The sequence below is a fragment of the Anianabacter salinae genome, assembly GCF_019061145.1.
Lineage (GTDB): Bacteria > Pseudomonadota > Alphaproteobacteria > Rhodobacterales > Rhodobacteraceae > Anianibacter > Anianibacter salinarum.
Genome location: NZ_JAHQZS010000001.1, coordinates 836,038 through 892,506, shown reverse-complemented (window position 1 = coordinate 892,506; position 56,469 = coordinate 836,038). Strand labels below are relative to the sequence as shown.

Annotated in this window: 51 protein-coding genes and 1 tRNA gene (2 of these 52 cut by a window edge); 27 read left to right on the top strand and 25 right to left on the bottom strand. The window is 66.7% G+C overall.

Going from position 1 to position 56,469, the window contains the following annotated elements:
* Together KTJ87_RS04395 and KTJ87_RS04390 are read left to right on the top strand one after the other, a co-directional pair.
* On the top strand, positions 1 to 1,130 hold the 3' portion of the coding sequence (locus tag KTJ87_RS04395; RefSeq protein WP_267137842.1) for an O-acetylhomoserine aminocarboxypropyltransferase/cysteine synthase family protein. Its footprint begins 154 nt before the window's first position; 1,130 of the gene's 1,284 nt are visible here — the last part of the coding sequence; its start codon lies off the left edge, out of view; its stop codon occupies positions 1,128 to 1,130.
* A gap of 114 nt (positions 1,131 to 1,244) precedes the next feature.
* Entirely contained in the window at positions 1,245 to 1,865 is a 621-nt protein-coding gene (locus tag KTJ87_RS04390) for a hypothetical protein (RefSeq protein ID WP_267137841.1), read from the top strand.
* Between the two features lie 4 nt (positions 1,866 to 1,869).
* Here the strand turns inward: KTJ87_RS04390 and KTJ87_RS04385 are convergent, their stop codons facing one another.
* A complete protein-coding gene (locus KTJ87_RS04385) occupies positions 1,870 to 2,577 on the bottom strand; it encodes an SIMPL domain-containing protein (RefSeq protein WP_267137840.1) in 708 nt (235 codons plus the stop codon).
* 160 nt (positions 2,578 to 2,737) lie between these two features.
* On the opposite strand from KTJ87_RS04385, the gene KTJ87_RS04380 reads away from it, so the two are divergent.
* Positions 2,738 to 5,437 (top strand): hypothetical protein, encoded by a 2,700-nt coding sequence (locus KTJ87_RS04380; protein ID WP_267137839.1) that lies wholly within the window; start codon positions 2,738 to 2,740, stop codon positions 5,435 to 5,437.
* Positions 5,438 to 5,626: 189 nt separating this feature from the next.
* On the opposite strand, the gene hppD is transcribed toward KTJ87_RS04380, so the two are convergent.
* Positions 5,627 to 6,730, bottom strand: a complete 1,104-nt coding sequence (gene hppD, locus KTJ87_RS04375) for a 4-hydroxyphenylpyruvate dioxygenase (protein WP_267137838.1) — start codon at positions 6,728 to 6,730, stop codon at positions 5,627 to 5,629.
* Between the two features lie 122 nt (positions 6,731 to 6,852).
* Here hppD and KTJ87_RS04370 point away from each other — a divergent pair, with 122 nt between their 5' ends.
* Positions 6,853 to 7,326, top strand: a complete 474-nt coding sequence (locus KTJ87_RS04370; protein WP_267137837.1) for an Lrp/AsnC family transcriptional regulator — start codon at positions 6,853 to 6,855, stop codon at positions 7,324 to 7,326.
* A gap of 147 nt (positions 7,327 to 7,473) precedes the next feature.
* Positions 7,474 to 9,375: a monovalent cation:proton antiporter-2 (CPA2) family protein gene (locus KTJ87_RS04365; RefSeq protein WP_267137836.1), complete on the top strand. Its 1,902-nt coding sequence runs from the start codon at positions 7,474 to 7,476 to the stop codon at positions 9,373 to 9,375.
* A 5-nt stretch (positions 9,376 to 9,380) separates the two neighbouring features.
* Here the strand turns inward: KTJ87_RS04365 and cobT are convergent, their stop codons facing one another.
* A complete protein-coding gene (cobT, locus tag KTJ87_RS04360) occupies positions 9,381 to 10,397 on the bottom strand; it encodes a nicotinate-nucleotide--dimethylbenzimidazole phosphoribosyltransferase (RefSeq protein ID WP_267137835.1) in 1,017 nt (338 codons plus the stop codon).
* A gap of 75 nt (positions 10,398 to 10,472) precedes the next feature.
* Here cobT and cobS point away from each other — a divergent pair, with 75 nt between their 5' ends.
* Complete coding sequence (cobS, locus tag KTJ87_RS04355) at positions 10,473 to 11,234, top strand: adenosylcobinamide-GDP ribazoletransferase (RefSeq protein WP_267137834.1); 762 nt, start codon at positions 10,473 to 10,475, stop codon at positions 11,232 to 11,234.
* A gap of 61 nt (positions 11,235 to 11,295) precedes the next feature.
* Here the strand turns inward: cobS and KTJ87_RS04350 are convergent, their stop codons facing one another.
* The 10 genes from KTJ87_RS04350 to KTJ87_RS04305 form a co-directional block, all read right to left on the bottom strand.
* Positions 11,296 to 11,997: a M48 family metalloprotease gene (locus tag KTJ87_RS04350; protein WP_267137833.1), complete on the bottom strand. Its 702-nt coding sequence runs from the start codon at positions 11,995 to 11,997 to the stop codon at positions 11,296 to 11,298.
* 76 nt (positions 11,998 to 12,073) lie between these two features.
* Complete coding sequence (locus KTJ87_RS04345; RefSeq protein WP_267137832.1) at positions 12,074 to 13,234, bottom strand: cytochrome P450; 1,161 nt, start codon at positions 13,232 to 13,234, stop codon at positions 12,074 to 12,076.
* 74 nt (positions 13,235 to 13,308) lie between these two features.
* A complete protein-coding gene (locus tag KTJ87_RS04340) occupies positions 13,309 to 13,917 on the bottom strand; it encodes a DedA family protein (RefSeq protein WP_267137831.1) in 609 nt (202 codons plus the stop codon).
* Complete coding sequence (locus KTJ87_RS04335; protein WP_267137830.1) at positions 13,914 to 14,282, bottom strand: hypothetical protein; 369 nt, start codon at positions 14,280 to 14,282, stop codon at positions 13,914 to 13,916. Before KTJ87_RS04335 ends, KTJ87_RS04340 begins: the two co-directional genes overlap by 4 nt.
* A 4-nt stretch (positions 14,283 to 14,286) precedes the next feature.
* Positions 14,287 to 15,474, bottom strand: coding sequence for a vWA domain-containing protein (locus KTJ87_RS04330; RefSeq protein ID WP_267137829.1), 1,188 nt, complete (start codon positions 15,472 to 15,474; stop codon positions 14,287 to 14,289).
* Between the two features lie 141 nt (positions 15,475 to 15,615).
* Entirely contained in the window at positions 15,616 to 15,783 is a 168-nt protein-coding gene (locus tag KTJ87_RS04325; protein WP_267137828.1) for a hypothetical protein, read from the bottom strand.
* Positions 15,784 to 15,786: 3 nt separating this feature from the next.
* The gene (locus KTJ87_RS04320) at positions 15,787 to 17,166 is read right to left on the bottom strand and encodes a DUF2927 domain-containing protein (RefSeq protein WP_407650460.1); all 1,380 of its coding nucleotides are present in this window, start codon (positions 17,164 to 17,166) and stop codon (positions 15,787 to 15,789) included.
* Positions 17,163 to 17,612: a GNAT family N-acetyltransferase gene (locus tag KTJ87_RS04315; RefSeq protein WP_267137827.1), complete on the bottom strand. Its 450-nt coding sequence runs from the start codon at positions 17,610 to 17,612 to the stop codon at positions 17,163 to 17,165. Before KTJ87_RS04315 ends, KTJ87_RS04320 begins: the two co-directional genes overlap by 4 nt.
* Position 17,613: 1 nt before the next feature.
* Entirely contained in the window at positions 17,614 to 18,453 is an 840-nt protein-coding gene (locus tag KTJ87_RS04310; RefSeq protein ID WP_267137826.1) for an AAA family ATPase, read from the bottom strand.
* Between the two features lie 100 nt (positions 18,454 to 18,553).
* Entirely contained in the window at positions 18,554 to 19,384 is an 831-nt protein-coding gene (locus KTJ87_RS04305) for a hypothetical protein (RefSeq protein ID WP_267137825.1), read from the bottom strand.
* A 331-nt stretch (positions 19,385 to 19,715) separates the two neighbouring features.
* Between KTJ87_RS04305 and dksA the strand changes: the two genes are divergently transcribed.
* Positions 19,716 to 20,138 (top strand): RNA polymerase-binding protein DksA, encoded by a 423-nt coding sequence (gene dksA, locus KTJ87_RS04300; RefSeq protein ID WP_267137824.1) that lies wholly within the window; start codon positions 19,716 to 19,718, stop codon positions 20,136 to 20,138.
* Between the two features lie 84 nt (positions 20,139 to 20,222).
* Positions 20,223 to 21,395, top strand: coding sequence for an FAD-dependent oxidoreductase (locus tag KTJ87_RS04295; RefSeq protein WP_267137823.1), 1,173 nt, complete (start codon positions 20,223 to 20,225; stop codon positions 21,393 to 21,395).
* Between the two features lie 3 nt (positions 21,396 to 21,398).
* Here KTJ87_RS04295 and tpiA read toward each other — a convergent pair whose 3' ends face one another.
* Positions 21,399 to 22,151 (bottom strand): triose-phosphate isomerase, encoded by a 753-nt coding sequence (tpiA, locus tag KTJ87_RS04290; RefSeq protein WP_267137822.1) that lies wholly within the window; start codon positions 22,149 to 22,151, stop codon positions 21,399 to 21,401.
* A gap of 110 nt (positions 22,152 to 22,261) precedes the next feature.
* On the opposite strand from tpiA, the gene KTJ87_RS04285 reads away from it, so the two are divergent.
* The gene (locus KTJ87_RS04285; RefSeq protein ID WP_267137821.1) at positions 22,262 to 23,188 is read left to right on the top strand and encodes an isopenicillin N synthase family dioxygenase; all 927 of its coding nucleotides are present in this window, start codon (positions 22,262 to 22,264) and stop codon (positions 23,186 to 23,188) included.
* Between the two features lie 1,095 nt (positions 23,189 to 24,283).
* On the opposite strand, the gene KTJ87_RS04280 is transcribed toward KTJ87_RS04285, so the two are convergent.
* From KTJ87_RS04280 to KTJ87_RS04270, 3 genes are all read right to left on the bottom strand, one after another.
* Positions 24,284 to 24,823, bottom strand: a complete 540-nt coding sequence (locus tag KTJ87_RS04280) for an RSP_2648 family PIN domain-containing protein (RefSeq protein WP_267137820.1) — start codon at positions 24,821 to 24,823, stop codon at positions 24,284 to 24,286.
* Positions 24,820 to 26,049 carry an RSP_2647 family RNA methyltransferase gene (locus tag KTJ87_RS04275; RefSeq protein WP_267137819.1) on the bottom strand — a complete coding sequence of 410 codons (1,230 nt, stop codon included), beginning with the start codon at positions 26,047 to 26,049 and terminating at the stop codon, positions 24,820 to 24,822. Before KTJ87_RS04275 ends, KTJ87_RS04280 begins: the two co-directional genes overlap by 4 nt.
* Before the next feature lie 141 nt (positions 26,050 to 26,190).
* A complete protein-coding gene (locus KTJ87_RS04270; RefSeq protein ID WP_267137818.1) occupies positions 26,191 to 26,349 on the bottom strand; it encodes an RSP_7527 family protein in 159 nt (52 codons plus the stop codon).
* 206 nt (positions 26,350 to 26,555) lie between these two features.
* Here KTJ87_RS04270 and edd point away from each other — a divergent pair, with 206 nt between their 5' ends.
* Both edd and eda read left to right on the top strand, forming a co-directional pair.
* Entirely contained in the window at positions 26,556 to 28,361 is a 1,806-nt protein-coding gene (gene edd, locus KTJ87_RS04265; protein WP_267137817.1) for a phosphogluconate dehydratase, read from the top strand.
* Between the two features lie 45 nt (positions 28,362 to 28,406).
* The gene (eda, locus tag KTJ87_RS04260; RefSeq protein WP_267137937.1) at positions 28,407 to 29,048 is read left to right on the top strand and encodes a bifunctional 4-hydroxy-2-oxoglutarate aldolase/2-dehydro-3-deoxy-phosphogluconate aldolase; all 642 of its coding nucleotides are present in this window, start codon (positions 28,407 to 28,409) and stop codon (positions 29,046 to 29,048) included.
* Here the strand turns inward: eda and KTJ87_RS04255 are convergent.
* Positions 29,045 to 29,314 carry a hypothetical protein gene (locus KTJ87_RS04255; protein ID WP_267137816.1) on the bottom strand — a complete coding sequence of 90 codons (270 nt, stop codon included), beginning with the start codon at positions 29,312 to 29,314 and terminating at the stop codon, positions 29,045 to 29,047. The genes eda and KTJ87_RS04255 overlap by 4 nt on opposite strands.
* A gap of 28 nt (positions 29,315 to 29,342) precedes the next feature.
* On the bottom strand, positions 29,343 to 32,144 hold the full coding sequence (locus tag KTJ87_RS04250) for a [protein-PII] uridylyltransferase family protein (RefSeq protein ID WP_267137815.1): 2,802 nt from the start codon (positions 32,142 to 32,144) through the stop codon (positions 29,343 to 29,345).
* Positions 32,145 to 32,262: 118 nt separating this feature from the next.
* Here KTJ87_RS04250 and KTJ87_RS04245 point away from each other — a divergent pair, with 118 nt between their 5' ends.
* The 10 genes from KTJ87_RS04245 to KTJ87_RS04200 all read left to right on the top strand — a co-directional run bounded on the left by KTJ87_RS04245 (position 32,263) and on the right by KTJ87_RS04200 (position 41,556).
* Positions 32,263 to 32,730 carry a YbaK/EbsC family protein gene (locus KTJ87_RS04245; RefSeq protein ID WP_267137814.1) on the top strand — a complete coding sequence of 156 codons (468 nt, stop codon included), beginning with the start codon at positions 32,263 to 32,265 and terminating at the stop codon, positions 32,728 to 32,730.
* Positions 32,731 to 32,846: 116 nt separating this feature from the next.
* Positions 32,847 to 33,272 carry a DUF2852 domain-containing protein gene (locus KTJ87_RS04240; RefSeq protein WP_267137813.1) on the top strand — a complete coding sequence of 142 codons (426 nt, stop codon included), beginning with the start codon at positions 32,847 to 32,849 and terminating at the stop codon, positions 33,270 to 33,272.
* 75 nt (positions 33,273 to 33,347) lie between these two features.
* Positions 33,348 to 33,812, top strand: coding sequence for an RDD family protein (locus KTJ87_RS04235; RefSeq protein WP_407650459.1), 465 nt, complete (start codon positions 33,348 to 33,350; stop codon positions 33,810 to 33,812).
* Between the two features lie 140 nt (positions 33,813 to 33,952).
* Positions 33,953 to 34,783 (top strand): arginyltransferase, encoded by an 831-nt coding sequence (locus KTJ87_RS04230; RefSeq protein ID WP_267137812.1) that lies wholly within the window; start codon positions 33,953 to 33,955, stop codon positions 34,781 to 34,783.
* A complete protein-coding gene (locus KTJ87_RS04225; protein WP_267137811.1) occupies positions 34,780 to 35,172 on the top strand; it encodes a VOC family protein in 393 nt (130 codons plus the stop codon). The genes KTJ87_RS04230 and KTJ87_RS04225 overlap by 4 nt, the downstream gene beginning before the upstream one ends.
* Positions 35,169 to 36,827 carry an alpha-glucosidase gene (locus KTJ87_RS04220; RefSeq protein WP_267137810.1) on the top strand — a complete coding sequence of 553 codons (1,659 nt, stop codon included), beginning with the start codon at positions 35,169 to 35,171 and terminating at the stop codon, positions 36,825 to 36,827. Before KTJ87_RS04225 ends, KTJ87_RS04220 begins: the two co-directional genes overlap by 4 nt.
* A 252-nt stretch (positions 36,828 to 37,079) precedes the next feature.
* Positions 37,080 to 38,840 (top strand): acetolactate synthase 3 large subunit, encoded by a 1,761-nt coding sequence (locus tag KTJ87_RS04215; RefSeq protein WP_267137809.1) that lies wholly within the window; start codon positions 37,080 to 37,082, stop codon positions 38,838 to 38,840.
* Positions 38,841 to 38,903: 63 nt separating this feature from the next.
* On the top strand, positions 38,904 to 39,467 hold the full coding sequence (gene ilvN / locus KTJ87_RS04210; protein WP_267137808.1) for an acetolactate synthase small subunit: 564 nt from the start codon (positions 38,904 to 38,906) through the stop codon (positions 39,465 to 39,467).
* Positions 39,464 to 40,576, top strand: coding sequence for a THUMP domain-containing class I SAM-dependent RNA methyltransferase (locus KTJ87_RS04205; protein WP_267137807.1), 1,113 nt, complete (start codon positions 39,464 to 39,466; stop codon positions 40,574 to 40,576). Before ilvN ends, KTJ87_RS04205 begins: the two co-directional genes overlap by 4 nt.
* Complete coding sequence (locus tag KTJ87_RS04200; protein ID WP_267137806.1) at positions 40,573 to 41,556, top strand: aldose epimerase family protein; 984 nt, start codon at positions 40,573 to 40,575, stop codon at positions 41,554 to 41,556. The genes KTJ87_RS04205 and KTJ87_RS04200 overlap by 4 nt, the downstream gene beginning before the upstream one ends.
* A gap of 313 nt (positions 41,557 to 41,869) precedes the next feature.
* Here the strand turns inward: KTJ87_RS04200 and KTJ87_RS04195 are convergent, their stop codons facing one another.
* Complete coding sequence (locus tag KTJ87_RS04195) at positions 41,870 to 45,547, bottom strand: vitamin B12-dependent ribonucleotide reductase (protein ID WP_267137805.1); 3,678 nt, start codon at positions 45,545 to 45,547, stop codon at positions 41,870 to 41,872.
* Between the two features lie 773 nt (positions 45,548 to 46,320).
* Between KTJ87_RS04195 and KTJ87_RS04190 the strand changes: the two genes are divergently transcribed.
* Positions 46,321 to 46,452 (top strand): hypothetical protein, encoded by a 132-nt coding sequence (locus KTJ87_RS04190; protein WP_267137804.1) that lies wholly within the window; start codon positions 46,321 to 46,323, stop codon positions 46,450 to 46,452.
* Positions 46,453 to 46,558: 106 nt separating this feature from the next.
* Here KTJ87_RS04190 and KTJ87_RS04185 read toward each other — a convergent pair whose 3' ends face one another.
* From KTJ87_RS04185 to pdxH, 5 genes are all read right to left on the bottom strand, one after another.
* A complete protein-coding gene (locus KTJ87_RS04185; protein ID WP_267137803.1) occupies positions 46,559 to 49,375 on the bottom strand; it encodes a Hint domain-containing protein in 2,817 nt (938 codons plus the stop codon).
* Positions 49,376 to 49,519: 144 nt separating this feature from the next.
* A tRNA-Pro gene (locus tag KTJ87_RS04180) sits at positions 49,520 to 49,596 on the bottom strand.
* Positions 49,597 to 49,637: 41 nt separating this feature from the next.
* Complete coding sequence (locus KTJ87_RS04175) at positions 49,638 to 50,078, bottom strand: DUF192 domain-containing protein (RefSeq protein WP_267137935.1); 441 nt, start codon at positions 50,076 to 50,078, stop codon at positions 49,638 to 49,640.
* Positions 50,079 to 50,118: 40 nt separating this feature from the next.
* Positions 50,119 to 50,643: a cold-shock protein gene (locus tag KTJ87_RS04170; protein ID WP_267137802.1), complete on the bottom strand. Its 525-nt coding sequence runs from the start codon at positions 50,641 to 50,643 to the stop codon at positions 50,119 to 50,121.
* Between the two features lie 120 nt (positions 50,644 to 50,763).
* A complete protein-coding gene (gene pdxH / locus KTJ87_RS04165; RefSeq protein ID WP_267137801.1) occupies positions 50,764 to 51,372 on the bottom strand; it encodes a pyridoxamine 5'-phosphate oxidase in 609 nt (202 codons plus the stop codon).
* A 103-nt stretch (positions 51,373 to 51,475) separates the two neighbouring features.
* Between pdxH and fabI the strand changes: the two genes are divergently transcribed.
* The 5 genes from fabI to trpE form a co-directional block, all read left to right on the top strand.
* Complete coding sequence (gene fabI / locus KTJ87_RS04160; protein WP_267137800.1) at positions 51,476 to 52,282, top strand: enoyl-ACP reductase FabI; 807 nt, start codon at positions 51,476 to 51,478, stop codon at positions 52,280 to 52,282.
* A gap of 3 nt (positions 52,283 to 52,285) precedes the next feature.
* Positions 52,286 to 52,789, top strand: a complete 504-nt coding sequence (gene gpt / locus KTJ87_RS04155) for a xanthine phosphoribosyltransferase (protein ID WP_267137799.1) — start codon at positions 52,286 to 52,288, stop codon at positions 52,787 to 52,789.
* Between the two features lie 4 nt (positions 52,790 to 52,793).
* On the top strand, positions 52,794 to 53,984 hold the full coding sequence (locus KTJ87_RS04150; RefSeq protein WP_267137798.1) for an aminotransferase: 1,191 nt from the start codon (positions 52,794 to 52,796) through the stop codon (positions 53,982 to 53,984).
* 119 nt (positions 53,985 to 54,103) lie between these two features.
* Positions 54,104 to 55,957 carry a peptidylprolyl isomerase gene (locus KTJ87_RS04145; RefSeq protein ID WP_267137797.1) on the top strand — a complete coding sequence of 618 codons (1,854 nt, stop codon included), beginning with the start codon at positions 54,104 to 54,106 and terminating at the stop codon, positions 55,955 to 55,957.
* Between the two features lie 14 nt (positions 55,958 to 55,971).
* Positions 55,972 to 56,469 carry the beginning of an anthranilate synthase component I gene (gene trpE / locus KTJ87_RS04140; RefSeq protein ID WP_267137796.1) on the top strand. It continues 1,017 nt past the right edge of the window, so the window shows 498 of its 1,515 coding nt (coding positions 1–498); it begins with the start codon at positions 55,972 to 55,974; its stop codon lies beyond the right edge, outside the window.

The following is a 56,469-nucleotide window of genomic DNA, read 5'->3' as shown; positions in this document are numbered from 1 at the left end:
GCTATATCTATTCGCGCCTGACCAACCCCACCGTCGCCGCGCTGCAGGAGCGTCTGGCGACGCTGGAGGGCGGCGCGGGCGCGGTTTGCTGTTCCTCGGGCCATGCGGCGCAGATCATGGCGCTGTTTCCGCTGATGGGCCCGGGGCGCAACATCGTCGCCTCGACGCGGCTCTATGGCGGTACCGTCACCCAGTTCAGCCAGACCATCCGCCGCTTTGGCTGGTCCGCCACCTTCGTCGACTTCGACGATACCGATGCGGTGACGGCGGCGATCGACGAGGACACCCGCGCGATCTTTTGCGAATCGATCGCCAACCCGGGCGGCTACATCACCGATCTCGATGCCATCGCGGCGATCGCCAACGAGGCGGGGATTCCCCTGATCGTCGACAACACCTCGGCCACGCCGTACCTGTGCCGCCCGATCGAGCATGGCGCCACGCTGGTGGTGCATTCGCTGACCAAGTTCCTGACCGGCAACGGCACCGTCACCGGCGGCGTGGTGATCGATTCGGGCAATTTCGACTGGTCCGCCTCGGACAAGTTCCCGTCGCTGTCCGCGCCCGAGCCCGCCTATCACGGGCTGAAGTTCCACGAGACGTTCGGGCCGCTTGCCTTCACCTTCCACGGCATCGCCATCGGGCTGCGCGATCTGGGCATGACCCTGAACCCGCAGGCGGCACATTACACGCTGATGGGTATCGAGACGCTGTCGCTGCGGATGGAAAAGCACGTTGCCAACGCGGTGAAGGTGGCCACCTGGCTTGAAGGCCACGGCGCCGTCGAGGCGGTGACATATGCCGGTCTGCCATCCTCGCCCTGGAACAGCCGGGTTCCGGCGATCTGCCCCAAGGGCGCGGGATCGCTGTTCACCGTGACGCTGAAGGGCGGCTATGACGCCTGCATCAAGCTGGTCGATTCGCTCGAGTTGTTCAGCCATGTCGCCAACCTTGGCGATACCCGCAGCCTCGTGATCCATTCCGCCTCGACCACCCACCGGCAATTGTCCGAAGAGCAGCAGAAGGCAGCGGGGGCCGCGCCGAACGTGGTGCGGTTCTCGATCGGGATCGAGGATGCGGACGACCTGATCCGCGATCTGGACCAGGCGCTGGCCAAGGCGAGCGGCTGACGGTCAGAAACGGCAAGGCAGGGCGGGGCGCACGATTCTCGACAAATCTTGTGCAAGGCGCTAGCACATCGGGCAATCTGCTCTGCACTGCCTTGCCGAAGGATGACGGACCCCGTGCGCCTTGCCCCTGCCCTGACCCGCCTTCTTGCCGTGCTGGCGCTGGTGCTGACCGCTGCCTGCGGCGGCCCGGCGATGACGACCTCTGGCCGCCCCCCGGTTCCGCCGACCGAGATCGAGGCGTTGACGCAGGCCTTCCTTTCGCTGTCCCCCGAGGTCGACCCCGCCGAGGCGGCGCGCGCCGCGCGGCTGGCCTACCGGGCCACGGACGAGCTGGCCGTCGCCTACCAGATCACCGACGGGCCGATCATCCACAACACCAAGGTGAACATGGGGATCAAGCCGCGCGGGCTGTGCTGGCACTGGGCCGAGGACATGGAGAATTATCTTCTGGCCGAAGGGTTCCAGACGCTCAGCGTGCACCGCGCCATCGCCAATGCCGACAACGCCTTCCGGCTGGAGCATTCGACCGCGATCATCAGCGCGCGCGGCGCAGGGATGTATGACGGCATCGTCCTGGACCCTTGGCGCAAGGGCGGCGTGCTGACCTGGGTGCCGGTGCGCATCGACACTGATTACGGTTGGGTGCCGCAGCTGGATGTTCTCGAATCAAAGGGACTGGTGCGCTACGGCCCGGCCCCACCGGGCGCACGGACGCGCCCGGTGGCGGTGAACTGAACGGCTATTCGCCTGCCGCGCCGGGCGCGATGGCCCAGACCAGCGTGACCTGCGCCGAGGTCTCGACCTCGCCCCGCGCGACCGGGCCGCTGTCGCGCATCATCGCTGCTTCCATCATCATCGGCCGGTTGTCGCCCTGGCTGCCCTCACGGATCGAGGTGATCGCGCCAAGCGACACGCCCGCCGCCTCTGCCAGCAGCTCTGCCTTGCGCCGCGCATCCGCGACGGCCGCCTTGCGCGCCTCGTCCAGCACCGGTTCGGGATCGGCCAGTCCGAACGAAAGCCCCTGGAAATTGTTCGCGCCGACCTGAAGCACCGCGTCCATCACGGTGCCAAGCGTGTCCAGATTGCGGACCCGGACCCGCAGGTTGGTCGAGGCCGAAAAGCCGACGATCTCACGCGCGAACATCTCGGGGCGGGTGCGGTCCTCGGCCCAGATCGGGTTCAGCGACAGATCGCTGGTCTGCATGTCCCGCTCTGCGATGCCTGTCTCCGTCAGCGCGGCGATGATCGCATCGGCACGCTCCGAGGTCTGCGCCATCGCCTCCGACGCGCCTTCGGCCTCGGTGACGACACCCAGACTGATCTGGGCCATGTCGGGCACCGATTGCACGCGCCCCTCTCCCGTCACGGTGATTTGACCGCTCGATACCGACTGCGCGGCAGCCGGGGTGGTCAGGGCAAGGCCCAGAAAAAGCACGATCCAGCGCATGGAGTCCTCCTGTTGAAAGTCCTGTGCAACATCGCGCGGCAAGCCGCCGGTGCCAAGGGCGACGATCCGCCTTTTCCTTTTACTCGGCGGACTCTTGCATTAGGGTTCGGGCACCCACGGGGAGTGTTCCCCGCATGCTGCATGGCCTGATTACCGACCGATGAAGCCGAATTTCGCGCTCAGCCTCAGTTTCGATGGCGTTGCCCTCTATCACCGGACATCCTCGGGATGGCTGACCGTCGGCACCGCCTCGCTCGAGGACCCCGATCTTGCAGAGCGCATGCGCGTGCTGCGGCGCACCGCGTCCGAACTGGAACCGCGCGGCGTCTCGACCAAGCTGATCATCCCCAATTCCGAGATCCTCTACCGCGAGGTTGCGGCGCCCGGCCCCGGCCAGCACTCGCGCGAATTGCAGGTGCGTCAGTCGCTTGAGGGGATGACCCCGTACGCGGTCGAGGATCTGGCCTGGGATTACCGGGCGGCAGGCGATCACGCCCGTGTCGCGGTCGTCGCCAAGGAAACCCTGGCCGAGGCGGAAAGCTTTGCCATCGACCACCGGTTCAATCCGGTGTCCTACGTCGCCGTGCCGGACGGCACCTGGTTCGAGGGTGAGCCGTTCTTCGGCCAGACCGCTCATGCGTCCACCTTCCTGGGGCGGCGCGAAGCGGTCGAGCGCGATACGGCGCCCGTGCGCACGTCGGGCGAGATTCGCCATGCTTCGCCCGAACAAGAGGCCCGGCCGGTGGTCGAGACCTCGGAATCCGAGCCGGTCATCACCTCACCGCTGCGCGAACCCGCGATCGCCGCAACGCGCGATGACCCTGCGCCGATGGCGCAAGCCGTGGCCGAGCCGTCTGCTGCAAAGCCGCCAGAGGCACCCGCCGCCAAAAAGGCGCCCGCCAAGCCCAAGGCCCCCGCACGCGCACCTGCCGGACACTCGCTTTTCGACCGCCCTGCGGCCAAGCCGGTGGTCAAGCCCGAGGCCGAGGCAGAGACCGCTCCCGCCCAGGGCAAGGCGCGCGTCCCGTCGGTCACACCGGCGTTCTCGACACGCCGCACCGCCGATCCCGCGGGCGGCAGCCTGTCAGCCGCCCCGGCGCTCGAACGTGCCGCGCCTCGGATCGGCATCGCCGCGCTGGCGCCACCCGATCCGGTTGCACCGCCCGAGGCCCCGGCCTCGCGGCAGAACGGCTATTACAGCAACGGCAAATCCGCGCCCCAGACCGACGCGGACCCCGCACAGCAGGGCCGCCTCGATGCGCTGAAATCGAAGTTCGCATTCGATCTGCCCCGGATGAAGACTGGCGCGCTTGCTGCGGGTGTCGCCCCGATGCTCGAACGCACCCGAAAGATGGCCCGCAAGGCGGTCGAGCGACGCCCGAAGGACCCCACGCCCGCCAAGCGCGAGGCCGAGGCGCTGACCATCTTCAGCCAGCGCGGCAAGGAGCCCCGCAAGGCCTCTGCACGCACCGGCATGATGCTGACGCTCGTTCTTGCGGCGGTCATGGTGCTGGTGGCGCTTGGCTCGTTGTTCCTGACCGGTACCGGCACGGACCCCGAGACGCCGTTGGCTTCAGCGCCCGCGCCCGCGCTGCCGATCGAAGACGCGGCAGGCCGCCCCGACACCGCCGCGCTGACGCCTGACCGCCCCGAGGATCTGGTGCTTGCGCCCGAGGCGCTGGACGGCGACGCCATCGCCGCCATCGACCCTGCCGAGGGTCTCGACATTCCCCTGCCGGACGTTCCCGCCGAACCGGAGCCGGAACTCGCACCCAAGGCCGAAATCGCCACCCCGGCGCCCGTCGTGCGCCCGCCAGAACAGGCGCTGACGCCCGAGATGGCAGAGGCCCGCTATGCCGCGACCGGCATCTGGCAACTTGCGCCCGATCCCATCGCGCCGCCGGTGTCGCAATCGCTCGACGATCTCTACGTCGCTTCGATCGACCCTGTCGTGACCTCGGAAGATGCCTTCGCCCTGCCCGAGGCGCCCGGCCGCGCCGGGGACACCGCCCCGGCCTCGCAACTGGCGCCTGCGCCCTTCGGCACCGCCTTCGAATTCGACGATCGCGGCCTCGTGGTCGCCACGCCGGACGGCGCGCTGTCGCCCGAAGGGATAGAGGTGTTCTCGGGTGCGCCCTCGGTGGTGCCCGGGCCCCGGCCCGAGGGTCTGGCCCCCGCCACGGGCGCGCAACAGGGCGCCGAGCCGACCGGCGACGGGGAAACGCTGCTGGACGCGCCGGACACGCTGCCCCGCCTGCGTCCGCCCGCAAGGCCCGAAGACCTGGTCGAGGGCAACGAGCGCGCACGCCTCGGCGGCCGCACCCTGACCGAGCTTGCCGCCTTCCGCCCGACCTTGCGTCCCGAGGGGCTGGCCACCGCCCCCCTCTCCGAAGACACCGCCGAGGCGCCGCGCCCCGAGGACAGTCTGCCGGTGACCGAGAACGCCATCGCGGCCTCGGTCCTGCCGCGCCAGCGTCCGGCGAATTTCTCCGACGTCGTGTCTGCGGCGCGGGCGGCAGAGACGGTGCAGACCGCGTCTCTGGACACCACCGAGCTGGACGAGCCCGACCCGCCTGCTGCCAATATCGCGGCAGCGCAGATCCCCGCTGCGCCCGTGCGCGCCGACGTCGCGCGCACCGCGACCGTGTCCAACGCGATCAGCCTTGGACAGCTCAACCTGATCGGCGTCTACGGCGCCGCCTCGGACCGCCGCGCGCTCTTGCGCCTGTCCTCGGGGCGCTACGTCAAGGTCAAGATCGGCGACAAGGTCGATGGCGGACAGGTTGCGGCCATCGGTTCGGACGAATTGCGTCTGATCAAGAACGGCCGCAACGTGACGCTGACCCTGCCGCGCGGCTGACCGTCGCGGCTGCAAGGCCAAGCCTGCTGAACCCATCTTTGGTCTGGAAATACTCCGGGGAGGTCCGGAGGGGCAGCGCCCCTCCGGCCCCCTCCGCCCGGCGCAGCGCAATGAAAACGGGGCGCGCAAGGTCTCCCCCGCGCGCCCCGTCCGGTCCTCCCTGGCGGACCTCGGCCTTTTGCGCCGCGCCTATTCGGCAGCGACGTCGCCGTATTCGCCTTTCGCCATTTCCTCGGCCTCGATCGATTCGAACAGCGCCTTGAAATTGCCCTCGCCGAATCCGTCGTCGCCCTTGCGCTCGATGAACTCGAAGAAGATCGGCCCGATCACGGTCTTGGAAAAGATCTGCAGCAGGATCCTCGTCTCGCCGCCGTCCACGACGCCTTCACCGTCGATCAGGATGCCGTGTTTTTTCATCCGCGCGACCGGCTCGTCATGGCCCTCGACCCGCTTGAAGCTGAGATCGTAATAGGCATCGGGCGGGCCGGGCATGAACTGCACGCCCTTCGCGGCGATGGCGTCGGTGGCGTCATAGATGTTCCGTGCGCCAACCGCGATGTGCTGGATGCCTTCGCCATTGTATTTCTTGAGGTAATTGACGATCTGCCCGGTCTCGCCCCGATCCTCGTTGATCGGGATGCGGATGCGCCCGCACGGCGAGGTCAGCGCGCGGCTGCGCAGGCCGGTATACTTGCCCTCGATATCGAAGAAACGGATTTCGCGGAAGTTGAACAGATCGCCGTAGAACCTGAACCATTTGTCCATGTTGCCGGTGAACACGTTGTGGGTCAGGTGATCGAGATAGTAGAACCCCACGCCCTGCGGATGCGCCGTGTCGATCCAGTCGAATTCGGCGTTGTAGGGCGAGGTGTCGTAATAATCCTCGATGAAATAGATCAGCGATCCGCCGATGCCCTTGATCGCGGGCACATCCATCGTCTTGTCATCGCCGGTATAGGCCTCGGCCCCCTTTGACACCGCGTGCTTCAGCGCGTGGTCGGCGTCGACCACGCGCCACGCCATCGACGGCGCGCAGGGGCCATGCTCTTCCACGAAGCGCGCGGCAAAGCTGCCGGGCTCGGCGTTCAGCACATAGGTGATGTCGCCCTGCTGCCAAAGCTCGATCGCCTTGGATTTGTGGGTGGCGACATGGGTGTAGCCCATGCGCGCGAAGGTGTCGCGCAGCGCCTGCGGATCGGGGTGCGCGAATTCGACGAACTCGAAGCCGTCGGTGCCAGCCGGGTTGTCGGCCGTGATCGTCGCTTTCGGGGCGTCGTGTGGGAAGGGTCCCATGATGTCGATCCTCCGGGTCTGATTGCTCCCCTCAAGATACGCCCGGCGGCGCGGGAAATCCGCGCATTCTTGACCCGCATGCGCTCTGGCATGGCCACATTCCGTCATGTATGTGCATTCTCATGCAGGATTCCCGCACCGCGCTCGACGACACCGACAAGCGCCTTCTTGCCGCGCTTCAGGGGGACGCCCACCTGACCGCCGAGGCATTGGGCGCGGTCCTGAACCTGTCGCCCAGCCAGGCGGGACGACGCAGGCAGCGGCTGGAGCAGGCGGGCTACATCACTGGCTATGCCGCGCGCCTTGATCCGGTGCGGCTTGGCCTTGGGGTGCAGGCCTTCGTGCAGGTGCAGATGGCGACGCATGACCCCGACAAGGTGCGCACCTTTGCACGCATCGTGAATGCGCGCCCCGACATTGTCTCGGCCTGGACGCTGACCGGCGATGCCGATTACCTCTTGCGGGTCTATTGCGAGGATCTGGCGGGGCTGAACACGCTGGTCCACGGCGTGCTGCTGCCGCACCCCGCCGTCGCCCGCGTCCAGAGCCAGATCGTCATGGACCAGTTCAAGCCGGACGCCCCGCTGCCGACCTGAAGCTGCCGCGCCTCCGGGCGCGTCCCGGGCCTTGCGCCAATCGCACAGGCACCCTGCGAAAGGAGCGCAATCGCGCTATGTTACTGCCTTGTGGAAAGAACGGAGTCCGGGGAAACTGGGCACGGGACGAAAGGGCATCGGGCAGGCATGGACGGATTTCTTCTTCAGGCGACGATCTATCTGGCCACGGCGGTGATCGCGGTGCCGCTTGCGGCGCGTCTGGGGCTGGGATCGGTGCTGGGCTATCTCGTCGCCGGGATCCTGATCGGCCCTGTCTTCGGCTTCATCGGTTCGGGCAGCGAGGCAGAGGATCTGCAGCATTTCGCCGAGTTCGGCGTCGTGATGATGCTGTTCCTCATCGGGCTGGAGCTTGAGCCGCGCGCGCTTTGGAACATGCGCCACAGGCTACTGGGTCTGGGGGGTCTGCAGATCCTCTTGACCATGGGCCTTGTGACCGCTGCCGCCATGGCGCTGGGACAACCGCTGCAGACCGCGCTTGCCATCGGCATGATCCTTGCGCTGTCCTCGACCGCCATCGTGCTGCAAACCCTGTCCGAGAAGAACCTGATGCAGACCGGCGGCGGCAGGTCGACGTTTTCGGTGCTGCTGACGCAGGACATCGCGGTGATCCCGATGCTGGCGCTGATGCCGCTTCTGGCGGTCGCGCAGGGGCCGCTGTTCGGCCCGGACGGATCGGTGGTCCGCCAGGGGGCCGGGGATCACGCGGCGGACGGGGCGCACGGCGGCCTGTCGCTGGTGGAAGGCTTGCCGGGCTGGGGCGTCACGCTGGTGACGCTGGGCGCGGTGGCGGTGGTGATCCTTCTGGGCATCTACGCGACGCGCCCGCTGTTCCGCTTCATCCACGCCGCGCGCCTGCGCGAGATGTACACCGCCTTTGCGCTGCTGATCGTCGTCGGCATCGCGTTCCTGATGACGCTGGTGGGGCTGTCGCCCGCGCTTGGCACCTTCCTGGCGGGCGTCGTGCTGGCCAACAGCGAATTCCGGCACGAGCTGGAATCGGACATCGAGCCGTTCAAGGGCCTGCTTCTGGGCCTGTTCTTCATCACCGTCGGCGCCAGCGTGAACTTCGCCGTCCTCAGTGCGCAGCCGTTCACCATCATCGGCCTGACGCTGGGTCTGATGCTGGTGAAGGGACTGGTGTTGTATGGCCTGGCCCAACTGTTCAAGCTGCGGGGCCGCGACCAGTGGCTGTTCACGCTCGGCCTTGCGCAGGCGGGTGAGTTCGGCTTCGTGCTGATCTCGTTCGCGCTGCAACAGAACGTCCTTGGCCCCGCCATCGGAGAGCGTCTTTTGCTGATCGTGGCGCTGTCGATGATGCTGACGCCGCTGTTCTTCATCGCCTACGACCAGATCTCCAAGCGCATCGTCGACGCGGTCGATGACCTTGAGGGTGACGAGATCGACGAACAGGGCCAGATCATCATCGCGGGCGTCGGCCGGTTCGGGCAGGTCGTCAACCGCATGGTGCAGATGTCGGGGTTCAAGACCACGGTTCTGGACCATGACCTCAAGACCATCCAGTTGATGCGCAAGTTCGGCTTCAAGGGCTATTTCGGCGACCCCACGCGCCCCGACATCCTGCACGCCGCCGGGCTGGCCGAGGCGAAGGTGCTAGTCGTGGCGCTCGACGACAAGAACGCGGCGACGCGCCTTGTGGCCTATGCCCGGCGCGAACGGCCCGACATGCACATCGTCGCCCGTGCCCGCGACCGCAGCCATGTCTATGAACTGTACCGCGCGGGCGCGAACGACATCGTGCGCGAATTGTTCGACAGCTCCTTGCGGGCGGGCCGCTATGTGCTTGAGAACATGGGCCTGACCGAGTTCGAGGCGAACGAGCTGGAAACCACATTCTATCACATGGACCGCGAGGCGGTGCGCGAGCTGGCCTCGCTGTGGAAACCCGGCGTGCCGGTCGAGCAGAACACCGCCTATGTCGAGCGCGCGCGCGAGTTGAACAAGGATCTCGAAACCGCGCTTCTGGATCAGTTCACCGATGACGACGGCGCGCGCAAGACGGGCACCTAGGCCAGCTAGCCTTCGCTGACCCCCGCCTCGGCAAAGCTGGCCATGCCGGAATGGCAGGCAACCGCGCCCTTCAGAATGCCGATCGCCAGCGCCGCGCCCGATCCCTCGCCCAGCCTCAGGCCCAGCGACAGCAGCGGCGCCTTGCCCAGATGTTCAAGCAGGCGGCCATGGGCGCCCTCGGCCGACAGGTGCCCCGCGACGGAGTGATCCAATGCGCCCGCCTGCGCCCGTTCCAGCACGGCGGCGGCGGCGGTGCAGATGAAACCATCGAGGATCACCGGGATCCGCAGCATCCGCGCGCGCAGGATCGCGCCGGCCATCGCGGCAAGCTCGCGCCCCCCGACACGGGCGAGCGCGTCCAGCGGATCGTCCAGCGCAGCGCCGTGCAGCGCCAGCGCCTCGGTCACGACCTGCGCCTTGCGCGACAGCCCCGCATCGTCGACGCCGGTGCCCCGCCCGACCCACATCTCGGCCCCGCCGCCAAAGAGCGCAGCAGCCAGCGCGGCGGCGGCGGTGGTGTTGCCGATGCCCATCTCGCCCGTCACCAGAAGATCAGCGCCCGGATCGACCGCATCCCAGCCTGCCGCCATCGCCGCGGCGCATTCGCCTTCGGTCATCGCGGGCGCTGCGGTGAAATCGGCGGTGGGCCGGTCCAGATCCAGCGGCACGACGGTCATCTGTGCCCCGAAGGCGCGGGCAAGCTGGTTGATCGCGGCGCCGCCACCCTCGAAATTCGCCACCATCTGCACAGTCACTTCCGGGGGAAACGCCGACACGCCGCGCGCCGTCACGCCGTGGTTCCCGGCGAAGACGATCACCTGCGGACGCTCCAGCCGCGGGCGGGCGTCGCCGCGCCAGCCCGCATACCAGATCGCCAGATCTTCCAGTCGCCCGAGCGATCCCGGCGGCTTGGTCAGCGATCCGTTGCGGCCGCGCGCTGCATCCTCTGCGCCGGAATCGCTGCCCGGCAGCGTGGTCAGACAGGCACGGAAGGCGGCAAGATCGGCGGGGGCTTTGGTCATGTCAGTCACTCGTTGATTGCGGTGCATTCCCGGCTTATCGGTTGCCGCAGGCAAGCGACAAGGGACAAACGGCAGATGACGACCGCAAGCGACACCGCCCTTGCCCGGGGCTCTGACATCCTGGTGGCGCTGGCCCTGCTGACCCGCCTGCCGGGGCTGGCGAACACGGACCGGACACGCGGCGCACGGGCAGCCTGGGCCTATCCGGTGGCCGGGGCCTGTGTCGCGGCGATCGCCTGGGCGGCAGGGGCGTTTGCCCTGTGGATGGGGCTGGCGCCGCCCTTCGCCGCCGGGCTGGCGCTGCTCGCCGCCGTGATGGTCACCGGCGCGCTGCACGAGGACGGGCTGGCCGACGTGGCCGACGGGTTCTGGGGCGGCTGGGACACCGCGCGGCGGCTGGAGATCATGAAGGACAGCCGGATCGGCAGCTACGGCGTGATCGCGCTGGGGCTGTCGCTGATCCTGCGATGGGCGGCGCTGACCATGCTGCTGGACGCGGGCGGCGCGCTTTGGGCATTCGTCGCAGCGGGGGCGGCGTCGCGCGCGGGTATGGCATCGGTGATGGGCGCCCTGCCCCATGCGCGCGAAGGCGGCCTGTCGCACGCGACCGGACGGCCCGAAGCGGGCACGATCTGGCTTGGCGTGCTCGTCGCCGCGGGGATCGGGCTGGTGGCTGTCGGCTTTGGCATCTTCGCCGTCGCGCTGGCCGTCGCGGTCGTCTGCGCCGCTGCCGCGCTGGTCGCCCGGTCCAAGATCGGTGGACAGACCGGGGACGTGCTGGGCGCCGCGCAACAACTGGCCGAGATCGCCGCGCTTATGGTCCTCGCCTCGGCCTAGGCCGCGCGGGGCAGAGTTTCACGGAAACTCTGCGGGCAAATCCTTGAATGAGGATTTGCGCCTAGTCGCCCGGCAGGCGCGCGGTGTTCCAGCGCGATTCCAGCGCCTCGATGGCGGCGATGCGCTCGGACGTCTTGGGATGGCTCATCATCCAGGCGGGCATCGGCGCCGCGCCCGAGGATGTCAGCTTTTCCAGCTTTCGAAACAGCGACTTCTGCGGCTCGGTGCCGATCCCCGCCTTGGTCAGCAGAGCGGCAGCATAGGCGTCCGCCTCGTATTCATCGCTGCGCGACAACTTGGCGCTGAGCAGCGAGGACAGCGCATTGGCGATCAGCACGCCGATCCCCGGCAGGAACCGCGACAGCACCATCGCCAGCCCCATCCGCAGCGCGTTCGAGCCGGAAAAGTCGATCATCCGCCGCCGCGAATGCCCCAGCGCCACATGGCCCAGTTCATGCGCCACGACGCTTGCCATCTCTTCCGCGCTGACCATGCCGCTGCGGTATTTGTTGTAGAAGCCGCGCGTGATGAAGATACGCCCGTCGGGGGCGGCCAGCCCGTTCACCGGGTCGATCTCGTAAATGTGCAGCTTGACCCGCTCGACCTCCAGCGCCTTGGCCATGGGCGCGAGCACCTTGTGCAATCCGGGATCGGCCAGTTCCGCCGATCTGGCGTCCAGTTCCCGCGCGGTGCGCCACGACGAGAAGCGATACATCGCAATCCCGTACAGAAGCGCCAGAAGGAGCGGTGTGAATTTCAACATGGGTGAGATGTGGGGGCCGCGCAGCCCGCTGTCCAGACACGGGCGCGTGTGTGCCCGCTGCACCGCGCCGCAAGGATCAGTCCCATGCGGCCGGCATCCGCGTCGGCCCCCGGAACGCCCATCCGGCGATATGTACATCGCCCGCAAGGCGCAGCCCTGGCAAACGCTCGAACAGGAGCGGCAGCGCGACATCCGCAATCATCGCGCGCGACGCGGCAGCCCCGGCGCAGAAATGCGGCCCGGCTCCAAAGGCGAGGGAGCCGCGCGTGTCGCGGGTCATGTCGAAGACGTCCGGGTCCATCCACGCCGCCTCGTCCCGGTTGCCCGAGCCGAACATGAAGAACACCCGGTCTTCCGGCGCGAATGTCACGCCCTCGGCGGTGTCCGCCCGCGCCACCCGGCGCGGTGACATGCCGATGGGCGAGATCCAGCGCGCATATTCCTCGAATGCTGCGCGCCAGTCAGCACCGCCCGCCCGGATCAAGGCAAGCTGATCGGGATGGGTCAGAAGCGCCCATGCCGCCCCTGCAATGGCATCGCGCGGCTCGTTCTGCCCGCCCGAGATCGCCAGTTTCACATTGGCCCGAAGACTGTCCATCGGCAGCCCCGCCTCAAGCTGCACCGAGACCAGCGACAGATCAGGCGCCGCCCTGAGCGCGTCCACGCGCGCGTCGATATGCGCGTCGATCGACGCGGTGCAGTCACGGCATCGCGCCTCGACTGCGGGATCGCCGGTGTAGTTGGCGATGCCGTCGATCATGCCCTGGCTGACGCGGTCCATCTCGCGCCAGTCCATGTTGGTCAGCCCGGTGATCGCCTTCAGTGCCTCGGCAGACACCGGCATGGCATAGTCGCGCACCAGATCGCAGCCGCCCGAGGGGGCAATCCGGTCCAGGATCGCATGCGCCGCGCTGCGGAACTGCGCGGTCCAGACGTCGCGCACGGTGCGAGGCGAAAAGGCGGGAAACGTCGCGCGGCGCTCGGCGGCATGGGCCTCGCCGTCCTTGCGCATCATGTTCTGGCCCATGAGCAGCGTCATCAGCCCCTGCGGCTGATCGCTGGAGAACACATCCGTGCGCTTTTCCTCACGCGCGATGGCCTCGCGCCGGGTGAACAGCGTGGCGCCAAGCTGCGGCACGAAAGCCACCGGAGCGTCGGCGCGCATCCGCTTGAGGTCGGGATAGGGATCGGCATGAAACGCCGCCACGTCGATCTCGTAGACCGGTGCTGTCGACATCCGCTCGCGCCCTCCCCATGGCCGGGGACACAGTGACCGAGGCATGCGTTCGGCTCAAGCCTCATGCGCGGCGCTCAGGCCTTGTCGCGCTTGCGCTCGGCCCGCAGCGCGGCGCGCAGCCACAGACCCAGCAGCAACGCGACCACCCCCGTTGCGAGGGCGCCCGACAGGTTGCTCATCAGCCCCGCCACCGTCTCGATGTTGTCTGCGAACAGGTAGCCAAGCCCGACATAAAGCGTGACCCAGATCGCCTCGCCCGCGATGTCCCACAGGGTGAACCGCAACGGGTTCATGCCCAGCGCCCCCGCCACCAGATTGACCCAAGGGCCAAGGGGCGCGACGGCCCAGGTCGAAAAGAACACGCCGACGCCGCCGCGGCGTTCCACGACGCGTCGCGCCCGCGCCAGCACCCTTGCCCGCGCCTCGTTGCGCGCGATCCGGTCCAGGATCGCCTCGCCGCCCCAGCGCCCGATGCGAAACCCCACCTGGTCGCCCAGAACCGCGCCGACAAAGGCCGCGCCCGCCACCTCGGCGACCTCCAAGTCGCCCGAAGCGCCAAAGGCGCCGCCCGTCAGCATCAGCAGCGACGTCGGGATCGGCAGGAACAGGCAGGACAGGAATGCAGCCAGACCGATGGCAAGGACACCGTAGTCGGCGACCAGAAGGAACAGTGTCTCGATCATGGGCCGGGATGCCCGCGATCCGCCGCGACCGCCTCGATCCGCGCGATCAGCTCCTCCAGCGGAACCCCTTCCTTCTCGGCGATCTCGTCCAGCGTCAGGCGTTCCCCGGGCGGCGGCATCATCTCGCCCAGCGCCGCCTCGATGTCGGCGCGCGTCATGTGCCAGCTGCGGGCGACATAGCGCGGCGTCATCCAGCCCTCGATGGCCTGGACGCGGTGATCGGGATCGGTCCAGTAGACGGCGAACAGCACCGCGCGGCCGGTGAAGACGACGGCCAGCGCAAGTGCCACGGCAAAGGCCGCCGTCAGCCAGGGCTGGGCGCGAAAGGCAGCCCGCAAGCGGCCAGCAAAGGACAGGCGCGGCATCTTCTCAGCGCCCCAGAACGCGCATGCCGCGTTCGATCCCGGCAAGCGTCATCGGCACCATGCGCTCGGGGCCAAGGATCTCGCGGATCATCGCGGTCGACTGCGTATGCGCCCAGTGGCGTTCCGGCACCGGGTTGATCCACATGTGATCGGGCCACTGGTCGCGCGCACGGGCCAGCCAGGTCTGGCCCGCCTCGGGGTTCCAGTGCTCGTTCGCGCCGCCCGGAAAGGCGATCTCGTAGGGCGACATCGCGGCATCGCCCACGAAGATGCACTTGTAGTCCGGCCCGTAGGTGCGCAGCACGTCCCAGGTCGGGACCTGCTCGGTCCAGCGGCGATGCGAATCGCGCCAGACGCCTTCATAAAGGCAGTTGTGGAAATAGAAGTGTTCGAGATGCTTGAACTCGGTGCGCGCCGCCGAGAACAGCTCTTCCACGACGCGGACATGGTCGTCCATCGAGCCGCCCACATCGAGGAACAGCAGCACCTTGACCGCATTGCGCCGCTCGGGCCGGGTCTTGACGTCGAGGTATCCGTTCTCGGCGGTGGCGCGGATGGTGCCGTTCAGGTCCAGTTCCTCGTGCGCACCGTCGCGGGCCCATTTGCGCAGGCGCTTGAGCGCCACCTTGATCGTACGCGTGCCGATCTCGACGCTGTCGTCGTAGTCGCGGAACTCGCGCTTGTCCCAGACCTTGACCGCGCGGCGATGACGGCTTTCGTGCTGGCCGACGCGCACGCCTTCGGGGTTGTAGCCATAGGCGCCGAAGGGCGAGGTGCCGGCGGTGCCGATCCATTTGCTGCCGCCCTGGTGGCGGCCTTCCTGTTCCTTGAGCCGATCCTTTAGGGTCTCGATCAGCTTGTCGAAGCCGCCCAGCGCCTCGATCTCGCGCCGTTCTTCCTCGGACAGGTGCTTCTCGGCCATCTTGCGCAGCCATTCCTCGGGGATGTCGACAGCGTTCAGCACATCCTGCGCGGACATCCCGGACAACCCCTGGAACGCGGCGGCGAAGGCCCGGTCGAAGCGGTCGATATGCCGCTCGTCCTTCACCATCGCAGCGCGGGCAAGATAGTAGAAGCCATCTATGTCATAGGTCACAAGACCCGCGCGCATCGCTTCAAGAAAGGTCAGGTATTCGCGCAGCGACACCGGCAGCTTCGCGGCGCGCAAGGTCTCGAAAAACGGCAGAAACATCGTGGCCCCTTGCCCCGTGGCCTACGGGGAATGCGTATTTGGTTCAAAGAAGAAACGGAAAGCCGACTCTCAAGCACCCTTCATTCATCCTTGCCAAAATACGCAAAAAATATCCGGTCTCACAACCGGCGCGCCGCCGGGTCAGCCGAACAGCGCGGTCACGATCATCCCGCCGAACAGGCCCACCAGCCCGAAGAAGATGCCGAAACCGGCGGCGTATTGCGCCATGTCATAGGCGTTGCCCTTGCGTTTGCGCGCAAGCCAGCCGCCCCAAAGCGCGCCGATCAGCGCGCATCCCAATGCGATCATGCCCTAGCCCCCGGTCCTGTTGCGCGGCGACAGCTGGGCGATCTCGGATGCCCGTTCGCGCACCGCCGCGTCCGCGCCGAAGCCGTATCGCGCCCAGCCAAGGCTGTCGAGCCGGACCGCGCGCGCCTGCGCCGCCTCGCCCAGAAGATCCAGCGCCTCGGCCTTTATCATCAGGAGCGTAGCATAAAGCGCCGCGTTCTCTGCCTCGGCCACGGGCGCGATGCTGCCGTCGACCAGTTCGATCGCGGCGCGCGGTTGGTTCGACGACAGCGCGAAGGCCGCAAGCTGCATCGCCACATGCGCGGCATGTAGCTGCGTCTCGGGGCGCGAGTCGTAGATCTTGCGGGCCTGCAGGAAGGACGCCAGCGCCACGTCGCTTTCGCCGGAGAGCGACAGCCGCCCCAGCGCGAACAGCGAGAATGCCATGCGGTTGTCGGTCCAGCCCTGGCCTTGCGCGATCTGCACCGCGCGGCGGGCGGCGGCCTGGCGGCGCTGCGGCGTGGCACGCGGGCCAAGCGCCTCTTCCACGGCGTCGATCCAGGCGCGCGGGCTGGCGCCTGCGGGGCGAGGCGGCACGCCCTGCCCCGCGGGGTTCAGCCGCGCCAGGATCATCGGCAAACGCTGCGCAACCTGCTCGCGGGTCATGCCCGACGACAGCGCGGGGTCGTAGTAGCTGCGCAGGACCAGCATGTCGAAGCCGGTCAGCACGGTGTGGAAATTGTCGTCGTTGAACACCGAATCCGGCAGCCGGTAGAGATCGTTGAGCGGGCCGAGCGCCTGCGCCAGTTCCTCGTGCAGGCAATCGCGGATCTCTTGCGGGCTGGTGTCACCGGGGATGAAGATCGCCAGCCGTTCGCGGGTGGTCAGCGTCGTCCAGTCGACCAGCGTGCCCCGCCGGTCGCCGCGGTATTCGTCCCAGCTTGCCACGCGCGGCACGACAAAGCACGCCGCCTGCGGCACGGACCGCTGCAGATCGCGGCGCGACACCACCTCGATGGTGATCGAGGCGGCGGCGGAGGCGGGCACCTGGCTGATCGAGATCCCGGCTTCGCGGCGCAGGCGGCTAAGCAGCCGCGCCAGATCGGGGCCCATGCTGGGCGGCACGTCGCCCGTCACGCGCACGCTGATCGGGCCTTCAAAGCGGCTCATCACCGGGATCGCGCGGCCGCTTTCAAGCTGGAACGACAGATCGATGAAATCGCGCGCGATATCCGCGTTGGACCGCGTCGCGCGGTGGCTGGTCGCAGTCGGAAAGGTCTTCATCGGCGGCAGCGCCAGCGGCATGCCGTCAAGGCGGGCGGCACCCGCGCCGTTGTCCCCGGGCGACGGCGCCGCGCAGGCGGTCAGCAGCGCAAGCGCGGCTCCGGCGAGGAATTTCATCATGGTTTCGGCCTGTCGTATTTAATGAACGGCGTTACCTGCCCGATCCGATCATAGAGCCGTCTTGCCGTCGCATTGAAGTCCTGAGTCAGCCAGTAGACACGCGGACACTCCATTGTGTCCGCCGCGTCATAGACCGCTTCGATCAGTTTGCGCCCGATCCCCTGCCCCCGGACATCGGGATCGGCGTAAAGATCCTGCAGGTAGCAGACCTTTTCGGTGCGCCACATATGACGGTGAAACAGGTAGTGCACGAGGCCCGCGGGGCGGCCATCCACCTCGGCGATCAGGCCGTGAAAGTCGTGCGCGTCGTCCGACAGAAGCCGCGCGAAAGAGGCGGCATAGACCTCTTCGGGCACGGTCGTCTCGTAGAACGCCAGATAGGCCGTCCACAGCCTGCGCCACTCGGCCTCGTCCCCGGCGTTGACGGGGCGGATCGTGACGGCCACCCTACCGCTCCCGCCGGGCCATGAAGGCCAGCCGCTCGAACAGGTGAACGTCCTGCTCGTTCTTCAGAAGCGCGCCGTGCAGCTTGGGCAGGGCGTTGGCGCCATCCTTACGCAAGTCCTCGGGCGACAGGTCTTCGGCCAGCAGCAGCTTGAGCCAGTCCAGCACCTCGGATGTAGACGGCTTTTTCTTCAGCCCCGGCGTTTCGCGGATCTCGTAGAAGCGGGTCAGCGCCTCGGTCAGCAGCGCGTCCTTGATGCCGGGATGGTGCACCTCGACGATGCGGCGCAGCGTATCGGCCTCGGGAAAGCGGATGTAGTGGAAGAAACAGCGGCGCAGGAAGGCGTCGGGCAGTTCCTTTTCGTTGTTCGAAGTGATGATGACGATGGGCCGCTGCCGCGCCGCCACCGTCTCGCCGGTCTCGTAGACGTGGAACTCCATCCGGTCGAGCTCCTGCAGAAGGTCGTTCGGAAACTCGATGTCGGCCTTGTCGATCTCGTCGATCAGCAGCACCACGCGGCCGTCAGCCTGAAACGCCTGCCACAGCTTGCCCTGCCGGATATAGTTGCGCACGTCGTTGACGCGTTCGTCGCCCAGCTGGCTGTCGCGCAACCTGCTGACCGCGTCGTATTCGTAAAGCCCCTGCTGCGCGCGGGTGGTGGACTTGATGTGCCATTCAAGGATCGGCAGGCCCAGCGCGCCCGCGACCTGCCGCGCCAGTTCGGTCTTGCCGGTGCCGGGCTCTCCCTTGACCAGAAGCGGGCGTTCCAGCGTGATCGCGGCATTGACGGCGACGGTCAGATCGCCCGTGGCGACGTAATCCTTGGTTCCGGTGAACTGCATGGGGGCATCCTTGGGGCGGTGGTTGCCCGAAGGGGTAGGCGAGGCCCGGCCCCGATGCAAGGCACCGGGACCGAAGCCGCCTTGCACCGGCGCCGCGCCGTCACTGGATGAAATAGTCCGACTCGCCGAACGCCGCTTCGATCACGCCGCCAAAACAGGTGCCCTCGAAGTTCTTGGCGAGGAAATAGGCCCCCGCCGTGGTGTCGATGGTCGAGGATTCCCCGCCCAGAAGCGGCGCGATCTCGACCGTGTGGCCCGCATGATCGAGCCAGTAGACGGTCACCGCATGGGGCCGGGTGTTGTAGAAGGTCACGCGGGCATAGTCCTGCAGGTCGGGCGAGCGAAAGCTGCCATAGACCGGGCACCCGGCGCCCATGCGCGCGGCATCGCTCTCGACGGGCGGCTGCACAAGCGGACGGGGCATCGGCTGCGGAACAGCGGGAACGGCGACGGCCATCCCGCCACCCTGCCGCGCGTCGCATTCCTCGACCTTGAGGATCGCAGCGGAGGTCCCGGACAGCGACATCGGAAACTGGCGGTTGTTCATGGTCACGACCATCGACGAGCCTCCCGCGATCTGGCGCACCCATGTTTCGGGCAGCGGAGCGCCCCACAGGCCCATCCGGCTGACAAGCTGGAAGTCTTCCGAATACCGGTCGAGGTCGATGATGGCCGAAGAGGTCGCGCCGTCCTGTGCATTGGACGGGAACAACAGGAACCACGCCCCGTTCTCGCGCCCGAGGCCGAAGTCGAACGCGCCGGAGGGGCGTTCCATCCCGCAGCCGGCGTGGCGGCCGTTGTCGATGAAGGCAACGACGTTCCAGCCGCGCACGTTGTTGAAATAAGGTTTGGCCTCAATGGTTTGGGCACCGGCGCTGCCCGCCAGCGCGGCAAGGGTCAGGCAGGCGGAAAGAATAGCGGTAGGCTTCATGGTGGTGGGTGTCCCCTTGTGCCCGGCATGGCCGGGCCGTCCTCGCGGTCCGGCAAACCCCGGCCCCGCGCAAGCTGTCCGGCCCCACGCCCCCTGCGTCGTCACCGCGCTGCGCCGTCATCCTATCACGGCCCCGTGATCGTCCTATAGGGAATCGTCACCCGCCTTCGCAACACGGCAAAATGCATTGGAAACGATAGGTTTCTCAGACGTCATCAACGGCATTCGCGTAGTGACATCCCAAATGCGTTCGGTTAGAGGGTCGGCGTGGAGGGCCGGGATGCCTGAGACTCAGTCCATGACAATGACCGGCGAGCAAAAGGATAACGGGATGAAGGCCGAAATCTTTCTGCCCGAGGACTACCGTCCTGCAGAAGACGAACCGTTCATGAACGATCGTCAACTTGAATACTTCCGCCGCAAGCTGCACGCCTGGAAGGAAGAGCTGGTGTCGGAAAGCCGCAACACCATCGAAGGTCTGCAAGGCAGCGCCCGCGCGGTGCCCGACATCGCCGACCGCGCCAGCGAGGAAACCGACCGCGCGCTGGAACTGCGCACCCGTGACCGCCAGCGCAAGCTGGTGTCCAAGATCGAGTCGGCGCTGCGCCGGATCGAGAACGGCGAATACGGGTACTGCGAAGTCTCGGGCGAGCCGATCTCGCTGAAGCGTCTCGATGCGCGCCCGATCGCGACGATGACGCTGGAAGCGCAGGAAAAGCACGAGCGCCGGGAAAAGGTTCACCGCGACGACTGATCGCGTGGCGTCCGTCTGGAAATATCACGCCGGAGCGGTCCACCGTTCCGGCGTTTTCATGTTCGGCACAGGGATGGCGCAGGCATGTTGATCGGGCAGGACATCACCGTGATCGGCGCGGGCGTTGCCGGGCTGGCCGTTGCAACGGCGCTGGCGCATCGCGGCGCCGCTGTGACCGTGCTGGAACGCGCGCCCGCCATCACCGAGGTCGGCGCCGGGCTTCAGATCAGCCCGAACGGATTTGCCGTGCTGGAAGCTCTGGGCCTTGGCGCCGAAGTGCGCGGGGCTGCGGCGCGCTCGACCGGCGTGCGGCTGATCGACGGGCCAAGCGGGCGCGATGTTCTGCATCTCGATCTTGCCCGCCATGCGCCGGACCGGACGTTCCTGCTGATCCACCGCGCCGACCTGATCGGTTGTCTGTTCAGGGCGGCGCAGGCGGCAGGCGTGACGGTCCGCACCGGCACCGAAGTCGCCGAGATCCGGCAGGACCGGGGGCGATCCGTTCTGACAACCACCGCGGGCGAGACCGTGTCGTCCAGCCTTCTGATCGGCGCGGACGGTCTGCATTCGGGCCTGCGCGCGCGGCTCAATGGCTCGGCCGCCCCGCGCTTTACAGGACAGGTGGCATGGCGCGCGCTGGTGCCCGCGCCGCCCGGCACCCCGCCCGAGGCGCAGGTGCACATGGGCCCCGGGCGGCATGCCGTGACCTACCCCCTGCGCGGCGGAACGCTTTTGAATATCGTGGCGGTCGAGGAACGGGACGGCTGGGCCGAGGAAGGCTGGCACATCCCCGGCAACCCGGACGAGATGCGCCGCGCCTTCGCCGGGTTCCACCCTTGGCTGCGCGCCCGTCTGGACGAGGCGGAGGCGGTGCACCTGTGGGGGTTGTTCCGCCATCCGGTCGCGCCCGTGTGGCACGACGGCGCGTCGGCGATCCTTGGCGATGCCGCCCACCCGACGCTGCCGTTTCTGGCACAGGGCGCGAACCTTGCGCTCGAGGACGCCTGGGTTCTGGCCGACCTTCTGGCACGCACCGACACGCCGGACGCTCTGGCGCTCTATCAGGCGCGCCGCCGCCCCCGCGTGATCCGCGCCATCGAGGCGGCGAACGGCAACGCCCGCAACTACCACCTGCAAAGCCCGTTTGTCCGGCGCGCCGCGCACACCGCCTTGCGGCTGGGCGGCAGGATCGCGCCCACCGCCGCGCTGCGCCGGTTCGAGTGGCTTTATGGCCTCGACGTCACGGCAGACGAATAGCGCTCAGGCCGCCTCGAGCGCCGTGATGATCGCGCCGAAATCCTCTGCCGTCAGCGACGCGCCCCCCACCAGGGCCCCGTCCACGTCCGGCACCGCGAAGATTTCTGCCGCGTTGCCCGGCTTGACCGATCCGCCATAGAGGATGCGGATGCCCTGCCCGCCCGCGCCGAAGCGGTCCACCAGCGCCGTGCGGATCGCGCCGTGCATCTCGGCGATGTCGCTTATGCTGGCGACCTTGCCGGTGCCGATCGCCCAGACGGGCTCATAGGCGATCACCAACATCTCGGGCGTCACGTCATCGGGCAGCGACCCGGCAAGCTGCGCGCCGACGACCGACAGCGCCTTGCCGTCCTCACGCTCGGCCAGCGTCTCGCCCACGCAGACGATGGAGACGAGGCGCGCATCGGCGGCGGCGCGCACCTTGGCGGCGACGTCCGCGCTGGTCTCGCCGTGATCGGCGCGGCGCTCGGAATGGCCCAGGATGACATAGTAGGCGCCCGCATCCAGCAGCATCGCCGCCGAGATGTCACCGGTGTGCGCGCCCGACGCCGCCGCGTGGCAATCCTGCCCGCCGACGTCGATGGTGCTTTCGGACAGGCGCTGCGCCATGCGGTGAATCAAAGGCGCGGGCGGGCAGACCAGCACGTCGACGCCGGGCGCGGGGTGCGCTGTGGCCAGCGCGTCGATCTCGGCAAGGTCCGGCTCGGCGCCGTTCATCTTCCAGTTGCCCGCGGCTAGTTTGCGTCGGTCTGTCATTGTCGCCTCCCGGCTTGCGCTGTGAAGTCCGAAATTAGCCGCTTTACATGGGCGGCGAAACCCATCACTCCGCGCCCGCGTCCTTCTGGCACCCAAGGCGAGGCCCCGCGATGTCCGTTCCGATCCCCCGTGTCGATGCCGCCGCCCTTGCCGATCCCGCGCATCCCGGCCATGCCGAGGCGCGCCGCGACGTCGCCCGCGCGGCACAGGATGTGGGCTTCATGACGGTCTTCAACACCGCCCTGCCCGCCGCCGAGGTCGAGGCGGTGATCGCCGCCTACCGCGCCTTCTTTCACCTGCCCGCGGCCGAGAAGGCGCGCATCGACATGGCGCGCACCGGGTCGAACCGGGGCTGGGGCGCGCCGGGGTCCGAACAGGTCGACCCGCGCGCCAACCCCGACTACAAGCAGGTCTTCGACATGGGGCTGGAATTGCCCCCCGATGATCCGCAATCGGCGCTGCCGGTCTACGCGCCGAACCTGTGGCCGGACGCGCCCGAGGGGTTCCGCGATGTGGTCGAGGGTTACTATGCCAAGGCGCGGGCCGTGGCGCTGGATCTGCTTCGAGGGCTGGCGAGCGCCATTGGCGAGGATGCGGGATATTTCGACGACAAGTTCTCGAAGCCGATGGCGCTTCTGCGCGCCAACCTCTACCCCGAGCGTCCCGCCTGGGCCGGGGACAAGGACTTCGGCATCGCCGCGCACACCGACTACGGCTGCCTGACGCTGCTGGCGACGGACGGCTCGCCGGGGCTGGAGGTGCGGCGGCGCGGCGGCGGCTGGCAGCCGCTCTCGGCCCCGCCCGGCGAGTTCATCATCAACTTTGGCGAAATGCTGGAGTTCTGGACCAGGGGCCGGGTCGTCGCCACCCCGCACCGGGTCCGCGGCACCGACGCCGAGCGCATCTCCGTGCCGCTGTTCTTCAACCCCAACTGGGACACCAACGTCGCCCCCTTCGGATCAGGCGAGACGATCCTCGCGGGCGATCACCTGACCAAGCGGTTCAACGAGACGTATCTGCATTTGAAGAAGGGGTGAGGGGGAAGAGCCGATTAGAGAAAAAAGTACAATTTAGTCAGAGTGAAGCAGACATCCGACCCAGCATATCTCATAACTGAAGCCTGAGATCTTTCCAAAAGCTGGGTAAACCCTTTCAGCTATTTGCTGAGTTGGTCGACCGACTCGATACTGATGTAAATTCTTGAGCCTCTTATTTCAACAGTACCAGACCCAGAAATTGTGCAGAGATCAGAGTAGGAAAACATGAAGCTATTATTGGTACAATCCGCCTCAATCTGTTCCCGAGCATCCCTTCCAGCATCCATGGTGACGCCGAAATAATCTCGGCTTTCATTATAGAATGTGAAACTATCGTCGCTGCTGTCGTATTTAATTCGTCCAGAGAAACGCACTTCAGTTCGATCCATCGATTTGAGATACTCGATTATTGGCATTGGCTCGGCAATCACTGGAGAACCGTGGGAAATGCACGTTAGAAAGAGCATTGTTAGGAGCGTTGGCCCGAAAAAGTGCTTCAGCGTGTTACTTTCGAATCGTTGGATCACGACGGCTGGCCCCCTCTATAATTACTACTTCTCGACGCCCTCCGAGACTCAGTACAAGCCCGATAAGTAGCAGAATTGCACCAATAATTACACCTATGAATGTTGCGACTCCCGTGACAGCAATACCTGCAAGCCCTGCACCCACTGCGGCTAGTGCCTCTGACCCTTCTTCAGCAGCGCCAACGACGTCGGAAGCTACCCGGCCAGAAAGTAGAAAGGCAGAGATTGGGAGCGCAAATACAGAGGCGCCTAACAGAAGAAAACCACGACCAAAAGCTCTCCGAATCGTTGGCGCAAAAACACAAAGAACTGCGCAGAGGATAACAAGAGACATCATAGTAAATGGTGCAATGGAGTCTTGATCCGAGGTGAACGCAGCGAACGCAGGTGTCAGGGCGAGCGCTGATCCTATACCAAACACCATCCCAACAAGTATGCGAAATGACGCTTTGAGAATAACCATTGGGAAACCTTCATTGTTCAGATTGACTAGAACACCACTTTGGCTCGCGTTTCAATCAAAAGCAGAACGTGGACGAAAGCCAACTCTGACCGCATTGCCCGCCCCCTACCCCAACATCTTCCCCAGCCTCGGCAACCTTGCCTTCTTCAGCAGCGCCCGTGTCTCCCACGGCTGGCCGGACAGGCGTTCGGCGGTGCGGCGGACGGCCTCGACCGCCTCGGCTACGGCCTCCGGGTGGGCGGTGTGCAGCGCGCGCAGGAACTGGTCGGGGTCCATCCGCTGCAGCCCCTCGTCCGCAAGGGTCTGGCGCGGGAAGTCCTGGGCGTTCGACGTGACAAGCACATCCGCCGACCCCGCGATGGCGGCCGCAAGAACATGCACGTCCGCCGGGTCGGGCAGCCACAGGCGCTGTTCGGTCCCGGGGCTGGGCGGCACGGCGGCGGCGGGCCAGTCGCGCGCCAGAAGCGCGATCTCGCCGCGTGCCTGCGCCTCGCCGCCGGGGCCGAGCTTGCGCGCCGCCCGCGCCCATTCTTCAAGGATGCGCGCTGACCAGAGCGGCGTGAACAGCCCGCGCGCTGCGCAGGCGATCAGCACCTCGCGCATCACGGTCGGATAGAGAACGCAGGCGTCCAGAAGCGCCTTCATGGTGTCAGGCGATAGACCAGCGCCTTGAGATAGCCGGTTTCCGCCAGTTGCGGCAGTTGCGGATGGTCCGGCCCGGCGAACCCGGTGTGGACAAGCTGCGCGCTGCGCCCCGCCCGCCCGATGCCGCGCGAACAGGCGGTGCGGAACTTGCCCAGATCGGCGGCGTGCGAGCAGGAACACAGGACCAGATAGCCGCCCGGCGCGACAACCTGCGCCGCCAGCCGCGCGATCCGCTCATACGCGCGCAGGCCCGCGTCAAGCGCCTGTTTCGACGGGGCAAAGGCAGGCGGATCGCAGATCACGACGCCGTGGCGCGCGCCCTCGTCGATCAGCGCGTCCAGCACCTCGAACGCATCGCCCTGCCGGGTGGCAAAGCGGTCCGCGACGCCCATTCGGTCCGCGCCCTGTTTCGCCAGGGCCAGCGCCGGGGCCGAGCCATCGACCGCCAGCACCGACGCCGCACCCGCCGCCAGAGCGGCAAGGCCAAAGCCGCCGACATGGGCGAAGACGTCAAGGACGTCCTGCCCCTGCGACAGGGACGCGGCAAAGGCGTGATTCGGGCGCTGGTCGTAGAACAACCCGGTCTTCTGCCCGCCGATCAGGTCGGCCATGTAGACGGCGCCGTTCATCGGCACAGGAACCGCAGCCTCCAGCGTGCCGCGGATCACTTCGGACACATCATCAAGCCCTTCAAGCGCCCGCGCGCGGCCACTGGCGTTCTTGACCACGGTGGCCACGCCCGTCACCTCGACCAGCGCGTCCGCCAGATCACCCGTCATCGCGTCCGCCCAGGCGGCATTCGGCTGGATCACCGCGACGTCGCCGAAGCGGTCGATGACGGTGCCCGGCAGGCCGTCGCCCTCTGCATGGACGAGGCGGTAGAACGGCGCATCATACAGCCGCGTCCGAAGGTCCAGCGCGGCCTGCAGGCGGGCGACGAGCCAGGCGCGGTCGATCACCGCACCCGGGTCACGGTCGAGCATCCGGCAGATGATCTTGGACTGCGTGTTCAGCGCGGCAAGGCCGAGGGGGTTCCTCTCGGCATCCTCGAGACGCACGATGGCACCGGCAGGCAGCGCCTTGGTGCGCCGGTCGACGACCAACTGGTCGGCAAAGACCCAAGGCGCGCCGTGGCGCAGCGGGCGCGCGTCGATCTTGGGGCGCAGGCGCACGGTGGGGTAGCCTGCTGCGATGTCGTCGGCGGGATCGTCGGGAATATCTGTCATGCGCCTCCCTTAGCGCGCGGCGACGAGGGTGGGAATGGCCCCCGCGCAGGTCGCGCCAATGCAAAAGGCCCGAAGCGGATGCTCCGGGCCTTGCAAACGGTCTGGCCGGAACGGAACCGGCCTGCGGATCAGACGTGCGGATCAGACGTTCTGGGCGCGAGTGGTCGCAGCCGCGTCACGCTTGCCGCGGAACCATGCGATCATGGACTGCACGGCGTGGCGGGTTGCCTCGGCGCGCATGCGGCGGGCTTCGCGTTCGATGGCGATGATGTCGTAGACGATGTGATCTTCGCGGTTCATGACTGTGGTGTCCTGTAATGTGGGTCTCTAGGCTCCCTTGCGATCCAAGATAGGCCCGGCCCGCGGCGATGTGCACCGCCAAAGCGGAAGCCCCGCTATGCAGCTGCAGCAAGGCTTGCGCTGCAGCGCGGCATGTCGCACCGCTTGTTAGCGGTAACGGCATCTGGTAAGCCGCGCGTGACCCATTCAGCCTCAGGAGGACCCAGATGGCACTCCACCCCACCGTCGAAAAAGTCACCGACCGGATCAGGGCGCGCAGCCGCGACACGCGCGGGCGCTATCTGGACAGGATGGCCGCCGCCGCCAGCGAAGGCCCGCGCCGCGCGCATCTGAGCTGCGGCAACCAGGCCCACGCCTATGCCGCGATGACCGGCGACAAGGACACGCTGACCGCCGACCGTGCGCCGAACCTTGGCATCGTGACCGCCTACAACGACATGCTGTCGGCGCATCAGCCGTTCGAGACCTATCCGAACGCGATCAAGGCCGCCGCGCGGTCGGTCGGCGGCACGGCGCAGGTCGCTGGCGGGGTTCCGGCAATGTGCGACGGGGTCACGCAGGGCCAGGTCGGGATGGAGCTGTCGCTGTTCTCGCGCGATGTGATCGCGCTGGCCACCGGCGTCGCGCTGTCGCACAACACCTTCGACGCCGCCGTCTATCTTGGCGTCTGCGACAAGATCGTGCCCGGCCTCGTGATCGCGGCGGCGACATTCGGCTACATCCCCGGCGTGTTCATCCCGGCGGGTCCGATGACCAGCGGCCTGCCCAACGACGAGAAGGCCCGCGTGCGCCAGAAATTCGCCACCGGCGAGATCGGCCGCGAAGAGCTGATGAAGGCCGAGATGGCCAGCTACCACGGCCCGGGCACCTGCACCTTCTACGGCACCGCCAATTCCAACCAGATGCTGATGGAGTTCATGGGGCTGCACCTGCCCGGTGCGTCCTTCGTGAACCCGGGCACCCCGCTGCGCGAGGCGCTGACGGATGCCGCGACCAAGCGCGCGCTGGCGATTACGGCGCTCGGCAATGCCTATACCCCGGTGTCCGAGATCCTGGACGAGCGGGCCTTCGTGAACGGGATCGTCGGGCTGATGGCAACGGGCGGGTCCACCAACCTTGTCCTGCACCTGCCCGCGATGGCGCGCGCGGCGGGCGTGATCCTCGATATCGAGGATTTCGACGAACTCTCTTCGGTCACGCCGCAGATGGCCAAGGTTTACCCCAATGGCCTGGCCGACGTGAACCATTTCCACGCCGCGGGTGGCCTTGGCTACATGATCGGCGAATTGCTGGAGGCGGGCCTTCTGCACGACGACACGCGCACCGTGGCGGGCGACGGGCTGCGCCGCTATGCGCAGGAGCCGAAGCTGAAGGATGGCGCGCTCGTGTGGGAGGACGGACCGGCCGAGACGCTGAACGACAAGATCCTGCGCCCGGTGGCCACGGCGTTCCAACCCTCGGGCGGGCTGGTGTCGCTGAACGGGAACCTGGGGCGCGGGATCATCAAGGTCTCGGCGGTCAAGCCCGAACACCAGGTGGTCGAGGCGAAATGCCGGATCTTCCACGACCAGCAGGCCGTCAAGGATGCCTTCAAGGCGGGCGAATTCACCGAGGACACCATCGTCGTCGTCCGCTTCCAGGGACCGAAATCGAACGGCATGCCCGAATTGCATTCGCTGACGCCGACGCTGGCGGTGCTGCAGGACCGGGGCCTCAAGGTCGCGCTGGTGACGGACGGGCGGATGTCGGGCGCATCAGGCAAGGTGCCTGCCGCGATCCATGTCAGCCCCGAGGCGGCGGCGGGCGGCGCGCTGGCGCGGCTGCAGGACGGCGATGTGCTGCGGCTTGACGCGACCACCGGCACGCTGGAAGCGGTGGATGTCGATATTGACGCGCGCACGCCGGTGAGCGCCGATCTGTCGGGCAACGGTCACGGCGTCGGGCGCGAGCTGTTCGCGATGTTCCGCCAGACCGTCGGCGATGCGGCCGAGGGCGGCGCGGTCGTCGTGTGACGGATTGAGTATTTACAGACCAAAGATGCGAAGGATTGCGCCATGATGACACCCGCCGAGGCAAGCGCCCGGACGCTTGAGGTCTGCAAACTGGCCCCGGTGATCCCGGTGCTGGTGATCGACGATGCCGCGTCCGCGCGCGCGTTGGCCGAGGCGCTGGTGGCGGGCGGCCTGCCTGCGCTGGAGGTCACCTTGCGCACCCCCGCCGCGCTGGACGCGATCCGCGCGATGGCGGCGGTGCCGGGCGGCGTGGTCGGCGCGGGCACCCTGCTGACGCCCGAGGACGTGAAGGCGGCCAAGGCGGCAGGCGCGCAGTTCGGCGTCGCGCCGGGCGCGACGGACCGCCTGCTGGCGGCCTGCGAGGAAGAAGGCCTGCCGCTCTTGCCGGGCGCGGCCACGGCGACCGAGGCGATGGCGCTTCTGGAGCGCGGCTATACGACGGCGAAGTTCTTTCCCGCCGAGGCCGCGGGCGGCGCACCCGCGCTTAAGGCGATCGGCGCACCCCTGCCGCAGATCACCTTTTGCCCCACGGGCGGGGTCAGCCTGAAGAATGCAGGGGATTACCTGTCGCTGCCGAACACGGTCTGCGTCGGCGGAAGCTGGGTCGCCCCCAAGGACATGGTGACGGCGGGCGACTGGGCCGGGATCGAGGCGCTGGCGCGCGAGGCGGCGGCGCTGGGACGCTAGCTGCCGACGCGCCCGGCACGGCCGCCGCGCCGGGCGGGCGCGGTCGCCTTGCGCAAGCCTTGCGATAGAACACGCGTCATTGGGTGATCCTCGTTGCCGTCCTGGTAGCGGGCCAGAAGGACGCGGATCGCCTCGGTCGGGTCGAACTCCTGCGGCAGCTTGACCGCCCAGTCCAGAAAGATCGAGCGGCATTCAGGCTCGCCGATGCCCTCGATCAGGTAGGATTCCCGGATCAGGCCCGTGCGGTCGATCTCGTCCAGTGTCATGGAAATTCTCCGCCCCATTTGCTTTGCCTTAGCCTGAACCCGGTGCGCGGTCGAGGCACCTCGTGACGATGGCCGAGGCGCGCTCCGTCTCGTCCAGGATGCGGTCTGCCAGCGCGTCCAGCGAAGACGCCTCGGTCTGCGCCAGAAGAAATCCGCGCCCGCCCTCGCCGATCGCGTCCGGGTCAAGCGCGCCGTCCGTCAGGAGCCGCGTCGACACCTGCACCCGCCACAGAAGATCATGCGCCGCGCACAGCGCATCGCGTTCGTCCCCGGTCAGCCAGCCTGTCGCCGCCCCCGCCGCGATCTGTTCCGACACGGTGCGCGCGGGATCGCCCGCAAGCCGCGCCGCCGCCTGCCCAAGAAGCTCGATGTCCTGCAACCGGCCCGGGCCTGTCTTTGCCTCATACGGGCCGGGGGCGGATTTCGCATCCGCCAGCCGCGCGCGCATCTCGGCCACGTCCGCAAGGATCGTCGCCGGATTGCTGAGGGCGGCCAGCAGATCCTGGCGGAACGCTTCGACCCGCGCGCCCAGCGCCGCCTCGCCAGCCACCGGGCGGGCACGGGTCAGGGCCAGATGCTCCCACGTCCAGGCCTCGCCGCGCTGATAGCTTTCGAAGGCGGCAAGGCTGGTGGCGACCGGGCCCTGCCGCCCCGAGGGACGCAGCCGCATGTCGATCTCGTAGAGCCGCCCCTCGGCCATCGGGGCGGTCAGGGCGGTGACCAGCGCCTGCGTCAGCCGTGCATAGTAGGCGCGCGCATCGAGCGGTCGGCGCCCATCCGACGCCTCGACGCCGCCAGCATCATAGATCACGATGATGTCGAGATCGGAGGCGGCGTTGAGCCGCCCGGCGCCCAGAGACCCCATGCCCAGCACACAGGCCCCCTGCCCCGGGGGCGCGCCGTGCTTGCGCGCGAAATCGGCGACCACCGCAGGATAGAGAGCCCCCAGAACCGCCTCGGCAAGGTCGGTATATTGCCGCCCGGCGTCGCGCGGGGTGATAAGGCCGCGCAGCAGGTGCACCCCGACGCGGAAGTGCCATTCGCGCGCCCAGCGCCGCGCGGTGTCAAGCTGCGCCTCGTAGTCCGCCGCCGCGCCGAGATGCCCCGCCAGATCGGCGGTCAGCGCCGCCTGCCCCGGCCAGGCATCGAAGAACGCGCCGCCGATCACCGCGTCCAGCACCTGCGCATTGCGCCCCAGATAGACCGACAGGCGCGGCGAGGTGGCGGCGATGTCGACGATCAGGTCGATCAGCTGCGGGTTCGCCTCGAACAAGGAGAACAGCTGCACACCGGCGGGCAGGCCCGACAGGAAGGCATCGAACTGCGCCAGCGCCTCGTCCGGCTCGGCGGCCTTGGTCAGGCGGCTCAGGATCTCGGGCTTCAGTCGCTCGAAAATCTCGCGGGCGCGGGTGGACCGCAGCGCCGGGTAGCTTTGCCATTTCTCGACGGTGTCGCGGGCAGCCTCGGCCAGCGGCGGCGCGGGCGCTGAAGTGCCGGGGGCGCCGGGGGCGAAGAACCCTTCGGTCATCTCGTGCACGCGGGTCAGCCTCTCGGTCAGATCGGCGCGCAGGGCATCCGCCGATTGCCCCATGAACGCGGCCAGCCGGTCGAAGCCCTCGGGCGTGGTCGGCAAATCGTGCGTCTGCGCGTCGTTTATCATCTGCAGCCGGTGTTCGACCTCGCGGTGCGCGCGGTAGTCGTCTGTCAGGGTGTCGGCCACGTCGCGCGGCACCCAGCCCTTGTCCGCCAGCCGCGCCAGCCCGTCCACCGTGCCGCGCACCCGCAGGTCGGCGTCGCGGCCGCCCGCGATCAGTTGCCGGGTCTGGGTGAAGAATTCGATCTCGCGGATGCCGCCGCGCCCCAGTTTCATGTCGTGGCCGTCGTCCAGCCGGATCGGCCCGCCAAGGCCCTTGTGTTCGCGGATGCGCAACCGCATGTCGTGCGCGTCCTGGATCGCTGCGAAATCGAGATGCTTGCGCCAGACGAAGGGGCGCAGCCGGTCCAGGAACCGCGCGCCCGCGTCAAGATCGCCCGCCGAGGCGCGCGCCTTGATGTAGGCGGCCCGTTCCCAGGTGCGCCCAACGCTCTCGTAGTAGCCCTCGGCGGCGTCCATCGACAGGCACACCGGCGTGACGGCGGCATCGGGGCGCAGGCGCAGGTCGACGCGAAAGACGTAGCCTTCGGCAGTCTGCTCGCCCAGCGTCTGGGCCATGCGCCGGGTGGCGCGCACGAAGACCTGCCGCGCCTCCATCGCGTCCGCCGGATCGTCGAAACGGTCGGTGTCGAACAGGACGATCAGGTCGATGTCGGAGGAATAGTTCAGCTCGAACGCGCCGCCCTTGCCCATCGCCAGCGCCACCATGCCCGCCGCCTGCGGCAGATCAGCCTCGGTCATGCCGGGCACCTTGCCGCGCGCCAGATCGGGGCCGAGCGCCGCCTTGATCGCCACGTCCGTCGCAAGATCGGCCAGCCGTGTCAGCGTGCCCGTCACCGTCTCCAGCGGCCAGACGCCGCCAAGGTCCGCCAGCGCTGTCAAAAGCGCGATGCGGCGCTTGGCGCGGCGCAGCGCCGAAGGCACTTCGCCCCGCGCGGCGGCGGCGGCCTCGTCCAGCACGGCCTGCGCCGCGTCCTCTGGCGCGCCGTCCAGCGCTGGGCCAAGCCAGCCCGCTTCCTTGTCGATCAGCGATTTCAGATACGGGCTGCACCCGGCCGCGCCGCCGATGAGGTCCAGCATTGGCTGGGCCAGGCCCGCCATGCGGTCCCGCGCCTCTTGCGCGCGGTCGCGGTCATACGGATCGGGGCAGCGGGTCAGGCGATCGGCAAAGCTCATGCGCACAGGGTAGTGTCACAAGCCGTGTCAGCGTCAAGCCAAGATGGAACGTCGCGTTTGCCTCGTGCTAAGGAGAATTGGCCGGAATTCCTGCCCGGCGAACAGAAGGTTATCGAGAATGAGCAAGAGCCTGAAACGGGTGGCCGCCGCGCTGGAAGCGGCGGGGATCACGGCAGAGATTTCCGAGCTGGGTGAGACGAGAACCGCGCAGCAGGCGGCGGATGCGGTGGGCTGCGCGCTTGACCAGATCGTCAAGTCGATCATCTTTCGCGGCGAGGCGTCGGGCGAGGCGCTGCTGTTCCTCACAGCGGGCGGCAACCAGGTGGACGCGGGCAAGGCCAGCGCGGCGGCGGGCGAGGCCCTTGGCAAGGCGGACGCGGCGCTGATCCGCGCGCAGACCGGCTTTGCCATCGGCGGGGTCGCGCCCGTAGGGCACCTGTCGCCGATCCGGGCCTGGATGGACCCGCGCCTGATGGAGTTCGGCACGGTCTGGGCCGCTGCAGGCACGCCCCGGCACGTCTTCCCCATCGCGCCGCAGACCCTTTTGCAGCTTGCGAGGGCGGAAACCGCCGACTTCACGGCTTGACCGAAAAAATGTAAAAAACCTTCACATCGCCTCTTGAAGGGCCGCCGGTCCGTTCCGATCTACCCCAATGTGAAGCACGTTCACATAAAGCGAAACACGGACAAAGGACCAAGACCATGAGCACACTCGCCGATCCCCTGCACCGTCAGCCGTCCAGCTGGCTGGGCAAAGCAGAGGCCTGGCTCGACGATCGCGGCAAAGGCGCCTGGATCGCGAGCATGGTCCTCGGGTTCATCTTCTTCTGGCCGGTCGGCCTTGCCCTTCTGGCCTACATGATCTGGAGCAAACGCATGTTCAGCGGCAATTGCGCGTCCAAGCGCACCAAGCACGACACTCACCGCCGGTTCGGCATGAAGACCACCGGCAACGCCACCTTCGATGCCTACCGCACCGAGACGCTGCGCCGGCTCGAGGAAGAACAGGACGCCTTCGAGGCCTTCCTGCAGCGTCTGCGCGACGCCAAGGACAAGGCCGAGTTCGACCAGTTCATGGAAGACCGCTCCAAGCGCGGCCCGTCGAACGGCGACACCGCCGAGGCCTGAGCGGCACCGCACCCCTTCTCCGGCCCCGACGCGGGCCGGAGCCTGCCCGTTGATCCCCGACCAAGGCACACCCAGATGAGCGAGATGACACACACAGACCCCTATTCCGGCCTGCCCGACCCGGATCGCCACGCCGAGTTCTACGCCGACGTGACGATCAAGCGGTTCTTCGCCTGGCTGATCGACGCGACGCTGATCCTGATCCTCACGATCATCGCGGTGCCGTTCACGGCCTTCACGGCGATCTTCTACTTTCCGTTCCTGTGGCTCGCCATCGGGCTGATCTACCGGATCGCCACCCTGTCGGGCCGCTCGGCCACGCCGGGCATGCGGCTGATGGCGATCGAGTTCCGCAATCGCCAGGGCGAGCGGTTCGATCTGGCGCATGCCGCGCTGCACACGGTGATCTATACCGTCGCGCTGGGCACCTTCCTGATTCAGGCCGCGTCGATCATCCTGATGCTGGCCTCGGCCCGGGGGCAGTCGCTGGGCGACCATCTTCTGGGGTCCGCCGCGATCAACCGCGCCGCCACCCGCTGATCCCCCAACGCACGCGATCCTGCGCCCGCCGTCCCACACGGGACGCGCGGGTGCCGCGCGTTCGTTTTAATCTGCCCGATGACCCCCTTGGCGGATCGCGATCTCGTTGCTAACGTCTTGCCATCTTCAGGTGAGTGCTCATGCGCCATACGCTTCCAATCGCGCCGCAGTTCTATGTGACTGCCCCGCAGCCCTGCCCTTACCTCGAGGGCCGGATGGAGCGAAAGCTGTTCACCGCCCTGCAAGGTGAATACGCCGAAAAGCTGAACGACACGCTGTCCAAGCAAGGCTTCCGCCGCAGCCAGAACGTTCTCTATCGCCCGTCCTGCGCGGAATGCTCGGCCTGCCTGTCAGCGCGGATTCGCGTGCGCGACTTCAAGATCTCCAAAAGCCAGCGCCGCGCGATGAAGCGCAACGGCGACCTCAAGCGCGAAGCGACATCGCCCTGGGCCACCGAGGAACAATACGCCCTGTTCCGCGACTATCTCGACAGCCGCCACGCCGAAGGTGGCATGGCCGACATGGACATCTTCGAATTCGCCGCGATGATCGAGGAAACGCCGATCCGCAGCCGGGTGATCGAATATACCGCGTGGAACGATACCGGCGGCAAGGACCTCAAGGCGGTCTGCCTGACGGACGTTCTCGATGACGGGTTGTCGATGGTATATTCGTTCTACGCGCCCGAGCGTATGGCGGCGAGCCTTGGGACCTACATCATCCTCGACCACATCCGCATCGCCCAAGAGGCCGGTCTGCCCTACGTGTACCTGGGCTACTGGGTGCCCGGCAGCCCCAAGATGGGCTACAAGGCGAACTTCTCGGCGCTCGAGGTTTATACCGATGGCGGCTGGCAGAACATCGGCGATCCGGCAAGCTACACCTCGCAGACGCATCCCCTGTCCACCGCCCCCATCGCCGAACAGGTGGCGCGCATCAACCTGCCGGACGGCCGCCCGATTCGCCGGTGACACGCAGGATTTCAGCCGTTGCCCTTGTCGTGCCTGACTATGACGCCGCGATCGCGTTCTATGTCGGCACCTTGGGATTTGACCTTCTGACGGACGAGGATCAGGGCGGCGGCAAGCGCTGGGTCACGGTGTCCCCCGGCGACGGCACCGCGCTTCTGCTGGCGCGGGCCGCGAACGACCGGCAGACCGCCGCCATCGGCACCCAGACCGGCGGGCGCGTGGGGTTCTTCCTGCAGACGGACGACTTCGCCCGCGATCATTCGGCCATGCTGGCCGCAGGCGTCACCTTCGACGAGGCGCCGCGCATCGAACCCTACGGCACCGTCGCCGTGTGGCGCGACCCCTTCGGCAACCGCTGGGATCTGATCGGAGCGGGGCCGCCAGCATGACCTGGTGGAAGGACCGGACGGGGTATCAGATCTACCCCCGAAGCTTTCAGGATTCGAACGGTGACGGGATCGGCGACCTTCGGGGCATCATTGACCGCCTGGACCACCTTGTGGACCTCGGAATTGGATTCATCTGGCTTTCGCCGGTCTATTCCTCGCCGATGGCAGACAATGGCTATGACATTTCCGACTATCGAAACATCGCGCCAGAGTTCGGCACGCTGGGCGACATGGACCGCCTGATCGCGGAAGCGGACAAACGCGACATTCGAATCGTCATGGACCTGGTGGTGAACCACACCTCGGACCAGCATCCCTGGTTTCAGGAGGCGTCAGCCTCTTCGCAGGCGGAAAAGCGCGACTGGTACCTCTGGCGCGCGCCGGTGAATGGCGGCCCGCCCGATGACCGGCGGTCCTATTTCGGCGGCCCGGCGTGGCGATATTCCGCTGCGACAGAAATGTATTACCTCGCGCTCTTCACGCCCGAGCAGCCGGACCTGAACTGGAACAACGCCGACCTGCGCGCCGAGATCTGGGACATGATGCGCTGGTGGCTGGACCGGGGCATCGGCGGCTTTCGCATGGATGTGATCGACCACATCGGAAAGGACGTGGATGCGGGCATCATCACCGACGGCCCGCGCCTGCACGACCACCTGCAGGAAATGCACCGAGAGGTTCTGGCGGGGCGCGATGCCCTTGCCGTGGGCGAGGCGTGGTCGGCCACGACAGACACCGCCCTTCTGTATACGGGCCGCGACAGGGGCGAGTTGGACATGATGTTCCAGTTCGCCCACATCACCGCGCTGTGGGATGACGGCCATGGCAAGTGGCGCCCGAAGCGCTTTGACCTGACAGCGATAAAACGGGTCTGGACCGACTGGCAGATCGCGTTGCAGGACGATGGCTGGAACGCGCTGTTCTGGGCCAACCACGACCTGCCGCGTGCGGTATCGCGCTATGGCGACGAAGGCGCGTATCGCGTGCGATCCGCCAAGGCGCTGGCACTGGTGCTGCACCTGATGAAAGGCACGCCGTTCGTCTATCAGGGCGAAGAGATCGGGATGACCAACACCCGCTTTGACCGGATCGAGGACTTTCGCGACATCGAGGTGTTGAACCACTACGCCGAAGCGTTGGCGGCGGGCACCGCAGCGCAGGACTTCATCGCGGGCGCCAATGCCAACGGGCGCGACGGCGGACGCACGCCGGTGCTGTGGGACGATGCGCCCGGTGCAGGCTTTACCACGGGCACGCCCTGGATCGGGATCAATGCGAATTACAAAGACATCAACGTGGCCGTCGACCACGCTGATCCGAATGGGGTTTTCGCCTTCTACAGGCAACTGATCGCGCTGCGCCGGGGTGACGGGCTGATCGTCCACGGCCGCTTTGCGCCCTTCCTCGACGATCATCCGCAGCTCTGGGCCTACACGCGCGAACAGGCGGGCGAGCAGCTGTCGGTCATCGCCAACATCTCGGGCACCGAGGCGTCGTCGCCGGTGCCACCCGGCTTGCAGGTCACGGGCCAACCCGTCCTGTCCAGCATGGCCCCGCGCGGCAGCATCGGCACAAAAATCACCCTTGCCCCGTGGGAGGCATTCGCCGTGCGCGGCCCCCTGCCAGGACCCTCCCCGACCCTTCCCGCGAAATAATCGCAAAGATTTTCGCCCCGCCGCGACAGAAAATCCGCAAATAGCGATTGACGCCCCCCGGCGCGCTTTCTAATGTCCCGCGCACGGACGAAGGAGCCCTTGGGAATGACCCTCATTCTGGTACTCGTAAGCGAATGGCGCATGGGACGGTAACGTAACCCTCTTCGTTCCCCATGCGCCCCCGATGATCCTCGGGGGTTTTTTTATGTCCGCAACCAAGCCCGCAAGATGCGTGTAGACGGAGCAAAGCAGATGAAACGTCAGATGACCGGAGCGAAAATGGTGGTTCAGGCCCTGAAGGATCAGGGTGTGGACACGGTATTCGGATATCCCGGCGGCGCCGTGCTACCGATCTACGACGAGATTTTCCTGCAGAACGACATCCGCCACATCCTTGTCCGCCATGAACAGGGCGCGGTCCATGCCGCCGAAGGCTATGCGCGGTCCACCGGCAAGCCCGGCGTCGTGCTTGTCACCTCGGGCCCCGGCGCGACGAACGCCGTCACCGGCCTGACCGACGCGCTGATGGATTCGATCCCGCTGGTCGTGCTGACCGGGCAAGTTCCGACCTTCATGATCGGCACCGACGGCTTCCAGGAGGCGGATACGGTCGGCATCACCCGGCCCTGCACCAAGCACAACTGGCTGGTGAAGGACACGGCACGGCTGGCCGATACGATCCATCAGGCGTTCCACGTCGCCAAGTCGGGCCGCCCCGGCCCGGTGCTGGTCGACATCCCCAAGGACGTGCAGTTCGCCACCGCCTACTACGTCGCGCCCGCGCAGGCCAAGACCTCGCATTACCAGCCCCGGCTGAAAGGCGATCAGGACGCGATCAAGGCGCTGGTCGAGATGATCGAGAGCGCCGAGCGCCCGGTCTTCTATACCGGCGGCGGCGTCATCAACTCGGGCCCCGCCGCCAGCCAGCTTCTGCGCGAACTGGTCGAGGCGACGGGCTTTCCGATCACGTCCACCCTGATGGGCCTGGGCGCCTACCCCGCATCCGGCAAGAACTGGCTTGGGATGCTGGGGATGCACGGCCTTTACGAGGCGAACCTTGCGATGCACGGCTGCGATCTGATGATCAACATCGGCGCGCGGTTCGACGACCGGATCACCGGGCGGCTGCAGGATTTCTCGCCCAATTCGCGCAAGGCGCACATCGACATCGACCCCTCGTCGATCAACAAGGTGATCCACGTCGACGTGCCGATCATCGGTGATGTCGGCCATGTGCTGGAGGACGTGCTGCGCCTGTGGAAGGCCGGAGGGCGCAAGACCAACGCCGCCGCCCTGTCGAAATGGTGGGCGCGGATCGAGGAATGGAGAAAGGTCGACTGCCTGAAATACCGGCCCGACCAGAAGACCATCAAGCCGCAATACGCCCTTCAACGGCTCGAGGCCCTGACGAAGGATCATCCCAGCCGCTACATCTGCACCGAGGTCGGCCAGCACCAGATGTGGGCCGCGCAATACCTCGGCTTCGACGACCCCAACCGCTGGATGACGTCGGGCGGGCTGGGAACAATGGGCTACGGGTTCCCCGCGTCGATCGGCGTGCAGGTCGCCCACCCCGACGCGCTGGTCATCAACGTCGCGGGCGAGGCGTCGTGGCTGATGAACATGCAGGAGATGGGAACGGCGGTGCAATACCGCCTGCCGGTCAAGCAGTTCATCCTGAACAACGAACGCCTTGGCATGGTGCGCCAGTGGCAAGAGCTTCTGCACGGCGAGCGCTATTCGCATTCCTGGTCGGAATCGCTGCCCGATTTCGTCAAGCTGGCCGAGGCGTTCGGCGCCAAGGGCATCCTGTGCAAGGACCCCGCCGATCTGGACGACGCGATCATGGAGATGCTCGAATATGACGGGCCGGTGATCTTCGATTGCCTTGTCGAGAAGCACGAGAACTGTTTCCCGATGATCCCGTCGGGCGAGCCGCACAACAAGATGATCCTCGGCGAGAACGTGGATACGAAGAACGCGATCAAGTCGGGCGGGGCGGTGCTGGTGTGACCCGCGCCGGGGGGCGTTGCCCCCCGGACCCCCGGAGGTATTTGGACCAAGAAGAAGAGCGGCATGACCGAATTGAAGATCAAGAAGGGCTCGTCGAAGCATTCGGCGTATGACCTGCGCGACCCGAACGCCGCCGCCGAGGAACGGCACACGCTGGCGGTGCTGGTCGAGAACGAACCCGGCGTGCTGGCGCGGGTGATCGGCCTGTTCTCGGGACGCGGCTACAATATCGAGAGCCTGACGGTGGCCGAGGTGGATCATACCGGCCACCGGTCGCGCATCACCATCGTCACCACCGGCACGCCCGCCGTGATCGACCAGATCAAGGCGCAGCTTGGCCGGATCGTGGTGGTCTATGACGTGCATGACCTGACGGTCGAGGGTCACGCGGTCGAGCGCGAGTTGGCGCTGTTCAAGGTGGCGGGGCAAGGCAACGACCGGATCGAGGCGCTGCGGCTGGCGGAAATCTTCCGTGCCAACGTGGTCGATTCGACGCTTGAAAGCTTCATCTTCGAGATGACCGGCACGCCGGGCAAGATCGACGCTTTCGCCGAACTGATGCGCCCGCTCGGTCTGGTCGAGGTCGCCCGCACCGGCGTCGCTGCGCTGTCGCGCGGCGCGGAGTGACCGCGGGACCGTTCGAGATATTCCTCGCCGCCCCGCCGGGACTGGAGCCCGTTCTGGCCGAAGAGGCACGCGCGGCCGGCTTCGAGGCGCCCGTCGCGGTACCGGGCGGCGTGACCACCACCGGCGACTGGCCAGAGGTCTGGCGCGCGAACCTGGCCCTGCGCGGGGCGGCGCGGGTGCTGGTGCGCATCGGCGGTTTCCCGGTGTTCCACCTCGCGCAGCTCGACAAGCGGGCACACAAGTTTCCCTGGGCTGAATTCCTGCGCGCAGATGTGCCGGTGAAGGTCGAGGCGATCTGCCGCCGCTCCAAGATCTACCACGCGGGGGCCGCGGCGCAGCGGATCGAGACGGCAATCGCCGATGTCCTTGGCGCGCCCACTGCCGAGGACGCGCCGGTGCGCCTGATCGCCCGGATCGAGGATAATTTCTGCAGCTTCAGCCTTGATACCTCGGGCGAGCCGCTGCACCGCCGGGGGCTCAAGGAACAGGTCGGCAAGGCGCCGATGCGCGAGACGCTTGCGTCCCTGTTCCTGCGGCAGGCGGGGTATGACGGCACCGGCCCGGTGCTGGACCCGATGTGCGGCTCGGGGACGTTTCCGATCGAGGCGGCCGAGATCGCGGGCGGTTTCTTGCCCGGGCGGGCGCGCGGTTTCGCGTTCGAACAGCTGGCCAGCTTTGATGCCGCTGCCGCCTCTGCGCTCAAGGGCGCGACCACCGGCACCGTGCCGCCCGCGCGCTTTTTCGGCTATGACCGCGATCAGGGCGCCATCGCGGGGGCGCGCGCCAATGCGGAACGCGCGGGGCTGGGCGGCGCGATCACCTTCGGCTGCCAGCCCATCAGCGACCTCGCCCGCCCCGAAGGACCGCCCGGCCTTGTCACCGTGAACCCGCCGTATGGCGAGCGGATCGGCAACCGCAAGCTGCTGTTCGCGCTTTATGGCAGCCTTGGCGCGGTGCTGAAGGACCGTTTCACCGGCTGGCGCCTTGCTCTGGTCACGAGCGACGCAGGGTTGGCCAAGGCGACCGCCCTGCCGTTTCGCCCGCCCGGGGCGACCGTCGCCCACGGGCCGCTCAAGATCACCCTCTGGCAGACCGAGGCCTTGCGATGACCGAAGATTTTCAGACCCTTGCCGATGGCCGCATGGTGCAGGCCGTGACGCTGTCGAACGGCGGGTTGACCGCGCGGGTGCTGACCTATGGTGCGATGGTGCATGACCTGCGCCACGTCGCGCTGGACCGGCCGCTGGTGCTGTCCAGTCCACGGCTCGGGGACTACGAGGGCGGCTATCTCTATGCCGGGACCATCGTGGGCCGCTTTGCCAACCGCATCGGGAACGCACGGTTCGTGCTGGACGGCGAGACGCATGAGACCGACCGGAATTTCCTTGGCCGCCACACGTTGCACGGCGGCGCGGACGGCCCGCACGCGCAGATCTGGGACATCGCCGAGGTGTCGGACAGCGCGGTGACGCTGACGCTGACCTTGCCCGACGGGCACATGGGGTTTCCGGGAGAGGCGCAGTTGACCGCGCGCATCGGGTTGTCCGGCGACGGCGCGCTGGAGGTGACGCTGTCGGCACAGGTGACGAAGCCGTGCCCGATCAGTCTCGCGCATCACGGGTATTTCAACCTGAATGGCGGCGGCGATGTGACCGGGCACCGGCTGCGCATCGCCGCCGATCACTACCTGCCCGTCGATGCCGAGATGATCCCAACGGGGCAGATCGCGCCTGTGGCGGACACGTCATTCGATTTCCGCAGCGCGCGGCCCATCGGGGAGGCGGGCGTCGATCACAACTTCTGCCTGTCGGACGGCAAGCGCCCGATGCGCCCGGTGGCGTGGCTGGACGGCGACGGCCTGCGCATGACGATCGAGACGACAGAGCCGGGGCTGCAGGTCTATGACGGCGCGCATTTCGCCGGGGTGCCTGGGCCGGACAGAGCGCCCTTGCCCGCGCGGGCGGGGCTGGCGCTCGAGACGCAAGCCTGGCCGGATGCGATGAATCAGCCGGGCTTTCCGGGATGCATCCTGCGGCCCGGCGAGCGATATGAGAGCGTCACGCGGTATGTGTTCGAGGCAGCGGGGTAGGTTTCGCCTCAATGGGTTGGCCGGGTGGCGGGACAAGTCCCGCCCTACGGGGGGCGTGTAGGGCGGGATTTATCCCGCCACCCCCCACGCACACAGAAAAAGGGGCCCCCGAAGGGGCCCCAGTTTCGCTGATCAGGCTCATCTGTGTACCGCCCGGTTTTCTGCCTGCGGCCTGATCCGCGTCAGGGGCGAGCGCACCCGCCCCGTGTCCCGCGTCCCGGGTAAGCCCGGGGCGCGGAGTGGCGGCAGTCGTTTGCGTGCAAACGACGAGAGCCACCCCTTGTCATAGAAGGCGCAAGCGCCCTCAATTCCCTCAGCTACACCCGCTCGTTCCGCCGCAGGTGTTGCACTTCATGCAGGTCCCGTTGCGCACCAGCGTGTAGTTGCCACAATCGCCGCAGGCCTCGCCCTCGTAGCCCTGCATCTTGGCCTTGGTGCGCGCGTCGAGCGTCACCGCGCCGGTGCCCAGCGCCGTCTCGGCGCCGCCGCGCACCTCGGGAACCAGCGTCGTCAGCGTCGCCACCGGGTCGGACCCGGCCAGTGCGACCGCGCCGGACTGCCCACCTTGCAACACCACCAGATCCTGCGGCACCCGCTTGCGCAAATAGCCGGTCGAGGCCACCTGGCGCAGCACGTCGAGCGGCGACTGGCCGCCGGATTTCGGCACTTCGCGGAAGTTGCGCACTCCCTCTTCCTCGCCCCGGCCCAGATCGTCGAAGGATGCGCCCTGCGGCTGCACATGGGCAAGATCGGTGCGGTCGAGATAGCTGACCGCCAGTTCGCGGAAGATGTAGTCGAGGATCGAAGTCGCGTTCTTGATCGTCTCGTTGCCCTGTACCATGCCCGCCGGTTCGAACTTGGTGAAGGTGAAGGCGTCGACGAATTCCTCCAGCGGCACGCCGTATTGCAGGCCCACCGACACCGCGATGGCAAAGTTGTTCATCATCGCGCGGAAGCCTGCGCCTTCCTTGTGCATGTCGATGAAGATCTCGCCCAGCTGGCCGTCCTCGTATTCGCCGGTGCGCAGATAGACCTTGTGACCGCCGACGATGGCCTTTTGCGTATAGCCGCGGCGCCGCTGGGGCATCTTTTCGCGGTGACGCGTGAAGATCTCCTTGTAGACGACCTTTTCGACGATCTTCTCGGCCAGCACGCGGGCCTTTTCGTTCTGCGACCCGTTGGCGAGGATGTCCTCGGCCTCTTCGTCGTCCTCGACCAGGGACGCCGCCAGCGGCTGCGACAGTTTCGATCCGTCGCGGTACAGCGCGTTGGCCTTCACCCCCAGCGACCAGGACAGTTCATAGGCGGCCTGACAATCCTCGATCGTGGCATCGTTGGCCATGTTGATCGTCTTGGAAATCGCACCCGAGATGAACGATTGTGCGGCGGCCATCATGGTGATGTGGCTTTGCCAGCCGAGGAACCGCTTGCCGGTCTTGCCGCAGGCGTTGGCGCAATCGAAGACGTGGTAATGCGCCGGGTCGAGATGGGGCGCGCCTTCCAGCGTCATGGTTCCGCAGACATGGTCGTTCGCGGCCTCGATGTCCTTGCGCGAATAGCCAAGGTGACGCAGCAGATCGAACGTCGGATCGTTCAGCTTTTCGGCGGGGATGCCGAGGGTTTCGCGGCAGAAGTCCTCGCCCAGCGTCCACTGGTTGAACACGAAGCGGATGTCGAACGCCGACGGCAGCGCCGCCTCGATCCGGTCGATTTCCGCCTGGCCGAACCCGTGGCCGACCAGCGAGGTGTGGTTGATCCCCGGCGCGTTGCCGATGGACCCGTGACCGACCGCGTGGGCGACGATTTCCTCGATCTGCGCCGAGCCATAGCCCAGCTTTTCCAGCGCGGCGGGCACCGAGTGGTTGATGATCTTGAAGTATCCGCCACCGGCGAGCTTCTTGAACTTCACCAGCGCGAAATCGGGCTCGATTCCGGTGGTGTCGCAGTCCATCACAAGGCCGATGGTGCCCGTCGGCGCGATCACCGACACCTGCGCATTGCGGTAGCCATGCGCCTCGCCAAGGCGCAGCGCCTCGTCCCAAGACGCGGTTGCAAGCTGGATCAGCCGCGCGTCAGGGCAGTTGGCATGGTCGAGCGGAACCGGCTTGACCGCCAGCGCCTCGTAGCCGTCCGCCTTGCCGTAGGCCGCCGTGCGGTGGTTGCGGATCACGCGCAGCATGTGGTCCGCGTTGCGGGCGTGGCCCGGGAAGGCGCCAAGCTCTCCCGCCATCTCGGCGGACGTGGCATAGGAGGTGCCGGTCAGGATCGCAGTCAGCGCACCGCAGAGCGCGCGGCCCTCGTCGCTGTCGTATCCCAGGCCCATGCTCATCAGCAGGCCGCCGATGTTGGCATAGCCCAGACCCAGCGTGCGGAAGTCATAGGACCGCTGCGCGATTTCCTTGGACGGGAACTGCGCCATCATCACCGACACTTCCAGCGTGATGGTCCACAGGCGCGTGGCGTGCATGTATTCCTCGGCCTGGAACTGGCCGTCGCGGTAGAAGGTCAGAAGGTTCATCGACGCGAGGTTGCAGGCGGTATCGTCGAGGAACATGTATTCCGAGCACGGGTTGGAGCCGCGGATCGCCCCGTCTTCGGGGCAGGTGTGCCAGGCGTTGACAGTGTCGTGGAACTGGATGCCCGGATCGGCGCAGGCCCAGGCGGCATGGCCGATCTGTTCCCACAAATCGCGCGCCTTGATGGTCTTGGCGACCTTGCCGTCGATGCGGCGGATCAGCTCCCAGTCGGCATCGTCGCGCACGGCTTGCAGGAAGGCATCGGTAACGCGAACCGAGTTGTTCGAGTTCTGGCCGGAGACAGAGGCGTAGGCCTCGGAATCCCAGTCAGTGTCATAGGTCGGGAACTCGATCGAGGCATAGCCCTGCCGCGCGTATTGCAGAACGCGGTTCACATAGGTCTCGGGGATCGCGCATTTCTTGGCCGACTTGATCGCCGCCTTGAGCGCCTCGTTCACCTTGGGATCGGTCGCGCCGTCCTCGGAGCCGTCAAAGCTGCGGATCGCCGCGAAGATCTCGTTGAGCTTCTGCTCGTGCATCTTCGAGCCCGCGACGAGGCTGGCGACCTTCTGCTCTTCCTTGACCTTCCAGTTGATGTATTCCTCGATGTCCGGGTGATCGGCATCGACGATGACCATCTTGGCCGCGCGGCGCGTGGTGCCGCCCGACTTGATCGCGCCTGCTGCGCGGTCGCCGATCTTGAGGAACCCCATCAGGCCCGACGACTTGCCGCCGCCCGACAGCTTCTCGCCCTCGGCGCGGAGCGAGGAAAAGTTGGTGCCGGTGCCCGAGCCGTATTTGAACAGGCGTGCCTCGCGGACCCACAGGTCCATGATCCCGCCTTCGTTCACCAGATCGTCCGACACGGACTGGATGAAGCAGGCGTGGGGCTGCGGATGCTCGTAGCTGGATTTCGACTTGGTCAGCTTGCCGGTCTTGTAGTCGACGTAGAAATGCCCCTGCGCCGGGCCGTCGATGCCGTAGGCCCAGTGCAGGCCGGTGTTGAACCACTGCGGGCTGTTGGGCGCCGCGCGCTGGGTCGCCAGCATGAAGCGCATCTCGTCGAAATACGCCTGGGCGTCGGCCTCGGTGGTGAAATATCCGCCCTTCCAGCCCCAATAGGCCCAGGCGCCCGCCAGGCGGTCGAACACCTGCTTGGACGACGTCTCGCCGCCATAGCGCTGGTCCTGGGGCAATTCGGCCAGCGCCGCCTCGTCGGCGACCGAGCGCCACAGGAATTCCGGCACGTCCTTTTCGCGGACCGGCCTCAGCCGCGCGGGCACCCCGGCCTTGCGGAAATATTTCTGCGCGATGACGTCCGACGCCACCTGGCTCCAGCTTTCGGGCACCTCGACGGCGTCCAGACGGAACACCACGGTGCCGTCGGGGTTGCGGATTTCCGACGTGGTGGTGGTGAAGGCGATCGCATCGTATGCGTCGCGGCCGGCGGTGGTGAACGAACGTTCGATCTTCATGACCTTGGGTGCCCCGTTTTCTTTTTTGCCCTGCCCCGCTCCGGGGCTGGGGCCCGGTTGGGGGATGATGTCGCGCCGGTTGTCTGGCGGTCGGCGGAGACAAAAGACTTCTCCGCGCTCCGCTGATGGGATGACGACGGCTGCCCACGCATGCAGGCATTGCTTGGAGAATGTTTCTGTCCCGCCGCGCCCTGTCCACTATATCTTGTGGCTCAACAACCGGCTCACACAAACTGGCGTAGGGGACGGGGTCCGGTCAACATGAAAATTTCATTTCGAGAGTGCAAAAAGCGGTTGACGGATGGCCGGATTTTCGGGCGGGGGCGTAGATGGAAACAGCGCCCGGAAAGTTGTCCACAGGCTTGGCGCGGGTTCGCCCGGCGGGGCGACTGGAACCGTGCGGGAAACAACGGGAAATACGCGGCGCCCGTCCAAGGTGGTTCCGGCACCCGGACGCAGATGTGGACGACTCGGGGATCTGCGTTCGCCCGGCGCGGCTGAACCAGACGGCGGGGTATTGCCCACATGCAGACGAAAAAAGATGCAGACATACCACATGCTGTGCAGTCAGAACACATGCCGCCCGATCAGGCGCCGCTTGCGGGCCATCATGGGCGATGGTAAAATACCGATGTGTATCAAGGGTCGATGACGACCCGGCGGCATACTCACCGAAATCATCGCCCTGCCATGTGTGCAGGCAACCCTGATTTTCCTGAGGAACGGTCCGTTCCGCATGTCGCGGACGGAGACCCCTACCCTGCGAGGACATCATGGGAAAAGGCGACAACAAGCGCGGCAACAAGGAAGTCAAGAAACCCAAGAAGGAAGTGCCGAGGGTTCTGGCCACGGCAAATTCCGGGGCGGCCAAGCCCGTCTCGCTCGGCGCCAAGAAGTCGAAGTGACCGTGCCGCGGGGCGGGCGCATTGCCGCTCGCCCGCGCTGTCCGAAAGACCAATGCCACTGGTCCGCACCCACCGTCTCGGGGCTCTGCCGACGGGGCGGTCCGGCTTACATCATCGCGGCGGCAGCCTCGGCACAGCCCTGACCGTCCAGCCGAAGCCGCGACAGGACGTCCTTCCGGCGCAGGAACGGGCGCACCGGCGGGCCATATGCCTCAAGCACCGATCCCGCGCCAATCCCCGGCAGCACCCGTCCCAGACCTGCGCGTTTGTGTGGACTGAAGGTCCTCAGGGTTTCCTTGCCCGGATACAGCGTTTCCGCCCCCGCCCCGTTCGCCCAGACAATGGCGTGTCGGGGAAGCAGGAAATGAATGTAGGTTATGTGCTGCGCAGCCCTGACGGTCCGCACGCGCCTCGATATTTCGGCCAGATGGCGCGCGCGAACGAGAGATGGCGCCTCGGCACCGAATTCAGGACCGATGAGCACCCCGTGAAGCGGCGACACGACAAGATCCGAATGATTGCCAAGCGTTCCGGCGACGATGCGCACCGGCCTGTGTTGCGGCATCTCGGCAAGATCGTCCGGCCCGTAGGTTTCGCGTGAGATCCAGAGGATGGGTTGCGCACCCTCGTCGTGGGTTTCGACAAGATCGCCCACGCCCAGGTCTTCGATCGGCACCTCACCGCGCGGCGTGCGGATCAGCGTGCCCTTGCCGAAACAGACGACACCGGTGTTCTCGACGGTAAAGAAGCTGTCGTCCCCGGTGCCGCCGGTGAACGTGATCGACCCCGCGCCAAACTGGTCGTTGTCGCTGTAATCGACAGTGCGGCCCTTTTCGTCCGTGGCGTTGGACTGGTTCAGGATACCGTCGTCGGCCTGGTCGGAATGAAGCTCGTGGATGCTGTCGTAGAACGCCGTGAGGTCGATGAAATCGTTGTTCGTGCTGTCACCGTCACTCAGCGTGCCGGTGTTCCCGGTGTTGAAGTCGGTGATGATGTCGTCGCCGTCTCCAGCGACGTACTGGAACGTATCGTCGCCGCCGTCTCCTGACAGGGTGTCATCATCGGTGCCGCCCGAAAGCGTGTCATCGCCGCCGCCGCCGATCAGTATGTCGTTGCCTGCGCCGCCGCTCAGATTGTCGTCGCCCTGCGGCACATCGGTGATGACCGCATTCGCGATGTCGGCTCCGTTGAACCCGAAACCTGCCTGCTGCCCGGGATAGACGAGCGTGAAGTTGATTTCGGACTGCCCCTCGAACAGCGCCTGGAACCAGGCATCCTGCTCGAGCGGCGTATTCCCTTCGCTGCCGGTTGCCGTGACGGACCCCATGTCTTCGGACACGACGAGCGAGGTGTTGGCGTCGGTCGCATAGCTGACGAAATCGCCGGGATTCAGGATCAGCTGCTCTGCGCCGCCCGGCGTGCCGCCTGAATTGTCGTCCAGATCGCTGAAGGTCGCCGAACCGCTTAGCGACAGCGGTTGCAGCGTATCCTGATCGAGAAACTCGATCCTGATGTTGGCAGTCTCGCCGCGAAGACCCGATCCACCGCTCAACAGGATCGTCTGGTTCAGCGTCGGGTTGGTCAGATTGACGCCAAGCGAATCGCTCGACTTGTCGACGAGCGTGATGCGCAGCGCGACGTTCGTGCCATCGCCAAGCGTCGCGGCGTTGTCATAGATGATCGACGTGCCATCGACCGCCGACGCCGGGTTCCCGCCCGATTCCGATCCCGAACGGACCTCGGCAGGGTCCATGACAAGGTTGCCGGCCTCTTGCGGGGTGCCAAGGCCAAGCGCCTCTTCGGTGTCACCGAAGATCACATCGTCGCCTGCGCCGCCCGATACGGTGTCATTTCCAACGCCGCCCACAAGCCGGTCAGACCCGCCAGCGCCGTCAAGGGTGTTGTCGTCGGCGTTGCCTTCGAGCCTGTCGTCCTGTGCCGAGCCGGTGACGTTCTCGATGTCGGTGTAGGTGTCGCCCTCGGCAGAACCGCCCGACCCGGTGCCCGCCGCAAGGTCGACTGTCACCGCCTGCGCCGAAGCGGAATAGTCCACCGTGTCGGTGCCCGCGTCGCCGTCGAACTGGTCCGCGCCGGGCTCTGTCACGGTGCCGGTGATGTTGTCGACCAGCAGCTCGCCACTCGCCGTGCCGGGAGGGCGCACGATCTCGATCCGGATCGCCTGACCATTCAGGGCCGGGTTGTTCACAGTGGATTCGACTGAAATCGCCTGCATCGCGTCGATGTCGCCGGTGGTGCCGCTCGTCGTTCCGATCAGGGTCGACCCGGCATAGATATTGACCTGATAGGCGACATCGCCGCTGCCGCTGAAGCTTCCGTCGCCGACAAGAAGATCGAAGCGGTAGACACTTCCGCTGCTGTAGGTCTCGGACAGGGTCTGGGAAATCGCCGCCGTGCTGCTCGAACTTCCCCCGTGATACAGCCAGGCGACATCGGTGCCGTCCACCGTGCTCTCGTCGATCTCCGAGCTTCTCGGGTTGTAGTCCCCCGCCTCTCCAGACCCGTTGTCGGTGATCGTCCAGGATGGAATGCCTTGGGAATAGGCGCCATCGGAATGGTTGGTCGCTTCGAAGCTGGCGTTCGTGATGGTGAGGGCCCGCGCGACAGTTCCGCCCGCGTCATCAGTGAAGGTGTCGTCCCCCGCGCTGCCGATGGGCTGAAAGGCCGAAAACACCGTGCTGCCGCCGAGGTTCGCGTCGAAGCTGCCGACGGCATCGGTATCGCCGACGCTGAAACTCGACGATCCGTCGTCGATCGTCAGCGTGCCCGTGGAATAGTCGAGATCGACGGTGAAGGTCGGGCCGAGGCCGCTGAAGTCGAACACATGCTGGCCGGTCGCCTCGTTGACGGACGACCAGAAAGCCGGATTATTCCAGTTCGCTGAAGTTACCGTGTATGTTGACATCGTCCTGGCCACCTGCGCTGCACCGCGCATTGGACTGGCAGACCACTGTGTCAACTGTGGGCCGAAAAATGGGCCATTCCGTCCGCGACGGAAATAGAGCCGATAGCCGCCCTTCCACTCGGAAAGACGGGCCGAGCCCAGAAATGGTCGGGGCGATAGGATTCGAACCTACGACCTACGGTACCCAAAACCGTCGCGCTACCAGGCTGCGCCACGCCCCGATCCGCGTCTCTCTACAAAGACGCGCAGACATAGGAAAGCCCTAACCGTCGGCGCAGGCCCACGCCGCCGCGTCCTGATCCATCGACGGATGGCGCAGCTCGCTGCCCGGGCCGATGCCAAGGCGCTGCGCAAGCCCTCCGTTGATCTCGAGCACATACTGGATGTCGTTCCCGCCGAAGATCGAACTCTCGTCCAGCGGCGTGGCATTCTCGTGCACGCTGCGCACAACGCCGTCCGCACCGACGAAGATCATGTCGAGTGGAATGAGCGTGTTGCGCATCCAGAACGAGACGGGTTGCGGCTGGTCGAAGACAAACAGCATCCCGCGCGAACGTGCCATCTCTTCGACGAACATCAGGCCCTGCCCGCGTTCGGCATTGTCGTCCGCCACGTCGACCGTGAAGCGGGCGCTTGATCCGTTGCCGCGCACCTCGACCTGATCGAAGGCGCAGTCGGCCTGCGCTGACCCCGCGCCCATCATGGCCGCGAACGCAGCCCCCGTCACCGCAAATTTCACAAGATCACTCCTTCAGCGCCGCGTCCCATGCGAGGATGCGCGACGCCATGCGGCCACGCTTGCCCTCGACGATGCGCAGGCTCACGGCCTCACCGGGTTGAAGGTCGGAAAAGCCGGACCGGCGCAACACTTCAACGTGTAGGAAGATGTCGTCGTCCTGTCCAAACACATTGGCGAAACCAAAGCCCTTGGCCTTGTCGAACCATTTCACCCGCGCGGGCTCCAGCGGGCCCTCGTCGGCAGGATGATCCTGCGCCGAAATCTCTTCGAGCGGGGCCTCGTCCGTCGCCTCGGGCGGGCTGATCTCGACGACCGTCACCGCCTGTTCTCCGCGTGACGTGTTCTGCGCGACAAGCGTGATGCCGCTGTCGTCCGCGACCGAACTCTGACCGAAATTCCGCAGGACGTTGGCATGCAGAAGAATGTCCCGGCCGCCACCCTCTGGCACCACAAAGCCGAATCCCTTGACGGGATCGAACCATTTGACCTTGCCGACCACTGTGCGGGTTGCGTCGTCCTCGTCGCTCATCACTTTGCCTTCGCGCCTTTCCGGCGATTTGATTGACAACAGCAATTTCAAACTGGACAGATCAGATCAAGCGGAAAAACGAGAGTAAAACAAAGCGTTGCATTTCACGTCGCGCGAATCTCAGGGGTTCAGACGCTGAATTTTCCAACCAGTATCAGCGCTTGGCCGAGACCAGCGAAACCTGTCGTGCAATCTGAATTCCCCGTCTGCCCAGAATTCTATCTCAAGCGGGCAAAGCCGGAAACCTCCCCAAAAGGACGGGCGGGCGGGGTCGTCTCCCAACTCGGCGCCCAGGGTTTCGACCCGTTCCATCAACGCTGCACGCGACGCCAGCGGACGCGACTGCTCGGACGCCCATGCCCCGATGCGGCTGCCCACCGCGCGCGAGCGGTAATAGGCGTCGGCCTGTGGGCCGTCTTCCTTCACGACTGGCCCCCGCATCCGCACCTGTCGGCCAAGCGTCTTCCAGTGCAGGTTGATCGCGGCCTTGCCGCTGGCGATCAACTCGCGCCCCTTGGCGCTGTCGTAATTGGTATAGAACACCACCGCGTCCGCCTCGATCTCTTTCAGCAGCACGACCCGCACGTTCGGCATGCCCTCCGGGTCCACCGTGGCCAGCGCCATCGCGTTGGGATCGGTCGGTTCGGTTCTGGCCGCCTCGCTCATCCAGGTGCGGGCGATCTCGAACGGATCGTCCCCGGCGAAGATGCCGTCTCTTGCGCTGTCCATGTGATACCCTTTCCAAAGCCTGTGTATGCCCCGGTGTCTCTTGATGGCGGGGGGGGAATGTCCTAGACGACCTTGCACCGGAAAAGTGAGTGAGGGGCGACGAATGTCAACGAAGCTGATGGCGGGCAAGCGTGGCCTCATCATGGGCCTTGCGAACGACAAGTCGATCGCTTGGGGCATCGCGCGGGCCTGCGCAGATGCGGGCGCCGAGCTTGCGTTCTCGTATCAGGGCGACGCGCTGAAAAAGCGGGTCGATCCGCTGGCCGCGTCGCTTGGGTCGTCGCTCGTGCTGCCTTGCGACGTGGGCGACGAAGCATCGATGGACGCGCTGTTCGAGACCCTCAAGGCGGAATGGGGCAGCCTTGATTTCGTGGTCCACGCCATCGGCTTTTCCGACAAGTCGGAATTGCGCGGGCGCTACGTGGACACCAGCCGCGACAATTTCCGCGTCTCGATGGACATATCAGTCTATTCCTTCACCGCGATCATGCAGCGCGCCGAAAAGCTGATGGGGCCGGGCAGCAGCGCGCTGACCCTCACCTATTACGGGGCGGAAAAGGTGATGCCGCATTACAACGTGATGGGCGTCGCCAAGGCCGCGCTGGAGGCGTCGGTGCGCTATCTGGCCGAAGACCTGGGCAAGGACGGCATCCGCGTGAACGCGATCAGCGCGGGCACGATCAAGACGCTGGCCGCCAGCGGCATCGGCGATTTCCGCTACATCATGAAGTGGAATGAATACAACTCACCGCTCCGCCGCAATGTCACCACCGACGACGTGGGAAAATCGGCGCTGTATCTTCTGTCGGATCTGGGGTCGGGCGTGACGGGCGAATGCCTGCATGTCGATGCCGGATACCATGTGGTCGGCATGAAGGCCGTCGACGCTCCCGATATCGAAAAGGCCTGAGCCATGACCGAATTCCTGCCGCATGAAAAAGGCTTTCACGTCTCGTGGGACCAGATCCACCGCGACAGCCGCGCGCTGGCGTGGCGGCTGGACGGTCAGGGGCCGGATGACGGTGCCTGGAAGGCCGTGGTCGCGATCACGCGGGGCGGCATGGCCCCCGCGATGATCGTCAGCCGAGAGCTTGGCATCCGCACGGTCGATACCATCAGCGTGAAATCCTACGACCACCAGTCACGCGCCGCCGCGCGGGTGCTCAAGGCCCCCGATGCCGAGATGATGGGCGACGGCACCGGCATCCTTGTGGTCGACGACCTTGTCGACACCGGCAAGACGCTGGAACTGGTGCGCGACCTGTATCCCAAGGCGCATTTCGCCACGGTCTATGCCAAGCCGCAGGGCCGCCCTCAGGTCGACACCTTCATCACCGAGGTGAGCCAGGACACCTGGATCTTCTTCCCCTGGGACATGGCGCTGCAATACGTCGAACCCTATCGCGGCCGGGACTGACGGCGTGCCCGCCAAGCCGACGCGCCCCCTCAACCCCGCGATGGCGGCCACCACGCCGCCGCCGGTGATGGAGGCGCGGCGCTGGCTGACCGACACGCCGCCGCCCGCGCATCTGCCGCTTGTGAACGTAAGCCAGGCCGCGCCGGTGGAACCCCCGCCGATGGCCCTGCGCGAGGAACTGGCGCGCATCGTCGTCGAGGACGCGAGCGCGCATCTTTACGGCCCCGTGCTGGGCCTGCCCGAGTTGCGGGCCGAGGTCGCGCAACAGTGGTCGGCCAGCTACGGCGGCCCGGTCGCAGAGACGCAGGTCGCCATCACCTCGGGCTGCAACGAGGCGTTCACCGCCGCCCTGTCCACGCTGGCGGGCGCGGGCGACGAGGTGATCCTGCCGCTGCCGTGGTACTTCAACCACAAGATGGCGCTCGACATGGCGGGCATCGCTTGCGTGCCGTTGCCCCCCGGCCCCGGCCTGATCCCCGACGTGGACACCGCCCGCTCCGCGATCACCGAGCGCACCCGCGCCATCGTACTGGTCAGCCCGAACAACCCGTCGGGCGTCGAATACCCCGCCGCCACGCTGCGCGCGTTCTTCGATCTGGCGCGCGCGCATGGCCTGGCGCTGATCGTGGATGAGACCTACCGCGACTTCGACAGCCGCAGCGGCGCCGCGCATGAACTCTTCGCCGATCCCGACTGGGACGACACGCTGATCCAGCTTTACTCGTTCTCCAAGGCCTACCGCCTGACCGGCCACCGCGTCGGCGCGATGGTGGCAAGCGAGGCGCGGCTGGCCGAGGTCGAGAAGTATCTCGACACCGTCACGATCTGCCCCAACCAGCTTGGCCAGCGGGCCGCGCTTTGGGGGATGCGGAACCTGTCGCAATGGCTGGCAGGCGAACGGGCCGAGATTCTCGACCGCCGCGCCGCCATCGAAGAAAGTTTCCCCCGGCTGGACGGCTGGCGGCTTCTGGGCTGCGGCGCGTATTTCGCCTATGCCGAGCATCCGTTCGACATGACGTCGGACACGCTGGCGCGCAGGCTGGTGGGCGAGGCGGGCGTTCTGGTGCTGCCCGGCACGATGTTCATGCCCGACGGCGATCCGGGCGGCGCGCGGCAGCTGCGCATCGCCTTTGCCAACGCTGACCGGCAGGGCCTTGGCGTGCTGTTCGACCGGCTTGCGGGCTTTCGGCCCTGATCGCCTCTGGCAAGGCCGCGTCGACGGAATTTTGAACGCCGCGCCCCGCCGCCCTGCCCTTGCCCCGCGCCCCTGCTGCGCATAGAGATCGCGGAACGCGGCATAAGGGAACGGACACCATGGCGAAGCTGGGACAAAGCAAGACCTCGAAGACGGTGGTCTGGATCATCCTTGCCCTGCTGATCGTGGGCCTTGCAGGCTTTGGCACCTCGAATTTCGGCGGCGGCACCCGGTCGCTTGGCACCGTGGGCGAGACGCCGGTGTCCATCGACCGCTATGCGCGCGAGTTGAACCAGGAATTGCGCGCGATCCAGGCGCAGACCGGCCAGCCGCTCAGCTTTGCCGAGGCGCAGCAGTTCGGCCTCGACCGCGCCGTTCTGGGGCGTGTCGTCAGCCAGGTCGCGATCGAGGACGAAGCCGCGCGCACCGGTATTTCCGTAGGCGACGCGAACCTGCGCGAACAGATCGTGCAGATCCCCGCCTTCCAGGGCCTGAACGGCTCCTTCGACCGCCAGTCCTATGAATTCGCGCTGCAGAACTCGGGCCTGACCGTGTCCGACTTCGAGGCGTCCCTGCGCTCGGAAGTGGCGCGAACCGTGGTGCAGGGCGCGGTGTCCGCAGGCACCCCCGCCCCCGATGCCTATGTCGACCGGCTGTTCACCTTTGCCGCCGAGACGCGGGACGCGACATGGACTGTGCTTGGCCCCGGCGCGCTGGACGAGCCGCTGCCCGAACCCACCGAGGACGCGCTGCGCGCCTATTACGACGCGAACCCCGACGCATTCACCCGGCCCGAAACCCGCGAGATCACCTATGCTTGGCTGACGCCCGACATGGTGATGGACGAGATCGCCGTGGACGAGGATCAGATCCGCGCGCTCTACGACGAACGCATCGACCAGTATGTCGTGCCAGAGCGGCGGCTTGTGGAACGTCTGGTGTTCGGCAGCGTGGAACAGGCTGAAGACGCCAAGGCCCGCATCGACGCTGGCGAGGCGAGCTTTGACGCCATCGTCGAGGAGCGCGGCCTGTCGCTGGAAGACGTCGATCTGGGCGACGTGGCCGAGGGCGACCTGCCCGGCCCCGCGTCCGGCGCGCTGTTCGGCCTCGAGGCGCCCGGCGTCGCCGGCCCCATCACCACGAACCTTGGCCCCGCGCTGTTCCGCATGAACGGCATTCTCGCCCCGCAGGAAACACCGTTCGAGGACGTCCGGGACGAATTGCGCGAAGAGCTTGTCGCCGACCGCGCCCGCCGCGAGGTCGATGCACGCATGGACGCCATCGACGACGAACTGGCAGGCGGCGCAACGCTGGAGGAACTGGCGCAGGACACCTCGATGCAGCTTGGCACGATCGGGTTCACGCAAGACAGCCGTGACGACATCGCTGCCTATGACGCCTTCCGCACGGCGGCGGTCGAGGCCGAAATCGGGGATTTCCCCGAAGTGCTGCCGCTGGACGATGGCGGCATCTTCGCGCTGCGGCTCGACGCCGTCCGCGCGCCCGAGGTGCAGCCGTTCGGCGAGGTGCGCGGCGCCGTGATCGACGCATGGGAAGCGCAGGCAACCACCGAGGCACTGGCGGCGCAGGCGCAGGCGCTTGCGGACCGGCTCAACGAAGGTGCGGCCTTCGGCGCGCTCGGCCTGTCCAGCCGCTCGCAAGCGGCGATCGGGCGGCAGGCGTTCCTTGACGGCACGCCTGAAGGCATGGTGCCCGCCCTGTTCGAGATGGAACCCGGCGAGGCGCGGGTGATCGAGGGCGAGGGGCGCGTCGCGCTGGTCCAGCTTGACGCCGTCAACGCCCCCGACACCGGCAACCCTGACCTTGCACAACTGCGCGAACGGCTGTCCCAGCAGACCGCGCAGAGCCTCGGGTCGGACATGCTTGATGCCTTCACCCGCGCGGTCGAGACGCGGGCGGGCATCCAGCTTGACCAGAACATCCTCAACCAAGTGAACGCTCAGTTCCAGTAGGACGGGGAAACACCATGGCGCTGACCCCTTCCTTCGCGGAGTTTGAGGCAGGCTACGACGCGGGCGCAAACCAGGTGGTCTATGCCCGGCTCGCCGCCGATCTCGACACGCCGGTGTCTCTGATGCTCAAGCTGACCGAGGCGCGCAAGGACAGCTTCATGCTCGAATCCGTCACCGGCGGCGAGGTGCGGGGACGCTATTCGATCATCGGGATGAAGCCCGATCTGGTGTGGGACTGCCGGGGCACGACAAGCCGGGTGAACCGCGAAGCGCGTTTCGATGCCGATGCCTTCAAGGTTCTGGACGGCGCGCCGCTGGACACCCTGCGCACTCTAATTGCCGAGTCGCGGATCGACTTGCCCGCGGACCTGCCCGCCGCCAGCGCGGGCCTGTTCGGCTATCTCGGCTATGACATGATCCGTCTGGTCGAACATCTGCCGAACGTGAACCCCGACCCGCTCGGCCTGCCTGACGCGGTGATGATGCGCCCGTCCGTGATCGCGGTTCTCGAC

Coding starts and splice junctions, on each gene's coding strand:
- KTJ87_RS04215 (WP_267137809.1), top strand. CDS start 37,080: ATGAAACGTCAGATGACCGGAGCGAAAATGGTGGTTCAGGCCCTGAAG.
- KTJ87_RS04245 (WP_267137814.1), top strand. CDS start 32,263: ATGAGCAAGAGCCTGAAACGGGTGGCCGCCGCGCTGGAAGCGGCGGGG.
- KTJ87_RS04305 (WP_267137825.1), bottom strand. CDS start 19,384: ATGAAGCCTACCGCTATTCTTTCCGCCTGCCTGACCCTTGCCGCGCTG.
- gpt (WP_267137799.1), top strand. CDS start 52,286: ATGACCGAATTCCTGCCGCATGAAAAAGGCTTTCACGTCTCGTGGGAC.
- cobT (WP_267137835.1), bottom strand. CDS start 10,397: ATGACCAAAGCCCCCGCCGATCTTGCCGCCTTCCGTGCCTGTCTGACC.
- KTJ87_RS04145 (WP_267137797.1), top strand. CDS start 54,104: ATGGCGAAGCTGGGACAAAGCAAGACCTCGAAGACGGTGGTCTGGATC.
- cobS (WP_267137834.1), top strand. CDS start 10,473: ATGACGACCGCAAGCGACACCGCCCTTGCCCGGGGCTCTGACATCCTG.
- KTJ87_RS04250 (WP_267137815.1), bottom strand. CDS start 32,144: ATGAGCTTTGCCGATCGCCTGACCCGCTGCCCCGATCCGTATGACCGC.
- edd (WP_267137817.1), top strand. CDS start 26,556: ATGGCACTCCACCCCACCGTCGAAAAAGTCACCGACCGGATCAGGGCG.
- fabI (WP_267137800.1), top strand. CDS start 51,476: ATGTCAACGAAGCTGATGGCGGGCAAGCGTGGCCTCATCATGGGCCTT.
- KTJ87_RS04275 (WP_267137819.1), bottom strand. CDS start 26,049: ATGACAGATATTCCCGACGATCCCGCCGACGACATCGCAGCAGGCTAC.
- KTJ87_RS04320 (WP_407650460.1), bottom strand. CDS start 17,166: ATGATGAAATTCCTCGCCGGAGCCGCGCTTGCGCTGCTGACCGCCTGC.
- KTJ87_RS04350 (WP_267137833.1), bottom strand. CDS start 11,997: ATGTTGAAATTCACACCGCTCCTTCTGGCGCTTCTGTACGGGATTGCG.
- KTJ87_RS04365 (WP_267137836.1), top strand. CDS start 7,474: ATGGACGGATTTCTTCTTCAGGCGACGATCTATCTGGCCACGGCGGTG.
- KTJ87_RS04190 (WP_267137804.1), top strand. CDS start 46,321: ATGGGAAAAGGCGACAACAAGCGCGGCAACAAGGAAGTCAAGAAACCC.
- tpiA (WP_267137822.1), bottom strand. CDS start 22,151: ATGACAGACCGACGCAAACTAGCCGCGGGCAACTGGAAGATGAACGGC.
- KTJ87_RS04380 (WP_267137839.1), top strand. CDS start 2,738: ATGAAGCCGAATTTCGCGCTCAGCCTCAGTTTCGATGGCGTTGCCCTC.
- hppD (WP_267137838.1), bottom strand. CDS start 6,730: ATGGGACCCTTCCCACACGACGCCCCGAAAGCGACGATCACGGCCGAC.
- KTJ87_RS04200 (WP_267137806.1), top strand. CDS start 40,573: ATGACCGAAGATTTTCAGACCCTTGCCGATGGCCGCATGGTGCAGGCC.
- KTJ87_RS04370 (WP_267137837.1), top strand. CDS start 6,853: ATGCAGGATTCCCGCACCGCGCTCGACGACACCGACAAGCGCCTTCTT.
- KTJ87_RS04345 (WP_267137832.1), bottom strand. CDS start 13,234: ATGTCGACAGCACCGGTCTACGAGATCGACGTGGCGGCGTTTCATGCC.
- KTJ87_RS04170 (WP_267137802.1), bottom strand. CDS start 50,643: ATGAGCGACGAGGACGACGCAACCCGCACAGTGGTCGGCAAGGTCAAA.
- KTJ87_RS04195 (WP_267137805.1), bottom strand. CDS start 45,547: ATGAAGATCGAACGTTCGTTCACCACCGCCGGCCGCGACGCATACGAT.
- KTJ87_RS04325 (WP_267137828.1), bottom strand. CDS start 15,783: ATGATCGCATTGGGATGCGCGCTGATCGGCGCGCTTTGGGGCGGCTGG.
- KTJ87_RS04255 (WP_267137816.1), bottom strand. CDS start 29,314: ATGACACTGGACGAGATCGACCGCACGGGCCTGATCCGGGAATCCTAC.
- KTJ87_RS04280 (WP_267137820.1), bottom strand. CDS start 24,823: ATGAAGGCGCTTCTGGACGCCTGCGTTCTCTATCCGACCGTGATGCGC.
- KTJ87_RS04340 (WP_267137831.1), bottom strand. CDS start 13,917: ATGATCGAGACACTGTTCCTTCTGGTCGCCGACTACGGTGTCCTTGCC.
- KTJ87_RS04330 (WP_267137829.1), bottom strand. CDS start 15,474: ATGTTTCTGCCGTTTTTCGAGACCTTGCGCGCCGCGAAGCTGCCGGTG.
- KTJ87_RS04310 (WP_267137826.1), bottom strand. CDS start 18,453: ATGCAGTTCACCGGAACCAAGGATTACGTCGCCACGGGCGATCTGACC.
- KTJ87_RS04220 (WP_267137810.1), top strand. CDS start 35,169: ATGACCTGGTGGAAGGACCGGACGGGGTATCAGATCTACCCCCGAAGC.
- KTJ87_RS04185 (WP_267137803.1), bottom strand. CDS start 49,375: ATGTCAACATACACGGTAACTTCAGCGAACTGGAATAATCCGGCTTTC.
- KTJ87_RS04285 (WP_267137821.1), top strand. CDS start 22,262: ATGTCCGTTCCGATCCCCCGTGTCGATGCCGCCGCCCTTGCCGATCCC.
- KTJ87_RS04230 (WP_267137812.1), top strand. CDS start 33,953: ATGCGCCATACGCTTCCAATCGCGCCGCAGTTCTATGTGACTGCCCCG.
- KTJ87_RS04175 (WP_267137935.1), bottom strand. CDS start 50,078: ATGATGGGCGCGGGGTCAGCGCAGGCCGACTGCGCCTTCGATCAGGTC.
- KTJ87_RS04270 (WP_267137818.1), bottom strand. CDS start 26,349: ATGAACCGCGAAGATCACATCGTCTACGACATCATCGCCATCGAACGC.
- eda (WP_267137937.1), top strand. CDS start 28,407: ATGACACCCGCCGAGGCAAGCGCCCGGACGCTTGAGGTCTGCAAACTG.
- KTJ87_RS04385 (WP_267137840.1), bottom strand. CDS start 2,577: ATGCGCTGGATCGTGCTTTTTCTGGGCCTTGCCCTGACCACCCCGGCT.
- pdxH (WP_267137801.1), bottom strand. CDS start 51,372: ATGGACAGCGCAAGAGACGGCATCTTCGCCGGGGACGATCCGTTCGAG.
- KTJ87_RS04235 (WP_407650459.1), top strand. CDS start 33,348: ATGAGCGAGATGACACACACAGACCCCTATTCCGGCCTGCCCGACCCG.
- KTJ87_RS04295 (WP_267137823.1), top strand. CDS start 20,223: ATGTTGATCGGGCAGGACATCACCGTGATCGGCGCGGGCGTTGCCGGG.
- KTJ87_RS04335 (WP_267137830.1), bottom strand. CDS start 14,282: ATGCCGCGCCTGTCCTTTGCTGGCCGCTTGCGGGCTGCCTTTCGCGCC.
- dksA (WP_267137824.1), top strand. CDS start 19,716: ATGAAGGCCGAAATCTTTCTGCCCGAGGACTACCGTCCTGCAGAAGAC.
- ilvN (WP_267137808.1), top strand. CDS start 38,904: ATGACCGAATTGAAGATCAAGAAGGGCTCGTCGAAGCATTCGGCGTAT.
- KTJ87_RS04240 (WP_267137813.1), top strand. CDS start 32,847: ATGAGCACACTCGCCGATCCCCTGCACCGTCAGCCGTCCAGCTGGCTG.